Annotated in this window: 58 protein-coding genes (2 of these 58 cut by a window edge); 24 read left to right on the forward strand and 34 right to left on the reverse strand. The window is 67.4% G+C overall.

Going from position 1 to position 55130, the window contains the following annotated elements; genetic code table 11:
* The 11 genes from O3139_RS12145 to O3139_RS12195 form a co-directional block, all read right to left on the reverse strand.
* Positions 1-779: the 5' portion of a flagellin gene (locus O3139_RS12145; protein ID WP_269514316.1), read on the reverse strand. Its footprint begins 52 nt before the window's first position; 779 of the gene's 831 nt are visible here — the first part of the coding sequence; its start codon is at positions 777-779; its stop codon lies beyond the left edge, outside the window.
* Between the two features lie 138 nt (positions 780-917).
* The gene (locus O3139_RS12150; RefSeq protein WP_269514317.1) at positions 918-1202 is read right to left on the reverse strand and encodes a flagellar protein FlaG; all 285 of its coding nucleotides are present in this window, start codon (positions 1200-1202) and stop codon (positions 918-920) included.
* 81 nt (positions 1203-1283) lie between these two features.
* Positions 1284-2108 (reverse strand): flagellin, encoded by an 825-nt coding sequence (locus O3139_RS12155; RefSeq protein WP_269514318.1) that lies wholly within the window; start codon positions 2106-2108, stop codon positions 1284-1286.
* A 465-nt stretch (positions 2109-2573) separates the two neighbouring features.
* The gene (locus O3139_RS12160) at positions 2574-3029 is read right to left on the reverse strand and encodes a hypothetical protein (protein WP_269514319.1); all 456 of its coding nucleotides are present in this window, start codon (positions 3027-3029) and stop codon (positions 2574-2576) included.
* Entirely contained in the window at positions 3026-3409 is a 384-nt protein-coding gene (locus O3139_RS12165; protein ID WP_269514320.1) for a M15 family metallopeptidase, read from the reverse strand. The genes O3139_RS12160 and O3139_RS12165 overlap by 4 nt, the downstream gene beginning before the upstream one ends.
* Positions 3406-3672, reverse strand: coding sequence for a hypothetical protein (locus tag O3139_RS12170; protein WP_269514321.1), 267 nt, complete (start codon positions 3670-3672; stop codon positions 3406-3408). Before O3139_RS12170 ends, O3139_RS12165 begins: the two co-directional genes overlap by 4 nt.
* Positions 3665-3826, reverse strand: coding sequence for a hypothetical protein (locus O3139_RS12175; RefSeq protein ID WP_269514322.1), 162 nt, complete (start codon positions 3824-3826; stop codon positions 3665-3667). Before O3139_RS12175 ends, O3139_RS12170 begins: the two co-directional genes overlap by 8 nt.
* A gap of 4 nt (positions 3827-3830) precedes the next feature.
* A complete protein-coding gene (locus O3139_RS12180; RefSeq protein ID WP_269514323.1) occupies positions 3831-5288 on the reverse strand; it encodes a DUF2793 domain-containing protein in 1458 nt (485 codons plus the stop codon).
* Between the two features lie 366 nt (positions 5289-5654).
* Positions 5655-6380, reverse strand: a complete 726-nt coding sequence (locus tag O3139_RS12185) for an anti-sigma factor (protein ID WP_269514324.1) — start codon at positions 6378-6380, stop codon at positions 5655-5657.
* Positions 6377-6934 carry a sigma-70 family RNA polymerase sigma factor gene (locus O3139_RS12190; protein ID WP_269514325.1) on the reverse strand — a complete coding sequence of 186 codons (558 nt, stop codon included), beginning with the start codon at positions 6932-6934 and terminating at the stop codon, positions 6377-6379. Before O3139_RS12190 ends, O3139_RS12185 begins: the two co-directional genes overlap by 4 nt.
* A 72-nt stretch (positions 6935-7006) precedes the next feature.
* Positions 7007-7468 carry a DUF4112 domain-containing protein gene (locus O3139_RS12195; RefSeq protein ID WP_269514326.1) on the reverse strand — a complete coding sequence of 154 codons (462 nt, stop codon included), beginning with the start codon at positions 7466-7468 and terminating at the stop codon, positions 7007-7009.
* Between the two features lie 84 nt (positions 7469-7552).
* Here O3139_RS12195 and O3139_RS12200 point away from each other — a divergent pair, with 84 nt between their 5' ends.
* The gene (locus O3139_RS12200; protein ID WP_269514327.1) at positions 7553-8512 is read left to right on the forward strand and encodes an endonuclease/exonuclease/phosphatase family protein; all 960 of its coding nucleotides are present in this window, start codon (positions 7553-7555) and stop codon (positions 8510-8512) included.
* Here O3139_RS12200 and O3139_RS12205 read toward each other — a convergent pair.
* From O3139_RS12205 to O3139_RS12230, 6 genes are all read right to left on the reverse strand, one after another.
* The gene (locus tag O3139_RS12205) at positions 8481-9686 is read right to left on the reverse strand and encodes a CCA tRNA nucleotidyltransferase (RefSeq protein ID WP_269514328.1); all 1206 of its coding nucleotides are present in this window, start codon (positions 9684-9686) and stop codon (positions 8481-8483) included. The genes O3139_RS12200 and O3139_RS12205 overlap by 32 nt on opposite strands.
* Positions 9683-10348, reverse strand: coding sequence for a CoA pyrophosphatase (locus O3139_RS12210; RefSeq protein WP_269514329.1), 666 nt, complete (start codon positions 10346-10348; stop codon positions 9683-9685). Before O3139_RS12210 ends, O3139_RS12205 begins: the two co-directional genes overlap by 4 nt.
* Positions 10345-10908: a DUF1285 domain-containing protein gene (locus tag O3139_RS12215; protein WP_269514330.1), complete on the reverse strand. Its 564-nt coding sequence runs from the start codon at positions 10906-10908 to the stop codon at positions 10345-10347. Before O3139_RS12215 ends, O3139_RS12210 begins: the two co-directional genes overlap by 4 nt.
* 39 nt (positions 10909-10947) lie before the next feature.
* The gene (locus tag O3139_RS12220; RefSeq protein ID WP_269514331.1) at positions 10948-11439 is read right to left on the reverse strand and encodes a GNAT family N-acetyltransferase; all 492 of its coding nucleotides are present in this window, start codon (positions 11437-11439) and stop codon (positions 10948-10950) included.
* A gap of 62 nt (positions 11440-11501) precedes the next feature.
* Positions 11502-12278 (reverse strand): enoyl-CoA hydratase, encoded by a 777-nt coding sequence (locus O3139_RS12225; protein WP_269514332.1) that lies wholly within the window; start codon positions 12276-12278, stop codon positions 11502-11504.
* Positions 12275-13369 carry an MBL fold metallo-hydrolase gene (locus O3139_RS12230; protein WP_269514333.1) on the reverse strand — a complete coding sequence of 365 codons (1095 nt, stop codon included), beginning with the start codon at positions 13367-13369 and terminating at the stop codon, positions 12275-12277. Before O3139_RS12230 ends, O3139_RS12225 begins: the two co-directional genes overlap by 4 nt.
* A 160-nt stretch (positions 13370-13529) precedes the next feature.
* On the opposite strand from O3139_RS12230, the gene O3139_RS12235 reads away from it, so the two are divergent.
* The 5 genes from O3139_RS12235 to O3139_RS12255 all read left to right on the forward strand — a co-directional run bounded on the left by O3139_RS12235 (position 13530) and on the right by O3139_RS12255 (position 17737).
* Complete coding sequence (locus tag O3139_RS12235; protein ID WP_269514334.1) at positions 13530-14501, forward strand: hypothetical protein; 972 nt, start codon at positions 13530-13532, stop codon at positions 14499-14501.
* Positions 14502-14606: 105 nt separating this feature from the next.
* Positions 14607-15401: an exodeoxyribonuclease III gene (gene xth, locus O3139_RS12240; protein WP_269514335.1), complete on the forward strand. Its 795-nt coding sequence runs from the start codon at positions 14607-14609 to the stop codon at positions 15399-15401.
* A 15-nt stretch (positions 15402-15416) separates the two neighbouring features.
* Positions 15417-15929 (forward strand): hypothetical protein, encoded by a 513-nt coding sequence (locus tag O3139_RS12245; protein ID WP_269514336.1) that lies wholly within the window; start codon positions 15417-15419, stop codon positions 15927-15929.
* 77 nt (positions 15930-16006) lie between these two features.
* Positions 16007-16915 carry a cobalamin biosynthesis protein CbiG gene (locus tag O3139_RS12250; protein WP_269514337.1) on the forward strand — a complete coding sequence of 303 codons (909 nt, stop codon included), beginning with the start codon at positions 16007-16009 and terminating at the stop codon, positions 16913-16915.
* 18 nt (positions 16916-16933) lie between these two features.
* Complete coding sequence (locus tag O3139_RS12255; RefSeq protein WP_269514338.1) at positions 16934-17737, forward strand: hypothetical protein; 804 nt, start codon at positions 16934-16936, stop codon at positions 17735-17737.
* Positions 17738-17816: 79 nt separating this feature from the next.
* Here the strand turns inward: O3139_RS12255 and recN are convergent, their stop codons facing one another.
* The gene (gene recN / locus O3139_RS12260) at positions 17817-19517 is read right to left on the reverse strand and encodes a DNA repair protein RecN (RefSeq protein WP_269514339.1); all 1701 of its coding nucleotides are present in this window, start codon (positions 19515-19517) and stop codon (positions 17817-17819) included.
* A gap of 55 nt (positions 19518-19572) precedes the next feature.
* Positions 19573-20445 (reverse strand): outer membrane protein assembly factor BamD, encoded by an 873-nt coding sequence (locus tag O3139_RS12265; protein WP_420022320.1) that lies wholly within the window; start codon positions 20443-20445, stop codon positions 19573-19575.
* 188 nt (positions 20446-20633) lie between these two features.
* Here O3139_RS12265 and O3139_RS12270 point away from each other — a divergent pair, with 188 nt between their 5' ends.
* From O3139_RS12270 to O3139_RS12320, 11 genes are all read left to right on the forward strand, one after another.
* A complete protein-coding gene (locus O3139_RS12270; RefSeq protein ID WP_269514341.1) occupies positions 20634-21566 on the forward strand; it encodes a ribose-phosphate pyrophosphokinase in 933 nt (310 codons plus the stop codon).
* Positions 21567-21636: 70 nt separating this feature from the next.
* The gene (locus O3139_RS12275; protein WP_269514342.1) at positions 21637-22863 is read left to right on the forward strand and encodes a hypothetical protein; all 1227 of its coding nucleotides are present in this window, start codon (positions 21637-21639) and stop codon (positions 22861-22863) included.
* Between the two features lie 101 nt (positions 22864-22964).
* Positions 22965-24044 (forward strand): hypothetical protein, encoded by a 1080-nt coding sequence (locus O3139_RS12280; RefSeq protein WP_269514343.1) that lies wholly within the window; start codon positions 22965-22967, stop codon positions 24042-24044.
* A gap of 177 nt (positions 24045-24221) precedes the next feature.
* Positions 24222-24905, forward strand: coding sequence for a 50S ribosomal protein L25/general stress protein Ctc (locus O3139_RS12285; RefSeq protein WP_269514344.1), 684 nt, complete (start codon positions 24222-24224; stop codon positions 24903-24905).
* 72 nt (positions 24906-24977) lie between these two features.
* Entirely contained in the window at positions 24978-25592 is a 615-nt protein-coding gene (pth, locus tag O3139_RS12290; RefSeq protein WP_269514345.1) for an aminoacyl-tRNA hydrolase, read from the forward strand.
* An 83-nt stretch (positions 25593-25675) separates the two neighbouring features.
* The gene (locus O3139_RS12295; protein ID WP_269514346.1) at positions 25676-26068 is read left to right on the forward strand and encodes a DUF2946 family protein; all 393 of its coding nucleotides are present in this window, start codon (positions 25676-25678) and stop codon (positions 26066-26068) included.
* A 71-nt stretch (positions 26069-26139) separates the two neighbouring features.
* Positions 26140-28218 (forward strand): TonB-dependent receptor family protein, encoded by a 2079-nt coding sequence (locus tag O3139_RS12300; RefSeq protein WP_269514347.1) that lies wholly within the window; start codon positions 26140-26142, stop codon positions 28216-28218.
* Positions 28218-29576, forward strand: coding sequence for a PepSY-associated TM helix domain-containing protein (locus O3139_RS12305; protein WP_269514348.1), 1359 nt, complete (start codon positions 28218-28220; stop codon positions 29574-29576). The genes O3139_RS12300 and O3139_RS12305 overlap by 1 nt, the downstream gene beginning before the upstream one ends.
* Before the next feature lie 12 nt (positions 29577-29588).
* Entirely contained in the window at positions 29589-30065 is a 477-nt protein-coding gene (locus O3139_RS12310) for a copper chaperone PCu(A)C (protein WP_269514349.1), read from the forward strand.
* Between the two features lie 81 nt (positions 30066-30146).
* Entirely contained in the window at positions 30147-31247 is a 1101-nt protein-coding gene (ychF, locus tag O3139_RS12315) for a redox-regulated ATPase YchF (protein ID WP_269514350.1), read from the forward strand.
* A 610-nt stretch (positions 31248-31857) separates the two neighbouring features.
* Positions 31858-32682: a flagellin gene (locus O3139_RS12320; protein ID WP_269514351.1), complete on the forward strand. Its 825-nt coding sequence runs from the start codon at positions 31858-31860 to the stop codon at positions 32680-32682.
* Between the two features lie 191 nt (positions 32683-32873).
* On the opposite strand, the gene O3139_RS12325 is transcribed toward O3139_RS12320, so the two are convergent.
* The 6 genes from O3139_RS12325 to petA all read right to left on the reverse strand — a co-directional run bounded on the left by O3139_RS12325 (position 32874) and on the right by petA (position 39664).
* Positions 32874-33407 carry a hypothetical protein gene (locus O3139_RS12325; protein ID WP_269514352.1) on the reverse strand — a complete coding sequence of 178 codons (534 nt, stop codon included), beginning with the start codon at positions 33405-33407 and terminating at the stop codon, positions 32874-32876.
* 31 nt (positions 33408-33438) lie between these two features.
* Positions 33439-35025, reverse strand: coding sequence for a M28 family peptidase (locus tag O3139_RS12330; protein ID WP_269514353.1), 1587 nt, complete (start codon positions 35023-35025; stop codon positions 33439-33441).
* Positions 35026-35107: 82 nt separating this feature from the next.
* Positions 35108-36751 carry a M28 family metallopeptidase gene (locus O3139_RS12335; RefSeq protein ID WP_269514354.1) on the reverse strand — a complete coding sequence of 548 codons (1644 nt, stop codon included), beginning with the start codon at positions 36749-36751 and terminating at the stop codon, positions 35108-35110.
* Positions 36752-36900: 149 nt separating this feature from the next.
* A complete protein-coding gene (locus O3139_RS12340; protein ID WP_269514355.1) occupies positions 36901-37761 on the reverse strand; it encodes a cytochrome c1 in 861 nt (286 codons plus the stop codon).
* A gap of 5 nt (positions 37762-37766) precedes the next feature.
* Positions 37767-39095: a cytochrome b gene (locus tag O3139_RS12345; RefSeq protein ID WP_269514356.1), complete on the reverse strand. Its 1329-nt coding sequence runs from the start codon at positions 39093-39095 to the stop codon at positions 37767-37769.
* A gap of 11 nt (positions 39096-39106) precedes the next feature.
* A complete protein-coding gene (petA, locus tag O3139_RS12350; protein ID WP_269514357.1) occupies positions 39107-39664 on the reverse strand; it encodes a ubiquinol-cytochrome c reductase iron-sulfur subunit in 558 nt (185 codons plus the stop codon).
* A 196-nt stretch (positions 39665-39860) separates the two neighbouring features.
* Here petA and O3139_RS12355 point away from each other — a divergent pair, with 196 nt between their 5' ends.
* The 3 genes from O3139_RS12355 to O3139_RS12365 all read left to right on the forward strand — a co-directional run bounded on the left by O3139_RS12355 (position 39861) and on the right by O3139_RS12365 (position 43003).
* Positions 39861-40304, forward strand: a complete 444-nt coding sequence (locus O3139_RS12355) for a tRNA (cytidine(34)-2'-O)-methyltransferase (RefSeq protein ID WP_269514358.1) — start codon at positions 39861-39863, stop codon at positions 40302-40304.
* 194 nt (positions 40305-40498) lie between these two features.
* Positions 40499-41632, forward strand: coding sequence for an FIST signal transduction protein (locus tag O3139_RS12360; protein WP_269514359.1), 1134 nt, complete (start codon positions 40499-40501; stop codon positions 41630-41632).
* Positions 41633-43003, forward strand: coding sequence for an ATP-binding protein (locus O3139_RS12365; RefSeq protein ID WP_269514360.1), 1371 nt, complete (start codon positions 41633-41635; stop codon positions 43001-43003). It begins immediately after the preceding gene.
* A gap of 15 nt (positions 43004-43018) precedes the next feature.
* Here O3139_RS12365 and O3139_RS12370 read toward each other — a convergent pair whose 3' ends face one another.
* Together O3139_RS12370 and O3139_RS12375 are read right to left on the reverse strand one after the other, a co-directional pair.
* Complete coding sequence (locus O3139_RS12370) at positions 43019-43495, reverse strand: TspO/MBR family protein (protein WP_269514361.1); 477 nt, start codon at positions 43493-43495, stop codon at positions 43019-43021.
* A 49-nt stretch (positions 43496-43544) separates the two neighbouring features.
* Complete coding sequence (locus tag O3139_RS12375; protein WP_269514362.1) at positions 43545-43670, reverse strand: hypothetical protein; 126 nt, start codon at positions 43668-43670, stop codon at positions 43545-43547.
* A 197-nt stretch (positions 43671-43867) separates the two neighbouring features.
* Between O3139_RS12375 and O3139_RS12380 the strand changes: the two genes are divergently transcribed.
* Positions 43868-44821 (forward strand): DUF808 domain-containing protein, encoded by a 954-nt coding sequence (locus tag O3139_RS12380; protein ID WP_269514363.1) that lies wholly within the window; start codon positions 43868-43870, stop codon positions 44819-44821.
* A 56-nt stretch (positions 44822-44877) separates the two neighbouring features.
* Positions 44878-45750, forward strand: coding sequence for an oxygen-dependent coproporphyrinogen oxidase (gene hemF / locus O3139_RS12385; protein ID WP_269516484.1), 873 nt, complete (start codon positions 44878-44880; stop codon positions 45748-45750).
* Between the two features lie 25 nt (positions 45751-45775).
* Here hemF and O3139_RS12390 read toward each other — a convergent pair whose 3' ends face one another.
* Together O3139_RS12390 and O3139_RS12395 are read right to left on the reverse strand one after the other, a co-directional pair.
* A complete protein-coding gene (locus O3139_RS12390; protein WP_269514364.1) occupies positions 45776-48274 on the reverse strand; it encodes an ATP-binding protein in 2499 nt (832 codons plus the stop codon).
* A 78-nt stretch (positions 48275-48352) separates the two neighbouring features.
* Positions 48353-49081 carry a glutamine amidotransferase-related protein gene (locus O3139_RS12395; RefSeq protein ID WP_269514365.1) on the reverse strand — a complete coding sequence of 243 codons (729 nt, stop codon included), beginning with the start codon at positions 49079-49081 and terminating at the stop codon, positions 48353-48355.
* A 60-nt stretch (positions 49082-49141) separates the two neighbouring features.
* Between O3139_RS12395 and O3139_RS12400 the strand changes: the two genes are divergently transcribed.
* Complete coding sequence (locus O3139_RS12400; RefSeq protein WP_269514366.1) at positions 49142-49468, forward strand: antibiotic biosynthesis monooxygenase family protein; 327 nt, start codon at positions 49142-49144, stop codon at positions 49466-49468.
* Between the two features lie 123 nt (positions 49469-49591).
* Here the strand turns inward: O3139_RS12400 and rlmJ are convergent, their stop codons facing one another.
* Positions 49592-50410 (reverse strand): 23S rRNA (adenine(2030)-N(6))-methyltransferase RlmJ, encoded by an 819-nt coding sequence (gene rlmJ / locus O3139_RS12405; RefSeq protein ID WP_269514367.1) that lies wholly within the window; start codon positions 50408-50410, stop codon positions 49592-49594.
* Positions 50411-50501: 91 nt separating this feature from the next.
* On the opposite strand from rlmJ, the gene O3139_RS12410 reads away from it, so the two are divergent.
* Positions 50502-51521, forward strand: coding sequence for a DNA topoisomerase IB (locus tag O3139_RS12410; RefSeq protein ID WP_269514368.1), 1020 nt, complete (start codon positions 50502-50504; stop codon positions 51519-51521).
* Here the strand turns inward: O3139_RS12410 and O3139_RS12415 are convergent.
* The 4 genes in view from O3139_RS12415 to O3139_RS12430 are tightly spaced (at most 39 nt apart) and all read right to left on the reverse strand, a layout consistent with a single transcriptional unit that may run on beyond the window.
* Complete coding sequence (locus O3139_RS12415) at positions 51518-51964, reverse strand: opioid growth factor receptor-related protein (protein WP_269514369.1); 447 nt, start codon at positions 51962-51964, stop codon at positions 51518-51520. The genes O3139_RS12410 and O3139_RS12415 overlap by 4 nt on opposite strands.
* 15 nt (positions 51965-51979) lie before the next feature.
* Positions 51980-53020, reverse strand: coding sequence for an L-threonine 3-dehydrogenase (gene tdh, locus O3139_RS12420; protein WP_420022356.1), 1041 nt, complete (start codon positions 53018-53020; stop codon positions 51980-51982).
* Positions 53021-53028: 8 nt separating this feature from the next.
* Positions 53029-54225: a glycine C-acetyltransferase gene (locus O3139_RS12425; RefSeq protein WP_269514371.1), complete on the reverse strand. Its 1197-nt coding sequence runs from the start codon at positions 54223-54225 to the stop codon at positions 53029-53031.
* A gap of 39 nt (positions 54226-54264) precedes the next feature.
* Positions 54265-55130: the 3' portion of a DUF4232 domain-containing protein gene (locus tag O3139_RS12430; RefSeq protein ID WP_269514372.1), read on the reverse strand. The gene runs 52 nt beyond the window's last position; the window shows 866 of its 918 coding nt (coding positions 53-918); its start codon lies off the right edge, out of view — the gene reads right to left on this strand; it ends in the stop codon at positions 54265-54267.

The following is a 55130-nucleotide window of genomic DNA, read 5'->3' on the forward strand; positions in this document are numbered from 1 at the left end:
GCTTGGGCACCGAGCTGCTGCTGAACCTGCAGGGCCTGCAGGCGAGCGCTTTCCTTGGCCAGATCGGCGTCCACCAGATTGCCGATCCCGCTTTCCACAGTATCGCTGAGCTTGGTCACGAAGGTGCTGTGCGCCGTGATCTGCTTCGCCTGGGACCCGATGTCGCCCATCGCCGCGTTCAGCGCCGTGATGGAGTTGTCCAGCTTGTTGAGGGCCGTGGTGGCGCCTGTGAGCGTCAGCAGGCTGTCGGACAGCCCCAGCGAGATGATCGTGCCCGACAGCGTCAGATTCTTGCCCGACAGTGTGACGTAGGACGTCGCGTCGGCATTGGCCAGGAACCTGATTCCGTTGGTCAGAACGCCGTTCAGAATGTTGCCGCCGTCGAAGGAGGCGTTCTCGACCGCCGACTTGATCGCGCGCAGCAGGGCCTTGAAATCCGAGTTCAGCAAGGACCGCGACTGGGTGCTGAGTGAGACGTCCTTGGCCGCTACGACCTTTTCCTTCATCTGATTCAGGAGATCAGAGACTGATTCGCCGGCCGAAAGGGCGACATCGGCGATCGAGGTGGCGCGATCGAGGCTTTGCTTCACGGCCGCAAGCGCCCCGACATCGGCACGCTGGCTCTGGGCGATGGCCCAGATGGAGGAGTTGTCCTTGGCCCCCTGGACCCTCAGCCCCGTGGACACGCGGTTCTGTACGCTGGTCAGGTTGTCGTTGGTGCGAGCCAGGTTCTGCAGCGCGGTGGCGGCTGCGGCATTGGTGTGAACGCTGTTGCTCATAGGTCTTCTAGCCCCGGGATGTTGGCCGCAAGGCTACTGCGAGAACTGTGAGCGTATGGTTAACGGCGTTTCACAACCGAAATCGCCCGCGTCGGGAGAGCCCGCGCGGTGTAGATGTGTTTGCCTGACGCCCGAAAATCAGGCGCTGGTGTCGATCAGACCACCCGCCGTGTAGCCGCCGCTTTCGGACATCTTCAGCACCTGTTCGCGAGGGAACTGGCGCACGACCTTTCCGGTCTCGCTGTCCAGGGTCTTGTAGACGAAGGTCCCCTTGGAAGAGCCTTCCTCGATGATCAGGCGGTACCGCGCGGCCCGTGTGGCGTCATCCGCGGCGCGTCCCTGCTGGAAATCTCCGCCCGGCGTCGTTGACGACGGGGCGGCGACGACTGTGGGGACGACGGTCAGCTTCGCATTGGTTTCCATAGCTCCTCACGCCGGTAAGGCCGGCGGCTCCTGAAAGAGCGGTCGGGCGGGGCACCATGCCCCGCCCTTCCGCCTGTTTGCCTATCGGAACAGGCCGAGCAGCGTCGAAGACGACTGGGAAGCGATCGACAGAGCCTGCACACCCAGCTGTTGCTTGGTTTGCAGCGACTGCAGTCGTGCGCTTTCCTTCGCCAGATCCGCATCGACCAGGTTGCCAACGCCGTTCTCCAGGGCGTCCGACAGCTTGCTGACGAACGTCGAGTGGGTTTCGAACGCCTTGGCACCGGTCCCCAGGCGAGCCAGGGAAGCGGAGACCTTGTCGATCGAGGCGTTGACCAGACCCAGGGCCGTGGTGGCCAGGGTCGCGGTGCCGATGGTGGTGCCCGCAGCCACGGTCACATTGGCACCGCCCAGCGACAGGATTTCACCCTTGACGCGCGTGGAGGTGCCGGACGAGTTGGCCAGGGCGCTGAAGCCGGTCGTGGAACTGAGCATGTTCACGCCGTTGAACGTGGCGTTGGTGACCACGGTGGTGATCTGATCTCGGAGCGCCTTGAAATCCTCGTTCAGGGCGTTGCGCGATGCCGTGGACAGCGACTTGTCGGTCGCGGCCAGGGCCTTGTCTTTCATCTGGACCAGAAGGTCAGAGACCGACTCACCGGCCGCGAGGCCGACGTCGACGGCCGAAGAACCACGCGCCAGGCTTTCCTTGACGGTATTCAGGGCGGTGACTTCAGAGCGCTGGGTCTGGGCGATAGCCCAGATTGCGCCGTTGTCTTTTGCGTTGTTGATCTTCTTGCCAGTGTTGATCCGGCTCTGGACGGTATCCAGGTCGCGGTTCGTGGCGTTCAGATTCTGGAGGGCGGTATAGGCGCCCGAGTTCGTGTTCACGCTGTTTACAGGCATGACGAAAGTCCTTTTTTCAAGGTGTCCGACCGTCGTTTTGACCGTCGGGAGCATTTTGCTCGGGCTCTTGGAAGCAATCGTCGGGCCACGAATGTGAAAATCGCGTCAAAGCCATGCATCTGAAAAACCTGCATTAATTTTTCTCACCCATGGCCGTGACCCGGCAGAATGTGCCGCAAGTGGCTTCCGGCGGCAGGAAATGCCGGGTGCCGGGCAGAATTTGCCGGGTCACTGCGGCTCGCGATGCCGGACCGAGGGCCTCAGGGTGATCCGGCTCGCCCGAAGGCCCGAACCAGGAACGATGGCCTCGGCCTCGCACGCGACCTGTCGATAGCCTCGCGTTCGGCCAGCAAGGTCTCGACCGCCAGTCGTCGGGCCAGATCGCATTCGACGATCTGACGGCCCCGCGTCAAGTAGCCGACCTCGAGATCGATGGTCCCCGGATCATCGGGCAGCCGGTAAAGGTCACATGGTCGGCTCGCCAGCTGCGGCAGGGTCAGGCGCGGCGGCGCAACCGACGAGGTCGGGCGCAATCCGGCACAGCTCGCGATCATGGTCGCGCAAGCGATCAGCGCGATCGGTCGCAAGGGGTTGGTCGGCATCATCGGCGGTTCTCGCATCCTGAATGGCCAGGGTCGTGGCGCGATCCAGCGACCGCGCGGTCTGAAGGGAGGCATCGAGGCGAGCGATCTGACCGGCCTGACCCTCTGCCTCTACGGAGCGCGCATCTGCGTCGGCCCGGGCGCGCGCGGCCACGGCCTCGGACGCTTCGGCGCGTCGTCGAGACAGGTCGAGCGGGTCCCAGCGAAAGCCGAGCCCGCCCAGGACCAGACCGAGCGCCGCGACAAGGGCCACAATCCCTGTGATCAGCCCGAGCGGGGTCAGCGTTCTCAGCGCCGGGCCGAGGAGGTTCGGGGTCATGGAAACACCTTTCGATCCAGCTCGAAATGCGGACCGTCGCGCAGGCGCGGCCAGTCGCCGCCCCACACGAGGGCCACACCCCTGGTCATCGCCGTCGCCTTGATGTGCGCCGCGATGCGCGGATACAGCGGCCAGTCCCAGCGGATCTGGCCCTCGACCACCGCCGCCAGATCGACCGCGTGGCCGGTGATGTGGCGCGAGTTCAGGGTCCGGCTGGCGCCGGCCTTGACCAGGGCCGCCTGCCGCGCCGGGCTGCGCATTCCCTCGGTCACCATGAAGTCGATCGGGCTGGTCAGGATCGCCGCCTCGACGATACCGACCAGGGCCGGATGAACCCCCTTCAGCCGCGCGTGCGACCGGCTCGACAGTCGAAAGCTCATCGTGCGCCACCCTGCGTCAGACGGATGCGCAGATTGGCCATCAGTACCACCAGTTGCTGAGCCGTCGGCGCGACGAGATAGACGACCAGCATCAGGGCAAGCAGGGTCATCAGCCCGCTGGCCACGGCGGGCAGGGACCGGGGTTCGGTCCTGCCGACGGCGTCCGCCAGCAGCCGCCACAGCGCGCAACTGGCCAGAAAGACATACAGCCTGCGCCACAGCCATTGGCCCTCGGCCAGGGGCGGTCGTTCGGGTTCACTCATCGTGCTCGTCCTTTTCAAAATGGGGTTGGGTCCAGCGCCAGTCCGGACCGGCCGCCATCGCGCCCTCGCGACGGGTCATGCGGCGCGGCAGATCCCACGCCTCGGCATCGAGCAGTTCCGGCTCGTCAGGCTCTGGGGTTTGGGGGCGGCGCATGTCGTCACCCCTCGGCGAGGATCAGCACGGCCCCGGCCGCGCCTGTTCCACCCGCGCCGCCGGCGGTGACGCCCGCGCCGCCGCCCCCACCCCCGCTGCCGAACGTCCCGCCGTTTCCGCCTGCGAACCCCGCTGCCGAGGCAGAGGCCGCCCCGCCCCCGCCCCCTCCACCGCCCAGGGCGATGGCCGGCGTGGGCGCGGCGCTGCCCGAGGCACCCGCACCGTTCCCGGCGGCCCCACCGGGCGAAAGCTTCAGCAGTACTGAACCGTCTCCGCCCGTGCCCGATGCCCGGATGGTCCCGGCGGTGTTGAGAGCACCGCCGCCGCCGCCACCGCCCGGGGCTCCGGGCCCGGACAGGCCTTGACCCGCCTGTGCCGCGCCGGTGGTCGAGGATGCGCCCCCGGCGTTCGATGCGATCAGTCCGAGACCTCGCTGTCCCCCGCTCCCGCCGGCGGCGCCCGGGACGCCCGCTCCGCCACCGCGCGCGGTCAGAATGACAAGACTCGAGGCCGAGACGGTCGTCGCCTGACCGTCCGCGCCGCCTGCTCCGCCCGCGCCGATGGCAATCCCCAGACTGCCCGGCAGGTCCGCCGTGCTGCAACGAAGGACGCTGAGACCACCGCCGGCTCCACCCCCGCCACCGAACCGCTCGCCCGAAGCTGCGAACGCTCCGGCACCCCCGCCGCCCCCGCCGCCGACCGCCGTGATCGTCAGCATCCGTGCCCAGGCCGGCGGCGTGTAGCTGGATGAACGGGTAAGAAGGCTGGCCTCGACCCGCATTGCGCCCGCCGGAAAGGCCACACGCCCGTCATCGGCATCGACACGGAACGCCTCGCGCCAGGTCGATCCGTCGGCGCTGACCTTCAGGCTGAGGTCTTCGTCACCGATCAGCCCCAGCTCGGCACGCCCGGAATAGCCGCGCTGGAACAGGACTGACATCACGTCCGGAGCCGCGTCCTTGTTCAGGACCAGTCGCAGTGCGCCTGTGCCGCCCTCCGCCACCGGTCGCGCGGTGAACAGGGCGCTGTTGATCCGCGCGGTCAGGGGATTGGCGGCATCGGCCTGGGTGTTCAAGCCGAGGCGGGTCAGCCGCTGGATCGCACCGCCCGAGAACGTGGGGACCGACCAGCCCGCATCGTTGCGGACCACCAGCTGACCCTCATCCAGAACGACGGCGATCATTCCGACCGGGACCGGCACGCGGGTCCACCCGCCGAACTCGGCCCGGACCAGATCGCCCTCACTCCAGGTCGACCAGACCGCACCCCTGGGCGCGTTCGCCAGGATATAGAGGTCGCCGTCCTTGGGATCGGCGGGCTGGACCGCGACCGTGCGGCTGATCACGGCGGTCTGGATCAGGCCGTCGAGCCGGGTCAGGGCCTCGTTGACGGTGACATGTTTCTGAAGCTGGCCGGCCGCGACATAGGGCAGATTCAGGCGGGCACTCTGGCTGGAAGGCATCGAAATCTCCGTTGAGGGACGGAGATCAGTGTCGTTCAGCGCCGATACCGGGCGCGTTCAGGCCCGCATTAAACTGGCCGGCGATTGAAAATGCAGGATTTTTCAGTGCGAGCGCGGACAATTGGCCCGGACGTCGCGGACATGGACCGGAAAGATGCGGGGAGACCGATGGAAGGGCTGGGTGGCCTCCCCGCGGACCGGATCGCGGCTGTCAGGACCCTCGGCGTCGCGCAAGGGCATGATCGCTTGAGGTGGATCCACGACGTGGGTCCACCCGAAAGCGTGAATCATGCCCTCGCTCATATCTGGCGACACCGAAACGAGCCGGTCGCATTCAGCTACGCACCCGCCGCGACATGGATGCCGTCAGAGCGGCTGCAAGTCGCCGGTCGCCACGACCGGGCCGTCGGGCGCGTCGGCTGCAGGGGTATGGCCCGGTGCCTCCAGCGATATCGCCACGGCTTTGGCATGCCCGGCCTCGTCGGCCAGAAGCGCCGTCAGGGTCCGGCGGCTGGTCGCCGAGCCGTCGATGGCCCCGACCAGCTGGACGCCACCCTCGGGTTTGACCAGCCAGAGGTGAGGCACGCCCGCCCCCCGGCTGAGCGCGGTCATGGGGGCGATGAACAGCTTTCCGGTCGCCGTGTCATAGGCCAGCGCCACCGCCGGCGCGCCGCCGTCGGTCAGGGACAAGGTCGCCACGCGGGTCACGCCGCCCTCTGGCGCGGACGGGGCGATCGGCGCGGGCTCGGGTCGCGCCAGCAGGATGGCGACGCCGGCGACACTCGCAGCCAGCAGGGCGGTCGAGGCCACGGCCCAGGTCCGCCAGAAAGCGACGCGACCATTGTCGTTGGCGACAGGCTGGATCGCCGACTCCACGCGCAGCCAGACTCCCGACGATGGCGTTACGGGTGCAATCTCGGCGGCAAAGGTGGCCAGGTGCTCGTTCCAGGCCTCCACCTCGGCGGCGAAGGCAGGGTCGGACCGCTCGCGCGCCCGTGCGGCCCGTTCCTCTTCGGCGGACAGAACGCGCAAGGCGAGCTCACCAGCCAGGGCGCGGTCATGGTCGGCGGGATCGATGGGTGAGTCGGTCATGTCTCGAGGCAGCTCCTCAGCCTCAACAGCCCCCTGCGAATCCAGCTCTTCATCGTGCCGAGCGGCACGTTCTCCTTGCTGGCCAGGGCATCATAGGTGACGCCCTCCAGAAAGGCGGTTCGGATGGCTGTGCGGACCTTGTCTTCCAGCGTTTCCAGGCAGGTGTTCAACCGTCCGACCTCGTCGGTGGTCTCGATCGCGTCCGAAGCCAGCGGTGCCGCGTCGGCCAGGTCGTGCGCATCCTCGACCGGCACCGAGCGCCGCATGGGGGCGGCCGAGCGCAGCCGGTCTATCGAGCGGTTGCGCGCGATGGTCACCAGCCAGGTGATCGGACTGGCGCGCGTCGCGTCAAAGGTCGAGGCCTTCCTCCACACTGTAAGATAGGTGTCCTGCAAGACGTCCTCGGCCAGCTGGCGGTCCGCCAAGATACGCAGGCAAACGCCCAGCAGCTTCGCGGAGGTCGCCTCATAGACGATCTTGAAGGCGCGCCGATCCCCTTCGCCCGCCCGGCCGAGGGCAAGGGCCAGTTCATCGCGCGTGAGCATCGCATTCATGGAACCGTCCGAAAGCCACAGCCGACGCGAATAGGGCCGTTGGAGACGGGGGCGTCAAGCGCGGCGCCCCGCCTAATCATGCAGGTAGACAATTCGCCGCTTCTTCGGATCGGCGCGCATCTTGGCGACATGGCGGTCGTGTTCACCCGACGCCCTGGCCTCGCGCTCGTTCGCCTCGACCCAGTGGGTGGTCTCGATGTCCTTCTGCAACGCCCTGGCCGCCAGCAGGTGTGCCGGAAACAGCGTATCCACGACCGCGCCCGCGAACGGCACCGCCGCCGTCGCTGTGTCGCTGAGCAGATAGGCCGCCATCCGGGCCATGGTGGCGGCCGATGCGCGGGCGCGTACGGCCTGGATCATCAGCCAGCCGCCTGCCCCGACGGTATAGGCGTCCCCCACGAAGGGAACCCAGGTCAGAAGTCCGTCCATCCCGATGCCGAAGGGACCGAGGCCGACGACCCGATCCGACAGCTTCTTGACGCCCTCGACATTGGACCAGATCTTCTCGATATCCGCGACCGACCGTTTCGCCATTCCGCCCTCCCGAAGCGAGTGGTCAACGCATCACAACGACCCGCGTTCACCCCGGAACGCAAGCGTCTTCGCGAAAGGCCGCCCGTGTCACGCGTCCGACTGATCCTGACCGGCGGCTTGCTGCTTTTGCTGGGGCCGCCCCTGACCATCGGCCTGGCCGCCCTGAGTGGCATCGGCCATCGGTGGGTCGACATTCTGGCCCAGTTCGTCGGCCCGGCAATCTTTGCTTCTGCGCTGATCGCTTTCGTCACCCTGGCCCTGCGGCTGCGCGTGGCGCTGGGTGGTGCCATAGCGACCGTCCTGATCCTGCTGGTCGCCGGCTGGCCCCAGTGGTTTCCGCCGATCGGCGAGGCCCGGGCTGGCGCGCCCGTCGTGTCCCTCTATTCCGCCAATGTCTGGGTCGAGAACCAGGACGTGGCCGCCGTCGCCCGATCGGTACAGGCGGCGGACGCGGACATCGTCGTCCTGGTGGAGGTCGGCGACCCCCTCGTCTCGGGCCTCGATCGTATTGTCGGGGCCTATCCACACAGGGTCGTGGGCAGGGCCAACCAGGGCCGCAAGGGCCCGTCACGCTATGTCTTCGCCTCGCGCTTCCCGATCCGACCGGTGGATACCTTTGCCGAGCAGCTGGATGCGGCGGGTGTTGTGGCGCAAACCCCGCTGGGGCCGATCACCGTGGTGGGCGTCCACCTGACCCGGCCGTGGCCCTACCAGTTCCAGTGGGGCCAGATCATCCAGGCGCAAGGCCTCTCGAAGTGGCGGGCCGCCTTTCCCGGTCCCATGATCGTGGCGGGGGATTTCAACAGCGTCTCCAGCGCGCGCATCGGCCGCCAGATCCAGGCCGAAACCGGTTTGATCCCCGCCCCCGGCTGGCCCGGGACCTGGCACAGCGCCCTGCCCGCGGCCGCCACCATGACCATCGACCAGGTCTATCGCTCGCCGGACCTCGCCCTGCTCGACCGCCGGCTGGGTCGCCGGAACGGATCGGATCACCGGGCCGTGGTCATCCGCTTCACCGGTGCCGTGCCGCCACCAGCCGGCTGAGCCGATCGGCGTGGCCGGTCGCGGGGAAATCCGCCGCCACCCATTCGTCCTCGAACGCCTTCAGGATCAGGCCCGTTTCTGGCCCCGGCTCGACGCCCAGCCTGGCCAGCTCGCGGCCACCGATGGGCATCCGGGGCACGGCCCAGTCGGCGACGGCGGCCAGAGCGGATCGATCCCCCTGGCCGCCCGCCTCGGCCAGCCCGCGCATCAGCCGGTCGAGCACGGCCTGACGTCCCAGCCGATAGGTGAAGGCACGCAAGGTCGCATGCGGTGTCGCCAGGTCGAGCGGCCCCAGTGCCGCATCGCCCAGCCGCCCTTCCATCACGCGAGAAAGCCGCAGGGCCTGGGCGGCAGTCACCACCACGGGCGGCTCGTCCGGCAGCAGGCTCGACAGGCGCAGAACGGGATCGTCGCTGAGATCGACCATGGCCTCGAACGCGGCAGACGACGCCACGGCCGGAATCAGCCGCGCCAGCACGCCCGCGTGCCTCATCGCCGATACGGCAGGCCTCGGATCGGGCGCGGCCAGGAGCTTGAGCAATTCCTTCGACACCCGCTCGGCCGACAGGCGTGTCAGTCCCTCCGCATGGGCCGCGCAGGCGGCCAGTCCGTGCGAGTCCGCCTCGGCCCGGCCATACCAGGCGTAGAAGCGGAAGAAGCGCAGGATACGCAGATAGTCTTCCTCGATCCGCCGGGCTGGATCGCCGACGAACACGACCCGCCCCGCCAGGGCATCCTCGACCCCCTGCCCGGTCGGATCGAAGATCGTGCCGCTGCGATCGGCATAGAGGGCGTTCAGCCGGAAATCCCGACGCGCCGCGTCCTCGGCCCAGTCGTCGGTGAAGGCGACCACCGCCCGTCGCCCGTCCGTCTCCACGTCGCGGCGCAGGGTCGTGATCTCATAGGGTTGACGCTCCGACACCGCCGTCACCGTGCCGTGCGCCAGCCCCGTCGGCACGACCTTCAGCCCGGCCGCCTGGAGCGCCGCCATTGCGTCCGCGGGCCTCAGCCGCGTGGCGATGTCGATGTCGTCGACCGGCCGCCCGACCAGAGCATTGCGGATGCAGCCGCCCACGAAGCGCGCGCAGTCCGGCCCACCCGCGGCCTCCAGAGCATCCATGACGGCCATGGTGGCGGACGATGTCAGCCAGTCTTGCCCTTCCAGCCGGGTCACGCCGCATCCTCGGCTACGGCATCCGCCACGTCGGCTTCATCGCCATACAGGCGCGCGCGCAGACCCCGGATGATCCCGGCCGTCGCCCCCCAGATGTAGCGCTCCTGCCAGGTCATGGCCCAGAACCAGCGGCGCACCCCGTCCGTCGACTCTAGATGGTCGCGGCTGTGATTGGCCGGATCCATCAGGAAATCCCACGGCGTCCGGAAAATCTCGGCCACCTCGTCGGGCGAGGCCGTCAGCACGGGCTCTGACTCGATCCAGCCGACGACAGGCGTCACCAGATAGCCGGTCCCCGTCTCATAGGGGTCCGACAGGCCCAGAACCTGGACCAGACCGGGGTCCAGATCGACCTCCTCGCGCGCCTCGCGCAGGGCGGCTTCGACCGCCGTCTCACCCGTGTCCAGCCGACCGCCGGGAAAGGCGATCTGGCCTGTATGCCGCGCCAGGCTGTCGGCACGTCGCGTCAGCAGCACCGATGCGCCATCGCGCGTCGCCAGAACGGGAATCAGCACCGCCGCCGGCTTCAGCGGCCCCTCCACCCAGCGCAGGGCACCCGGGTTCAGGTCGAAGTCCGACCGGGTGGGGCGGGTGTCAGCCCGCCATGTGTCAGGCGACGACAGGCCATCGGTCAGCCACGTTTTCAGGGACGCCAGGCTCATGTTACGCCCGCGCCCGGCGGCCCCAAGGCGAACCACGCGCCGCCGGAGGCCACCATCAACTGCCCGTCGCGCACCTCGGCCAGCTCCACCAGATCATAGAAGACCGTCCGCGCGATCCGGGCCTCCAGCCCGCGCCGCACGTGCAGACGTGGCGAAGGCTCGCCGGTCACGGGGTCGGTCTCGACGGCGATCGGATGCTCCGGCCCGGCCCGCACGAGGTCGCCGACGTCGGTGGTGAACACCAGATCGTCCCCCTCGCGCTCCATCGTCACGGCCCGGAACGGCAGGTCCTCGACCGTGATCTTCAGCTTCTCGCCCGGCGTGACCAGGTGATAGCCGTCCGGATCCAGTCTGAGAATGGTCGAGAACAGCCGCACCAGCTCAACCCGCCCGATCGGCGAGCCTTCGTGCGTCCAGGTTCCGTCCGCACGGATGACGATGTCGATGTCGCCGCAATGGTCCGGATGCCACAGATGCACCGGCGGCAGGCCGCGACCGGGGGCCTGTTGCGCCGCCCGGGTCAGGCCCGCCAGACCCGTCGCTGTCTCCGATCCGCTCATACGGAAGACTTAGGCCGCGTCGCCGTCCGGCGAAAGGCGTCAGGCCGGAAGGGCGAGACCCTGCGGCGCCGACGCGTTGATGTTCAACCACAGCAGCCGTTTCGGATCGACCGGCCCGGCCAGTTTCACGTCCGGTGCGACCTCGAACCCGAAACGCGAGAAATAGGACAGGTCGCCGACCAGCAGCACACCCGCGACGCCCAGGCTCTGCGCCTGAGCCATACAGGCCCCGACCAGATCGGCCCCCAGACCCCTGTCCCGCGCCTCTGCGGCCACCGCGATGGGCCCGAGGAAGACTGCGTCCACACCGCCGACCCTGATCGCCCACAGGCGCACGGACCCGACCAGCCGCCCGTCCTCACGCGCGACATAGCCGGCCGCCAGCCTGGCCCTCTCACGAATGCGCTCCGCCGTCTTGGCGAACCGACCCGGCCCGAAGGCCTCCAGCACAAGCCGATCGACCTCGCCGACGTCGGCGGGGATTTCCGGAACGATCCGGAGCACGGAAACGGTGGCGAGGGACGCGGACATGGCGCGGGCACCTAGGCCCAATGGCCCGACGGTTCAACCTTGGACCCGTGACGGGACGCCGTTCAGCCGACCTTTGAAAAGTCCGGCGCGCGCTTCTGGCTGAAAGCCATGAAGGCCTCCATCGCCTCCGGGCTCGACATCTGGGAGCCGAAGGCCTCGCCTTCGCGCAGCATCAGCGACCAAAGCGCCCCGGCGTCCCGCATCAGTTGCTTGGTCTTGCGGATCGAGTTCGGGGCCCGGGTGGCCAGCTTGGCCGCGAGGCCAGAAGCGACCGCATCCACCTCGGCGGCGGGCACCGCGCGGCTGGCGATGCCCCAGGCCACGGCCGTGCGTCCGTCGATGGGCTCGCCAAGGGCGAACATCTCGAACGCCCGCTGATGGCCGATGACCATCGGAAGCAGCAGGGATGACGCGGCTTCGGGAGCCAGGGCCAGGTTGATAAAGGGCACCGACAGCAGGGCATCCTCGGCCACCACCACCATGTCGCAATGCAGCAGCAGCGTCAGGCCGATCCCCACGGCCCGGCCCCGCACGGCCGCCACCGCCGGCTTGTCCAGCTCGGCCAGGGCCTTGAGGAAATGAAACACCGGCGCATCGACCACCTGACCGCCGCCGGACGAGCCGATGGCGATGAAGTCGGCGATGTCGTTGCCGGCCGAGAAACTGTCGCCCTCGGCCCGGAACAGCAGCACCCGGACGGCATCGTCGCTGCGCGCCCGCTGGGTCGCCTCAGCCAGGGCGGCGTACATCGCCTGGGTGATGGCGTTCTTCTTTTCCGGCCGGTTCAGGGTGACGGTCAGCACGCCGTCGGCGAACGTGGTCTGGATCAGGTCGCTCATTCTTCAGGCTCCGTTTCGAGAGTGGTCCACCAGTCGACGCCATCTGCATCGCGCGCGCGCCGGGCCTTGCCCTGCGCTTCCAGGTGATTCAGATGCGCGATTGCCTCGCCCGTCGCCATGCCCAGCAGGCCGTCGCCGACCGGGCGCGCGAACAGGGATGGGAAGACGTCGATGGCTCGGCTCGGCGTCCGCAGCGTCCGCGCCAGCCGCTTCAGCGAGACGGCATGCCCCCGCTTCAGGGCTTCGATGCGCGGCAGGACGCCGGTGAAGGGCTCGCCATGGCCGGGCAGCACCAACGTCTCGGCAGGCAGCAGGTCGCCCAGTCGATCCAGCGAGCGCAACCAGTCGGCCAGCGGATCGGCCAGCGGCTCCGTCGGCCAGACCGAGATGTTGGACGAAATGCGCGGCAGGATCTGGTCTCCCGCGATGAACACCCCGTCCGACCTGCGCCAGAGGCAGACGTGCTCGGGGCTGTGGCCGTTGCCGACGACGATCGACCAGTCCTGACCGCCGATCGACAGGATGTCGCCGGCGCTCAGCCGCCGATAGCCCGCAGGCAGGGGCGCGACCCCCTTGGAGAACATGCCGTAGGTCTGCCGGTAACGCTCCAGCCGTTCCTCGGCCCAACCCGCCGCGCGAAAGAACCGGACGCCGTCCTCGGGTGCCGGACCCGTGTCGGAGGCCAGCATCCGGCCGGTGATGTATTCCAGCTGCGACATCAACAGGGGCGCATCGAACCGTTCGCACAGCCAGCCCGCCAGGCCGATATGGTCCGGGTGCATGTGGGTGCAGACGACGCGCGTGACCGGCCGGCCTCCAAGCGGACCTGTCAGCGCCGCCTCCCACGCCTCAACGCTGTCCGGCGTCTGCAGTCCGGTATCGACGATCACCCAGCCGTCGCCATCCTCGATCGCATAGACATTGATGTGATTCAGCGCCATCGGCAAGGGCAGGCGCATCCACAGGACGCCCGGTGCGGCCTCGGCAGCCTCGCCGGGCGTCGGCGGATCGCCCAGCGGATAGGCGAGGCCGCGCAGACCGGGCGCGCCGGTCGCGGTCTCGCCTTCGCTTGTGATGACGCCGTCGGCCAAGTCCGTCTCCAATCGCAACGCGCCCACCATTGCCAGAGCCGACCATGTTCGTCCAGCACGCTACCGGTTCGCCGCATCCCTGCCGCAACTCGGTCTTGACCTCGTCCCGGCACCCCGCCAAGGCTCTGCCCACAGGGAAATGCGGTCCAGGAGCCAGTTCGTGTTCAAATCCTCCATCCTCGCGGCGCTCGGCGCGGCGGTCATGCTCACCGGGCTCGCGCCCATGACGGCCAGCGCGCAGGCGACGGGAAGCAGCATTCCCGGGGCTACGACCGGCGCGCAATCTTCAGTCGACGGCGCGGCCGGCGAGACAACCGAGCAGAATGCCCGTCAGCGGCGCGAAGCCCGCAACCGCGCCAATCCGCCGCCCCCCACCCCGGCCGAAAACCTGGCCGCAGCCCAGGCTCTTGCCACGGCGACCAGCACGCCGTGTCAGATGACGTCGGCCGAGCTGCGCGGCGTTACCCCTGCCAATGAAAAACTCTATGAGGCTGTCTGCGCTACCGGACCGGGCTTCATCTTCGTCTCATCCACGCCGCCGGTCGCTGCCGACTGCGTGCTGCTGGCCGGTCAGGCCGAGATCGAACGCGCGCGAGACCCCGCTGCCGATGTCGGTACCCAGTGCGTCAATCCGGTGAACCTGGACATCCTGCGTGTGGTCAGTGCCTATGCGGCGGAGGCGGGCGTGGCCTGCACGCCGGATCAGGGCAGCTCGATCGGCCGTTCGAGCACCGGCAATCTGATCTATGAAGTCGGCTGCAACGGTGCCGACGGCTACTGGCTGGAACGGACGCCCGAGGGCTGGAAGAAAACGGAATGCCTTGAGGTCGTGGGTCAGAACGGTCGCTGCCGTTTCTCAACCGCTGCCGAACAGGTCGCAACGCTGAAGGGTCGATTCGCCAACGACGCGGATGCCGCAGCCTGCGATCCAACGGAAGCCCGCTATATGGGGGCCAATGCCAACGGCAGCTTCTACGAAGCCAAATGCGGTGCCGGTAACGGCATCATCGTGCGGTTCGACAATGCCTATGCAGTGCAGCAGGTCTATCCCTGCGAGACCGCCCAGCGCATCGGCGGCGGCTGCAAGCTGACGGTTGTGCCCGAGGCTCCGGCCGCCACCACCCCGCAGTGATGTTTCTTCCCCGGGCAGCGCGCAGCCCTTGCCCGGGCCTCCATGTTCCGCCCGGCTGGCGCGCGGCGCTTGCCGGGCGGGGCGACCCTGCCTAGGCTCGCGGCGATGCGCATCGCCACCTGGAACGTGAACTCCGTCAACGCCCGCCTCCCGACCGTGCTGGAATGGCTGGAGGCGGCGAAGCCCGACGTGGTCTGCTTCCAGGAGATCAAGACCGTCGACGACAAGTTCCCGCGCGAGGCCTTCGAGAGCCTCGGCTACAATGTCGAGGTCCACGGCCAGAAGTCCTACAACGGCGTCGCGCTGCTCTCGAAACATCCGGTCTCGGACGTCCGGCGCGGCCTGCCCGGCTCGGACGGGCTGGCCGAAGGCGCAGAGGACCAGGCCCGCTATATCGAGGCATTGATCGAGGCCCCCCGTCCGGTCCGCGTCGGCGGCCTGTATCTGCCCAACGGCAATCCGGTCGGCACCGAAAAGTTTGACTACAAGCTGCGATGGGTGGCCCGTCTGAACGCCCACGCGCGCGATCTGCTGAGCCAGGAAGAGGCCTTCACCCTGTGTGGCGACTACAACGTCATCCCCACGCCCGATGACGCGAAGAACCCGGCCGCCTGGACGACCGACGCCCTGTTCCAGCCCGAGAGCCGCGCCGCCTTCCGCGCACTGAAGGGCCTGGGTCTCTACGAGGCCGGGGAGCTCGGCCACCAGCCGCCCGGCAGCTGGACCTTCTGGGACTATCAGGCCGGGGCCTGGCAGCGCGATCACGGCATCCGCATCGACTTCCACCTTCTGTCGCCCCAGGCCGCCGACCGGTTCGTCGGCGTCGAGACCCACCGCGACGCCCGCGACATGGACAAGCCGTCCGACCACGTCCCGGTCGTCATCGAACTGGCCGACTGATGGGCGAGGCCCTGGATGGCTGAGGCCCTGCGCGTCATTCTGCTGGTCGCGCTCGCCGCCGCCGCCCTGACCACGGCCGCCCTGACGCTGAACTGGTGGATGGAACCCGAGCGTCGCCTGCGTCGCGCCATGCTGAAATCCCTGGGGGCCCTGCCCGAGGTCGAGGCGATTTCCGCGAGCGAAGGCCGGGGTGCCGGCCTGGATTTCGACGGCGGACAGGTCGCGGTCCTGTGGGATCGCGGCGCCCACGGCCTCGTTTATGCCTTCGATGAGGTGGAGGGCGGCGAGCTGATCGTCGACGGCCATGTCGTTGCCCGCGTCCGGCGCGGCGAGGCGCGAAAGGCCCTGGACGTCATGGCCCCCGATGCCGAACAGGTCACGCTCCGCCTTCTGTTTGAAGACGCCCGCTATCCCGAGTTCGAACTGGCCCTGTGGAACGCCATGTCGCCCGGCCACACCGGGTCCCCGCGCGAGGCCATGCGCCTCGGCCGCCGCTGGCTGTCGCATCTCGAAGCGCTGTTGAAATAGGCCTTCGGGGTTCCCCCTTGCGAGGGGAAGGACTAAACCCCGCCATCCTGTTTCGTGTATTTCCCGAGGAGCCCGCCGTGGCCCGCCTGTTCGACGCCTATGTCATTGCCGACTGGACCGCTGCCGAGGGCAAGAAGCTGGGCGAGAACTCGGTCTGGATCGGCGTGGCCAAGCGCGACGTGCGCTTCCGCCTCTATACCGAGACCCACAACGTCGCGACGCGGGCCGAGGGAGAGGCGCTGATCCGTTCGATCCTGGCCGACCACGCCCGGCGTGGCGACCGTGTCCTGCTGGGCTTCGACTTCTCGTTCGGCTACCCGGCCGGGACCGCCGCGCGCCTCGGTCTGAAGGACACGCCCGCATGGTCTGCCCTGTGGAAGTTCGTGGCCTCCAACATCGTCGACAAGGACGACAACACCAACAACCGCTACCAGATCGCCGCCAAGATGAACCGGCTGATGACGGACGCGGCCTGGCCCTTCTGGGGCGCGCCGGCCAAGCAGGCCCAGCGCTGGCTGACCACGACCAAGCCCCCCGCCGGCTCCGGCGCGGACATCCCCGAGTACCGGGCCACCGAACTGGCCATCAAGGGCGGCAAGCTGCAGCCGAAGTCGAACTGGCAGATGCACGGGGCGGGGGCCGTCGGCGGCCAGACCCTGGTCGGCATCCCCATGGTGCGGCGCCTGCTGGAGAGCCTCGGGGCCTCCGCCGCCGTCTGGCCCTTCGGCACCGGCTGGCGCGCGCTGGATACGGCCGACCTCGAACCGCTGTCGGTGCTCGTCGCCGAGGTCTGGCCCTCGATGTGGCCCACCACCGTCGCTGCCGGAGAGTTCAAGGATCAGGCCCAGGTCCGAACGACGGCCGAGGCCCTGGCCTTGCTGGACGAGCGCGGCGACCTGTCCATGGCCTTCGGCCCGAAGAAGGGCACCAACGAGGCCCTGGTGGCGCAGGTGCAGGACGAGGAGGGCTGGATTCTGGGGGTCTAATGACCTTAAGGTCCGGCCATGCGTGCCGCCTGCGCCATCCTTTTCGCCGCCACCGCCCTGCTGGGTGGATGCGCCAGCACATCATCCTTCAGCGTGCGATCGGAGACCGAGGCGCGGACCGGAGCCTGCGAACAACGCACGGCGGAGGTCTTCGCCATCAGCGGCAAGATTGACGCCGAATTGGCCGAGTGCGTGCGCCAGACCTTCGCAGAAACGACGCGAGAGCTGGTTTTGGACACGGAGGGCGGCAGCGTCGAGGCGGCGCTCGACATCGCCGAAATTCTGGAGGGCCGGGGTCTGACCATGCGGGTCGAGTGGCAATGCAACTCCTCCTGCGCCAACTACTTTCTGCCTCTGGCCCGGCGGATCGAGTTCTCGCCCCGGGCCATGGTGCTGCTCCACGGCAGCATTGATCCCTGGACCCTTGACCGCTTCCGTTCGCGCAAGTCGGAATTCATGACCCTGCAGGCCCGGATTGGCCGAAGCACCGAAGAGGCCGAGGTCGCCTTTGCCGGCATACTGGCCAGAACAGAGACCACTGCGACACGTCAGGCGGAATTCGCGCGGCGGCATAACGTGGCACCCGGCTGGCTGCTGTACCGGACCCCCGGTTCGGACGATGTCGCGGGACTTGACCACGAACCCAGCCTGTCGCGCGCCATTCTGGTCGAGGAGCCCATGATGCGCTCCTGCCTGCCCGGGGTGGAAATCGCGCCCTACCAGGCGGCACTGGAGAGACGATGGCTCCGATCTTACAGGCGACTCGGGCTGCTATGGGACCGCATCGCCCCAAGCGGCCGGACGGTCTGTCGCCTCCCCTGAGTCAATCTGTTTAAGGTCTTGAGGGTTCGCGCCTGCGGGATCGTCAACGAGGAAACGGCCACGCCGTCGAAGGCCGGGCCTACCCGATCAACGCCCTCGCCGCCGCCCTCGCCTCTTCCGTAATCACGGCCCCCGCCAGCATCCGCGCGATCTCCTCGCGGCGCGCATCGTCGTTCAGGGCGTCCACCGTCGTGGTGGTCGCGCCGTTCGCATCGGCCTTGCGCACTTTCCAGTGCGCGTGGCCGCGGGCCGCGACCTGGGGACTGTGGGTCACGACCAGGACCTGGGCCCCGGTCGACAGGCGTTTCAGCCTCTGGCCCACAGCCTCGGCCACGGCCCCGCCGACGCCCTGATCGACCTCGTCGAAGATCATCACCGGCTGGCGCTGGTCCTCGCGTCCCGCCAGAGCGGCCTTCATGGCCAGGGCGAAGCGCGCCAGCTCCCCGCCCGAGGCGATGGCGTCCAGCGGGCCGAACGGCGTTCCGGCATTGGTCGCGATCTCGAACCGCGCCGTCTCCACGCCCAGCGGACCGCGCCGCCCCTCGGCCACAGGCTCCAGCGCCACCCGGAACCGCGCGCGGTCCAGCTTCAGCGGACCCAGTTCCTCCATCACCGCCCTGGCCAGCCGGTCGGCGGCGGCCTCGCGGCCCGAACTCAACAGCGACGCGGCCACATCGTAATGCTCGCGAGCCACCGCCGCGTCGCGCGCCGCAGCGGTCATCGCCTCGGCCCCGTCCTCGATCAGGCGCAGTTGCTCGCGCAGCGACATGCGCAGGGCCGGCAGGGCGTGGACGGTGGTGTTCAGCTTTCTGGCCGCCGCGCGCAGGGCGAACAGCCGCTCCTCGGCCTTGTCCAGACGGCCCGGCTCGAAGTCGAAGGCATGGGCGGCGGCGTCGACCTCGGCAATGGCCTCGGCCGCCTCGACCATGGTCCGGTCGATGGCCTCGGCGGCACGGGTCAGGCGGACCAGCACGGGATGATCGGCCTCGACCCCGGCCTGGGTCGCGCGCTGGCGGGCGTGTTCGACGGCTCGCAGAGCGGCCGACAGCTTCTGGCTCAGCTTGTCGCCACCGAGGTTGGTCCGGGCGTCGGCCAGATCGGCCACGGCCTTTTCCGCCGCGCCCAGCACCGCCCGCTCGCCCGCCAGTTCGGTCTCCTCGTCCGCACGCGGGTCGAGGTCGTCGAGATCGGCCAGGTTCAGCGTGATCTCTTCGGCCCGCGCGGCCGCGTCGGCCGCGGCGGCGCGCAGCCCCTCCAGTCTCGCCTCCGCCGCCTTCAGACGATCGGACGCCGCCGCGACGCCCGACAGCTGTGGGGCCAGGCCACCGTAGGCATCGAGCAGGCCGCGATGCGTCTTCCAGTCCAGCAGACCGACGGTTTCGTGCTGGCCATGCACCTCCACCAGCCGCGCGCCGATCTCGCGCTGGGCGGCCACGCCGGCCGGCTGATCGTTGACATAGGCCCGGCTGCGCCCGTCAGCAGACAGCACCCGACGCAGGATCAGGTCCTCGCCCGGCGTCACATCGAACCCCTTGTCCTGGATCAGGGCGATCAGCTCGGCATCGTCCGGCGCGGTGAAGATGGCGGTGGCCACGGCCTGTTTCGCGCCGGCCCGCACCAGCCCCGCTTCCCCTCGCCCGCCGAGCGCCAGGCCCAGCGCGTCGAGGATGATCGACTTGCCCGCGCCCGTTTCGCCGGTCAGCACGGTCAGCCCGCCCTCGACCTCCAGATCGAGAACGTCGACCAGCACGACGTCGCGGATCGACAGACGGGTCAGCATGGGGCGAAACGATTCGGCATCGCGGACAGTCTAGCCCAGAACAGGAAGCGAACGGTCAGCCCGGAATAATCCGCTGCAACCAGTTTTCGCGCGGTGCCGTCGGTGCCGTGCCAGGCTGCTCGCCCTGTTCGGTCAGAAGGGCGTAAGCCTCCGCATACCAGGGGCTGCCGGGGTAGTTGTAGCCGAGGACCGAACCATTCCGCTCCGCCTCGTCCTTGAGGCCCAGGCTCAGATAGACCTCGACGAGCCGATACAGGGCCTCGGGCGTGTGCGACGTGCGCTGATAGGCTTCGTTGTCGATGACCGCCTTGTAGCGACCGATCGCGGCCAGCGGCTGGTTGGCGCGCTGGTAGTAGCGGCCGATCGACATCTCCTTGCCGGCCAGCTGGTCGTTGACCATGTCGATCTTGACCGTCGCGTCCGTGGCATAGGACGAGCCGGGATAGCGGCGCGCGACGTCCCTCAGACCCTCCAGTGCCTGCCGGGCCTGATCCTGGTCGCGGCCCACATCAACGATCTGCTCGAAATGGCAGGTGGCGCGCATGTAGAAGGCATAGGCGGCCGACGGACTGCCCGGGAACAAGGCGATGAACCGGTCCGCAGCCGCGATCGATTCCTCATAGTTGCCGTTCTGATACTGGGCGTAGACCTGCATCAGGATCGCCCGGCGCGACCATTCCGAATACGGGTGCTGGCGCTCGACTTCCTGGAAATAATCGACCGCGTCCGACCAGCGGTGCGACTGAAGGCGCTGATAGCCGGTGTTGTAGAGCAGCTCGACCGGCCGCTCCTCATAGGCCAGCCGAGGCCGATTGGCTCCGCCGTTACAGGAGGCGAGCGTCAGTGTGACCGCTGCGGCCATCAAGATCAGGCCGCCGCGTCGCAGGGCGGACGAAGACCGGGAGAAAGTCGGCAAGACAAACCTCATCACACGTCACCCGAACGACCGATCTGGTCAGCCGGAATCCAAGACCGCGTTCCCTATCACCCCCCGGCGCGGCGCGCCATCATGCCAGGAACACGATGACCGCTTGCTACGGCCCGGTGCGCTGCTAAAGAGCGCGCGAGACGGAACGCGCTTCATTGGCGGTCCGATGACGGCGAAAGGATGACCGGATGAAGCTGCTCGCTGGCAACTCGAACCGGACCCTGTCCCAGGCCATCGCCGATCACCTCGACATGCCCCTGACCAAGGCCCAGGTGAAGCGGTTCGCTGACAACGAGGTCTTCGCCGTCATAGAGGAAAATGTGCGCGGCGAGGATGTCTTCGTCATCCAGTCGACCTCCTATCCGGCCAACGACAACCTGATGGAGCTGCTGATCTGCATCGACGCCCTGGTCCGGGCTTCGGCGCGACGGATCACGGCGGTCATGCCCTATTTCGGCTATGCGCGTCAGGACCGCAAAACGGGCGGCCGCACGCCGATCTCGGCCAAGCTGGTCGCCAATATGATCACGCGCGCCGGAGCCGACCGTGTCCTGACCATGGACCTGCACGCCGGCCAGATTCAGGGCTTCTTCGACATTCCGACCGACAATCTGGTGGCCACGCCGGTCCTGGCCCAGGACGTGAAGGATCACTACCAGCGCGGCAATCTGATGATCGTCTCGCCCGACGTCGGCGGCGTGGTGCGCGCCCGGTCGCTGGCCGAACGCCTCAATGTCGATCTCGCCATCGTCGACAAGCGCCGCCCCCGGGCGGGCGAAAGCGAGGTCATGAACATCATCGGCGACGTTTCGGGGCGCGAATGCATCCTGTTCGACGACATCGTCGATTCGGGCGGCACTCTGGTGAATGCCGCCAAGGCCCTGATGGAGGCCGGGGCGACCTCCGTCTCGGCCTACATCAGCCACGGCGTCCTGTCCGGCCCGGCCGTCCAGCGCGTGACGGACGGTCCGCTGAAGGAACTGGTCATCACCGATTCGATCGAACAGCCGTTCGAGGTGACCAGCTGCGCCAAGATCCGTACCGTTCCGGTCGCCCCCCTGATCGGCGAGGCCATCCGTCGGATTGCCAACGAGGAATCGGTGTCGAAACTGTTCGACTGAGGCGACCCTGCCTCAATACTGCCGGGAGCCTGCTGTTGGAATCGGGCCGGGGAAGCTGCGGAGGATCATCATGACACTGTTTTCGGGCCGCAGGGCATCGGCCCTGACGGCACTTCTGATCGCCGCGACCCTTGCGTCCTGCGCGTCGAACAAGGCTGCCGAGGAGGCCGAGGCGCAGCGGGTCGCAGCCGAGCTGGCCGCCGCCGCCGCCCTGGCCGCCCGGCCCAAACCCATCGCGCTGAACGACAGCGTGATCCAGTCCGCCGCCATCTATCTGGGTTTCACCCGCGACATGGCGACCCTGCGCGGCGGCTTTGAGAGCCCCGAGGCCATTCTGGCCGCCATGCAGCGGGGTGCCGCCTATCAGCCGGACCAGATCTCGCGCGGCCTGGTGGCCTACGCCTCGATCCTGGCGCTGCAGTCGCCCGAGTTCGTCACCGGCGTGCGCCAGTACGGTATGGATCGCGAGACCCGCAATCAGACGGTCGCCCGGATCGTCGCCGATCCCACCTATGCCTCGACCCTGGCTGGAGCCGATTCCGCCGCGGGGTTAATCATGGGGGTCCTCGACGCCGACATCGCCGCGCTGCGGGTCGCCGCCGACTCCATCGAGAACGATGCCTATGCCATCCAGGCCGATGGCCGGGCCTCGTGGGCCCGCCAGGCTGTGCCGGATCGCGAGGCGCGCATTCAGGGCGTCAAGGATCTGTCGGCGCGCCGCATGGTGGCCAATGCCGAGGATGCGGCCCGGCTTTCGGCTGCGGCCTATTCGGGCTCCGGCCTCGGGGTCTCGACCCCGCGCCTGCGCCAGCCGCCCTATCCCCCTGCGGTGTCCAGCGCCCTGGCCATCGCGGCCCTCGCAGTACTGGATGGGGCGGGCGAGAACGCCGTCTCCAATACCGACGCCCTGCAGTACGACCTGGCCAGCCAGGACTGTTTCGCCAGTTCCAAGCTGAACCTGTTCCAGTGCCTGGCGGCGTCGCGACCGAGCTATGAGGTGGAATTCTGCCTCGGCCGCCACGTCGTGCGCGACCTGGCCACCTGTGCGAGCGGCACCAGCCAGCCGGCCGGCCGGATCACCGTGGACTCGCCCGTCCAGACCCGTGTGGAGTCCCGGACGCCGGTCATCCGCACCGAACCGCTGCCGCCATCGACGGCCCCGGGGTCCTCGTCCGCACCGGAAACGCCGGCGACCGTGTCGCCCGTAGCTCCGTCGATCACGCCGAACCCGCCGCTCGCCCAGGGCGCGAACCAGACCCAGCGCTTGAACGCCACGCCCCCGGGGCCGCAACGCTGAACTCGCCCTGCGGGATTAACGATCGGAAAACCCTCGACAACGCGATATAGAAGGCTCGGCACCTGAAGGGTGCCTCAGTATCTGTATCCGGGGGATTATCCATGCGTCTGGTTCTTTCACGTCGCGCCCTGGCGATCGTGGTGGCCACCACCACAGCCGTCCTGGGGGCGTGCAGCACGCCAGCGCCCGAACCCGTCGCCGTCGTCGTGGAAGCGCCGCCCCCACCCCCTCCGGTGACCCTGAACGAGGGCGTGGCCCAGGCTGCCTCCATCTATGTGGCCTTCATTCGCGACGTCGGCACGATCCAGGCCGGCTTCCCCGACGCCGCCTCGATCCAGAACGCGATGCACAAGGGCGCGGCCTACGACCCCGCTACCCTGTCGCGGGGCATGATCGCCTATGGCTCGATCCTGGCGCTGCAGTCGCCCGAGTTCGTTGCCGGGGTTCGCACCTATGCCGTCGATCCCGCGGTCCGTGCCGACGTCGTCGCCAACATCATCCGCGACCCAGCCTATGCCGCCGGCCTGCCGGGTGCCGATGTCGCCGCCGGCCTGATCATCGCCACCCTGGGCCAGGACATCGCCACCCTGACCACCATCGCGGATGCCGTCGAGGGCGATGCCTATACCATCCAGGAGCGCAACGATCCCCGCCGCCGCTGGGCCGTCGTGCCGATCCCCGACCGCGCCGTCCGGCTGGAAACCGCCAAGACCATCTCGGCGGGCCAGATGCTGCCCTCGGCCGAGGACTCCGCGCGCCTGTTCGCGGCCGCCAACAGCGGTTCGGGCCTGAACCTGGCACCGGCCACCCATGCCGCGCCCTATACCCCTGCGGTCGTGCACGCCCTGGCCATCGCCGCCCTTGCTGCGCTGGGGGCCGCTGGCGACGATGCGCGCGCCAACACCGAAGCCCTGTCGATCGAGACCAACGCCCAGTTCTGCCTCGATATGTCCAAGCTGAACCTGTTCCAGTGCCTCGCCGCCTCGCGTCCCAGCTATGAGGATATGTTCTGCGTCGGACGCCACATCGTGCGCGACCTGGCAACCTGTACCGCCCAGGCGACAGTTCCGGTCGTGACGGCCGCCCCGGCCACGGCGACGGCATCCGTCACGCCGGTCGAAGGCGTCGCCCAGGAAGCCGCCACGGCCTCCATCGTCGCCACGCAACCTGCGACCAGGTAAGGCCGCGAACGCCCGCACGGCTTCCGCCCGCTGTCTGGGCGCGTTTCGTCTCGCGGACGCAGTTGCGCATACCGGCGCTTGCGTGTAATGACCCGCGCTCTTGAATTCGAGGGTCCATGACCCCGCCGCGCGGGCCGCAATGTCGGCGCAGGCGTTTTTGTTGTTGAGGCGAGCCAGATGGCCGAGATCATTCTGAACGTGGACGTCCGCGAGAACACCGGCACCGGCGGCGCGCGCGCGGCCCGTCGCTCGGGCGCGGTTCCGGGCATCCTGTACGGCGGCGGCAAGGCTCCCGTCGCCATCTCGGTCAACGAGAAGGACTTCCGCAAGAACCTGTACACCGGCAAGCTGCTGGGCCACCTCGTTACGCTGAAGTACGGCGACGAGAGCCAGCCGGTCATCGCCAAGGACGTGCAGTTCGACCCCGTGTCGGACCGTCCCCTGCACTTCGACCTGATGCGCGTCGACGAGAACCAGACCATCAAGATCGAAGTGCCGATCCACTTCATCAACGAAGACCAGTGCAAGGCCTTCCGTCAGGGCGGCACGCTCGAGATCGTCCGTCACTCGGTCGAGATCCGGGTCCCGGCCAATCACATCCCCGAAGACCTGGTCGTCGACCTGGCCGGCCACAAGCTGGGCGACACCCTGCGCTGGTCGGACGTCAAGGTGCCGTCCGACGTGGAAGCCACCATCGCCGACCGTGACTTCGTGATCGGCGCCATCAAGGTCTCGTCGGCCGCCGTCGCCGCCGACCAGATCGAGGACGCCATCGCCGAAGAGACCGCCGAGGCCGAAGCCGCCGCCACCGAACAGGGCGACGAAGGCGCCGCGGCCGAAGGCGAGAAGACCGAAGACTGATCCCACGGATCATCTCACGATCGCGGCCCCATCCGGTGACGGACGGGGCCGTTTTCGTATCAGGACAGCGCCATGCTCATCATCGCCGGCCTGGGCAATCCGGGCCCCAGGTACCAGAACAACCGCCACAACATCGGCTTCATGGCCGCCGACGAAATCGCACGCCGGTGGCGGTTCGGACCCGAGCGCGCCAAGTTCCAGTCGGTCATCCGCGAGGGCGAGGTCGAGGGCACGAGGGTGCTGCTGATGAAACCCCAGACCTTCATGAACAACTCGGGCAATGCCGTCGGAGAGGCCGCCCGCTTCTACAAGATCGCGCCTGCCGACGTGATCGTCTTCCACGACGAGATCGACCTGGCCCCCGGCCGGTTCCGCATGAAGAAGGGCGGCGGCGCGGCGGGCCAGAACGGTGTCCGCAGCCTGATCTCCCAACTGGGTCCCGACTTCCGCCGCGCGCGCATGGGCGTCGGCCACCCGGGCGAGCCGTCGATGGTCATGCCCCATGTCCTGGGGGACTTCCACAAGGCCGAGCAACCGTGGCTGGAGGCCCTGCTGAACGCCTGCGCCGACGCCCTGCCCTTCGCCCTGGCCGGCGATGACGAACGCTATCAGGGCGAGGTTCTGCGCCTGGCCCCCGCCCCCAAGTTCAGTCCCCGCCAGGCCGCCCAGGCGGCAAAGGGCGAATGATCAGCCTCCTCCCTGTCGCGTAGCGATGGGAGGGAACCCCGCACGCACTTCCTTTCCGGCCCGCCATCCGCTATCGCCAGGTCGTGACCCGTCCACAGGCTGAATCCTGGTCGATCGCCCGCTCGCTGGCCTTTCTGGCGGCGACGTTTGCCATCGTGTTCGGAAGCCTGCTGCCCTTTGCGGCCTATGCAGCTTCGACGCCGGGCCATCCGATGGTCATCTGCTCCACCGAGGGGCCGCAGACCATCTCGATCGGCGTGGACGGCCAGCAGGAGCCGAGCAAGGGCATGGCGGGCGTCAAATGCTCGGCCTGCGTCATGGCGGTCGTCGCCGACCTGCCGACACCGCCGGTGCTCCAGTCGGTCCGCGCCGCCACCTCCTATCCGGCGTCGCGCTTCGTTGCGCCCGGCCAGGCCGTGCCGCCCCCGGCCCGTGCCCCGCCCCGACCACCGTCGACCGCTCCACCCCAGACCTGATCGTACGCCCTTAAGCCCGCCCGCCGTCTCGCGCGCGGGCGCACCCTTGCGTCTTTCAGGACATTCCATTCATGCGACTGCTCTTTTCGGCGGCTCCGGCCGCCCTGCTGTGTGTCCTCGCCAGCCCCGCCTTCTCACAGACCGCCCCGACCGGCCCCGCCGTCGACCTGGGCGAGGTCATCGTCACCGGTGCCCGCAATCCTGAAGATCCACCCGTGGTGGCCGAAGCCCGCCGTCGCCTGTCGCGCACGCCCGGGGCTGTCGCCGCGGTCTCGGCGGAAAGTCTGGAGAGCCGCTACGCCCCCAACCTCGCCGACGTCCTGCGCGATGTGCCCGGCGTCTATGCCCAGAAGAAATGGGGCGGCGACGTGCGCCTCTCGATCCGCGGCTCGGGCATCGGCAACGCCAACCACCTGCGTGGTGTCTTCGTGTCCCAGGACGGCATCCCCTTCAACGAGGCCGACGGATTCGGCGACGTGCAGATGGTCGATCCGCTGCTGGCGCGGTTCACCGAGGTCTACAAGGGCGGCAATGCCCTGCGCTTCGGCGGCTCCCTGCTGGGCGGGGCGGTCAATCTGGTTACACCGAATGGCCGTACCTCGGGCGAGGCCGCCAGCGTCCGCGCGGACTTCGGCTCCTGGCGCACCGGCCGGCTGCATGCCGAGGTCGGCGGCGTGCGCGGCGACTGGGACGCCTTCATCGGCGTCACCGGCGCGACAGCCGAGGGCTGGCGCCAGCAATCGGACGGCCAGCAACAGTATATCACCGCCAACATCGGCCGCAGCTTCGGCGAGGACCGCGAGGCCCGGCTGATCGTCCAGGGGGCCTATATCCATCAGGAGATTCCGGGTGCCCTGACCCTGGCCCATGCCCTGAGCACCCCGGTCATGCCTGCCACCGCCAATGTCGCCAATGCCTATCAGCGCGACTACGCCTCGATCCGCACCACCCTGTCGACCCGCTGGCGGCTGTCGCCTGACCTGCTGTTCGAGGGCGCGGTCTATGGCACCTGGAAGGACCTGGACCACCCGATCTTTCAGGTCATCGACCAGCAGAGCCGCAACTACGGAGCATTCGGCCGACTGGACTGGGAAGGGCAGGTTTTCGGCCTGCGCGCCGACGCCTTCGGCGGGGCCTGGTACCGGGTCGGCGATCTGGACGCCCAGCAGTTCGTGAATGTCCGCGGATCGCGCGGCACCCGCACCGCCAACGCCCGTCAGAACGCAAAGGCCCTCGACGTCTTCGCCGAAGGACGCCTGTTCGTGACCGATCAGGTCGCCCTCGTCGCCGGCGGCACCTGGGGTCGGGCCGAACGGGATTACCAGAACTTCGCCCTTCCGGGCGTCTCAACCACCTTCAACCTGACCACCGGCAAGGACTATGAGTGGTTCGCGCCCCGCCTCGGCCTGCTCTGGGAAGGAGAATCCGGGGCCCAGGCCTATGCCAACATCACCCGCTCGATCGAGCCGCCCAACTTCGGCTCCCTGACACCCACCATCGGCGGCTTCGCCAACATCAAGGCCCAGGAAGCCTGGACCGGGGAAGCGGGCGTGCGTGGCCGCACCGCACGGCTCTCATGGGACGTCGCGGTCTACCGCGCCGAATTGGACAACGAACTGCTGAACTTCGTCGTCAACCCGGCCCTCGGCATCCCGGCCGCGACCTTCAATGCGGGCCCCACCGTCCATCAGGGGATCGAGGCCGGTCTCGACTGGCGCTTCGCGCAAACCCTTCTGGGCGGGGGCTGGCGACTGCGCCAGACCTACACTTATTCAGACTTCTTCTTCGAAGGCGACAAGGCCTATGGTGACAACGATCTGCCGCTGGTCCCGCCGCACCTCTATCGGGCCGAGCTGCGCTACGACCACCCGGCCGGCTGGTTCATCGCCCCCTCGCTGGAGACGACCCCGTCCGACACCTGGGTCGACTATGCCAACACGCTGAAGGCCCCGGGCTACACCGTCGTCAATCTGGGCCTCGGCTGGACGCTCGACAACGGCACCAGCCTCTTCGTCGATGCCCGCAACCTTTTCGACAAGCGCTACGTCTCGAACTTCAGCGCCGTGACCGATGCACGTGTCGCCTCCACCGCCGTCTTCTGGCCGGGCGAAGGCACGTCGGTCTTCATGGGCGTGAGGATGGGCTGGTGATGACGACGATCGAAAAGAAGGGGGCGGTTCCAGCCGCTCCCGGCCTCCTGTCGGAGGCCTACCGCACCGTCTGGCGCTGGCATTTCTACGCCGGGCTTCTGGTCCTGCCCTTCCTGATGCTGATGGCCCTGACCGGCGGCATCTACCTGTTCAAGGGCGAGATCGACGGCCTGGCCTACCGCGACCTGTCCCACGTCGAGGCGCGGTCCCAGACCGCCTCCCCCGACCGCTGGATCGCTGCGGCCGAAGCCGGGACCGGAGGCAAGGTGACCAATCTTCTCGTCCCGGCCCGCCCGGACCAGGCTGTGCGCCTGACCGTCACCCTGCCCGATGGCGCAAAACGCACCGCCTTTGTCGATCCCCACGACGCCCGCCTGATCGGCACCACGCCATTCGGCGGCGTGATGGAGACGGTCAAGCGGCTGCACAGCCTGATCTTGCTGGGCAAATGGGCCAATGCGATCGTCGAGATCGTCGCCGGCTGGGCCATCATCCTGGTCGCCACGGGCCTGTTCATGTGGTGGCCGCGCGGACGCAGCGTCGGAGTCACCACGATTAAGGCCACCGACGCCACCCGCCGTCCGTTCTGGCGCGACCTGCATGCGGTGACCGGTCTCTATGCCGGGGCCATCATCGTCTTCCTGGCCCTGACCGGAATGCCCTGGTCGGCCGTCTGGGGCGATCAGGTGATGGGCTATCTGAAGGACCATGGCCTCGGCCGCCCCAGGCCGCCGGCCGCCTCTCCCGCTTTCGAACACGCAGAGCATATGAATGCGCCCGTCGGTGTCGGCTGGACGATGGAGGGCATGGTCATGCCGACGCCGGACGCCATGGGCCCCGCCCGCCTGTCCGCCGTCGTCGCCACGGCGGACGCCCAAGGCCTGCCCCGCCCCTATACGGTGTCGATCCCGACCGATCCGGCCCTTGCCTGGACCGCCGCCCGCGTGGTCGAGCGGGTGGAGGACAACCGCATCCTCTATATCGACGCCACCACCGGCGCGGTCCGCGCCGACGTCCGCTACGACCAGTTCGGCCTCGGGGCGAAAGCCTATGAATGGGGCATCGGCGTGCACCAGGGGACCCAGTATGGCTGGATCAACCGCTATCTGATGCTGGCGGGCTGCATCGCCATCTGGATCCTCGGCCTCAGCGCCCTGGTCATGTGGTGGAAGCGGCGGCCGAAGGGCCACCTCGCCGCCCCCGTCGCCCCGCCCGGACCGCGCGCCAAGGTCGCGGTGCTGGCTATCGTCCTGCCGCTGGCGATCCTGTATCCCCTGACGGGTCTCAGCCTGATCGTGGCCGTCGTGCTCGACCGCCTTGTCTTGGCCCTCACCCGGCCCCACGCCATCGTCTCCTGAAAGGACCGCCCCATGAAAGGCCTGATCCCTCTCGCCGCCCTGACAATGCTGGGCCTGACCGCCTGCGGGAACACCGACAGCACCACCGTCGGTGCCGACGGCAACACGGTCACGCCGGTCGTCGTGACCGATGCGATCTGTCGGCCGACCGCCAACGGCCGCAAGGTCACGGCCTGCTATCTGCACCTCGTCTCGACCCGGGACGACACGCTGGAGTCGGTGGCGACCCCGGCCGCCGCCCGCGCCTCCATCCATGAGACGACGATGGAGAGCAACATGATGATGATGCACCCGATCGAGGGCGGCGTACCCATGACGGCGGGCCAGCCGGTCGTCTTCACACCCGGCGGCAACCACATCATGCTGAACGACGTGGCCGAGCCCCTTGTCGCGGGCGACACCGTCGAGCTGACCCTGTCCTTTGCCCAGGCTCCCGACCTGACCGTCACCGCCGCCGTCGGCCAGCCTCCGGCCTCCAACGAGGGCTGATCCTCGTGATCGGCCGGCGAGCCTGACAAACGGTTCCGAACCGTCTAAAGGCTCGCCCTCACCCGGCCCTCCAGGAATACCATGGCTCTGAAAGTCGCGATCGTCGGCCTGCCCAATGTCGGCAAGTCCACCCTGTTCAACGCCCTGACCAAGACGGCGGCGGCACAGGCGGCCAACTATCCGTTCTGCACCATCGAGCCGAACACCGGCGACGTCGCCGTGCCGGAACCCCGCCTGAACGTCCTGGCCGAGATCGCCGGTTCGAAGGAGATCATCCCCTCCCGCATCACCTTCGTCGACATCGCCGGACTCGTTCGGGGCGCGTCCAAGGGCGAAGGCCTGGGCAATCAGTTCCTGGCCAACATCCGAGACTGCGATGCCATCGCCTTCGTCGCCCGCTGCTTCATCGACGACGACATCACCCATGTCGAGAACCGCATCGATCCGGTCAGCGACCTCGAGATCATCGAGACCGAACTGATGCTGGCCGATCTGGAAAGCCTGGAACGCCGCCGCGTCCAGATGGAAAAGCGCGCCAAGGGCGGGGACAAGGAAAGCCAGCAGAGCCTCAAGCTGGTCGATCTGGCCCTGACGAAGCTGCATGCCGGCAAGCCCGCCCGCACCGCCCTGCCAGACGTGTCCAAGGAGGACCGCAAGGCCTGGGACATGCTGCAACTGCTGACCTCCCTGCCCGCCCTCTATGTCTCCAATGTCGACGAGGGATCGGCCGACAAGGGCAACGAACTGTCCGACCGCGTCGCCAGACGCGCCGCCGAGGACAACGCCAGATCGGTCGTGATTTCGGCCAGGATCGATTCCGAGCTGGCCGTGCTCGACGCCGACGAACAGGCCGAGTTCCTGGAAGGCCTGGGTCTGGCCGAACCCGGCCTGAACCGCCTGATCCGCGAGGCCTACAGCCTGCTGGGCCTGCAATCCTACTTCACCGTCGGGCCCAAGGAAGCCCGCGCCTGGACCATCCACGTCGGCGACACCGCGCCCCAGGCCGCCGGCGTCATCCACACCGACTTCGAGAAGGGCTTCATCCGCGCCGAGACCGTCGCCTACGAGGACTACGTCGCCTTCAAGGGTGAGGCCAAGGCGCGCGAGGCCGGCAAGCTCCGGGCCGAGGGCAAGGCCTATGTCGTCAAGGACGGCGACGTGATGAACTTCCTGTTCAACTAGGGTCTGATCGGCTGAGGTGGATCCACGACGTGGGTCCAGCCGAGAGCGTGAATCATGCCCTCGCTCATATCGGGAGCCGAACTCCCGCAGGACCTTTTGCGGTCGCCCGACAGACCGTTCGGCCGAGCATCGCCGGTCTATCAGGTGCCTTCAGGTTAACGCCTCAATCGGTGCCATCGGTTGAACTCTGGGCCCGGGATGCCAGCTGCTGACATCCGTTAGCCGAGCCGGTCTCTCTGATTCTTTTCGCTTTTTCGCTCGATCAGTCGGTCAGGACCGGACCAGGGTAGAAGGTGACAAAGCTTTCCTGACAAAACCGCCGGGCGGGCTCGCCCAGCGACCTTCTCAATCCCCGGCCGCCAGGATGTAACTCATGTATTCGTAAGTATATCTGCAGTGTAATGTGCAGCTTTATCTTTAGATAAACAGCGTTTCCGTTTTGGTGACACATTGAACTTTAACGAGTCATTTAGAATAATCGTTAGTCATTGCCAGTTTGGGTTTAGGTATATTCCCTTTATTTTAGCAATTCTCGGATATTCGGGCAGAGAGCAAAATGCTCCCGACGGTCAAAATGACGGTCGGACACCTAGAATGAAGGACTTTCTTCATGCCTGTAAACAGCGTGAATACAAACTCGGGGGCCTATACAGCCCTACAGAATCTGAACGCCACGAACCGCGACCTGGATTCCGTCCAGAGCCGGATCAACACTGGCAAGAAGATCAACACTGCCAAGGACAACGGCGCAATCTGGGCTATCGCCCAGACCCAGCGTTCTGAAGTCACCGCCCTGAATACCGTAAAGGAAAGCTTGGCGCGTGGGTCTTCGGCCGTCGACATCGGCCTCGCGGCCGGCGAGTCGGTCTCTGACCTCCTGGTCCAGATGAAAGACAAGGCCCTGGCTGCGACCGACAAGTCGCTGTCCACGTCTTCGCGCAACGCCCTGAACGAAGACTTCAAGGCGCTCCGCGATCAGATCACGACCGTGGTCACCAACGCCTCGTTCAACGGCGTGAACATGTTGAGCAGCACGACCGGCTTCAGCGCCCTGGCCAACTCGTCCGGCAGCGCCATGCGCGTCAAGGGTGAAATCCTGTCGCTGGGTGGTGCCAATGTGACCGTGGCTGCGGGCACGACCATCGGCACCTCGACCCTGGCCACCACGGCCCTGGGTCTGGTCAACGCCTCGATCGACAAGGTCTCCGCTTCCCTGGCTCGCCTGGGGACCGGTGCCAAGCAGCTCGAGACCCACTCGACGTTCGTCAGCAAGCTGTCGGACGCCGTGGAGAACGGCGTTGGCAACCTGGTCGATGCGGATCTGGCGAAGGAAAGCGCCCGACTGCAGTCGCTGCAAGTCAAGCAACAGCTTGGCGTGCAGGCTCTGTCGATCGCTTCCCAGTCGTCTTCGATGCTGCTCGGCCTGTTCCGATAAGCAAAGCCGGAAGGGCGGGGCGTCATGCCCCGCCCGAAGGTTTCCTATAGCCTGCGTGGCCGCTCGGGGGGGGGGGGGCAGAACATCGGCGGTCCGCCCGAAACCGGACGGCCATAGCGTTGCCCGAACGCCGACCTCGCCAACCCCTGTAACCGGGCGGAAGCGGTCATCACCCCGTCAGAGGGCGTCCGTCATTCTGCCGACCCCTTGAAATCAGACCCGGCATTCCCTTGACCGATCGTCAGGCCCGCCGGAGCGGTCGCCGTATCCGCCAGCGTCGTGCACTGATGCAGTTCGACCGGCGGTGTTGCGCGGTCCAGCCAGGTCATCGTCATCGTATCGGCGCTCACCGCCATCTTGACCCGTTCGCGTCGCGTCGCCCCCCTGGATGGGCAATCCAGCGTCGCGACATAGCCGTCCGCGACCTCATCGACCGAGGCGATGGCGCAGCTGCTTTCCTGGGCCTCGAACCGCAGCGGCGTGATCTCGATCGGTCGGCGCTCGCCTTGCGGCATGGCGCACCAGGACACGTCAGCCGCCCACCGCCCGACGAAGCTGACGGGACCGCGCCCCGGCAGTGTCAGGGTCCCCGGCGTGCCCTGCGGCATCCCTTCGTGGATCGGGATGGCTTTCGCCGGCTCGGTGGGCGGATTGACGTCGCGCACCCGGTCGCAGGCGGACAGGCAGGTCAGCAACAGGCCGGAGACGCACAGCAAACGGATCATGTCCGCTGAACGCCTCCGCCATGGTGAAGGTTCAGTCGCGTGCGGCGTCCGAGGCGTGACGGCGCGCCGCGAACTCGGCCGTCGGCTTCCACTGCGGCCAGGCTTCCGAATCGGCGATTCCGTGACCCAGTTCGTACAGCAGGTGCAGGTTCGCCCGGGCCGCCGTAAAGTCGTAGTCGGCGCGCCATTCGTCGTTCAGGTTATGATAGTAGGCCGCCATCTGGGCCTGGTAGTAGGGCCGCCCGACGGCTTCGCCACCCTCGACAAAATCGACGCCGGTCCAGGGCATCAGCGCCGGCACACCGCCCACCGCGAAATTGAAGTGGTCGGAGCGGTAATAGAACCCCTGCTCCGGCTCTCCGTCGCCGGTCAGGCTTCGTCCATCTTCGGCCGCCAGCCTGGCCAGATCGTCCTCCAGCGTCGACTTGCCGGGCCCGAAGATGGCGATAGTCCGCGTCGCGGGAGTGAAGGGCAGCATGTCGATATTGATGTCCGCCGCCGTCTTCTCCAGCGGATAGACCGGGTGCGCTGCATACCACTGCGAACCCAGCAGACCCTGCTCCTCGGCCGTGACGTGCAGGAAGATGACCGTCCGTTCGGGCGGCGTGCCGGCCTTGAACGCGCGCGCCATTTCCATCACGCCCGAGGTGCCCGAGGCATTGTCCCAGGCCCCGTTGAAGATGCTGTCGCCCGTCGCGTCCGGCTCGGGTGCCGTCCCGACGTGGTCCCAGTGGGCGGAATAGACGACGTATTCGTCCGGCCGGGTCGTGCCGGTGATTTTGGCGATCAGGTTATGCGACGGCACGACCTCGGTCGTCTCGGCGATGTCGACCGACAGTTTCAGCCCCGTCTCGTGCGCCCTGAACGCGCCGCCGGCCCTGGCCATCGCCACCGCCTCGCTCATCTGGCCGCCCATGGCCGTCGCCATCTGTTCGGCGGTTGTCATGGGGATCGTGCCGGTGAAGGACACGTCCCTTGCGTCGCCGATCGTCATGCGCGGCCGCATGTTCGGACGCATCGCGCCCTGTTCCTGCAGGGCAATGACGCCCACGGCCCCGCGCCTGAAGGCTTCCTCGCGCTTGTGGATCGGTGAACCATAGAAGTTCGGATCGGCCCCGAACGCAGTGGGCTGGCCGCCCAGGATGATGACCACCTTCCCCGTCAGGTCTACATCGCCATAGTCGTCCCAGCCGCGCTCGGGTGCGACAATGCCGTATCCGGCAAAGACCACCGGCGCGTCAGTCACGGCGACCGTGCCGTCGCCGACCGCGGTCCGCAGGTTGATGTCCGTGCCCGCGACCAGGGCATGGGTCGTGCCGTCGGGTCCGGTCCAGCTGGCGGTGGGCGCCCGCGAGGGCGTGAACCGCACCAGGGTCACATCCTGCAGCCAGGATCCGTCCGGCCCGCCCGGCTCCAGCCCCATCGCCTCGTACTGGCTCTGCAGATAGGCCAGCGTCAGCCGCTCGCCCTCGGTTCCCGGGAAGCGTCCGGCGAAACTGTCGTCAGACAGGACCTTGATGTGGTCGCTCAGTCGCTCGGCGGAAAACTCCTGGGCGGTCGCGGCCCCCGCGCCGAGCAACGCCAGTGCGGCCACGCCGCCGATCAGTCCACGCAACATCAAGCTCATCTCCGATTTGAGATGCGCACCCTAGGGGCGGCGGCGGCCCCGCGCGCCTTACGGTTTTGTCATGAACCCGGCGTTACGGCCGCTGATCCGCGGTTTGCGCCCGGACGGTCGCGAACTCCGAACCCGGCTTCCACTGCGGCCAGTCGCGGCCATCGACCAGCGAACGCCCCAGCGCCAGATAGACGTCCAGGTCCTGGATCTGTCCGGCGTAATCCCAGTCGGACGACCATTCGTCGTCGGCCTGGTGGTAGCGGCTGGCGGTATAGTCGTCGCGCGCGGCCGTCCGCCGGGCGACCGGTTCGTCGATGAAGTCTCCGGCCGAGTCGGCATAGGCCATCGGCACGCCGCGCTTGGCCAGGGGGAAGTGGTCGGAGCGGAAATAGCTGCCCGAAGCCGGGTTCTCGTCCGGCTGGATCACGCGGCCCTGCGCCTCGACCAGCGGCAGCAGCCGGTCGTCGAAGTCCGACTGGCCATAGCCGACGATGCCCATGGCGCTGACCCGGCCATAGACATTGGCCGAGTCCATGTTGATCCCGCCCACGGTCGTGGCCAGCGGATAGATTGGATTGGCCGCATAGTATTCCGAGCCCAGCAGCCCGCTCTCCTCGGCCGTGAAGCTGATGAAGACCACCGACCGCTCCGGCACCGGCCCGGCCCCATACACCCGCGCCAGTTCCAGCAGGCCCGCCGTGCCCGAGGCATTGTCCACCGCCCCGTTGAAGATGGCGTCGCCGTTGGCATCGGGCGTGCCGACGCCGATGTGGTCCCAGTGGGCGGAATAGATGAAGGTCTCGTCCGGATGGGTCGTGCCCGGCAGGCGGGCGATCACATTGTGCGTCTCGATCCGGGTCGACGCCACGTCGAACATCACGTCCAGCGCCGCCCCGGTCAGGGTCACAGGCTGAAAGTCCCGGCTGCGCGCCGAGCGTTTCAGCGCCTCGAAATCCAGACCCGCGTGCCGGAACAGGTCCACGGCCACTTCGCGCTGGATCCAGCTTTCCATCGGCACCCGCTCATCCGCATTGGCACGCACGATGTCGAAATTCGCGCCCGACCAGCTGTTGCGCACCGTGGTCCAGCCATAGGACGCCGGATCGGTCTCGTGGACGATGATGATGCCGGCCGCCCCCTGACGCGCCGCCTCTTCGTACTTGTAGGTCCAGCGGCCGTAGTAGGTCATGGCCTTGCCGCCGAAGGTGTCCAGCGCGGGCTCCTCGAAGTCGGCGTCATTGACCAGCACGACCAGGACCTTGCCCCGCATGTCCTGACCCTTGAAGTCGTCCCAGTTCCGCTCCGGCGCGTGGATGCCATAGCCGACAAAGACCAGGGGCGCGTCCATCAGCATGACGTGATCCTCGCCCGGTCGCCGGGTCGAGATCACAATCTGTTCGCCCTGGGTCAGGGGCTGGCTCCAGTCGCCGACCCGAACCTGCGCCTGGATGTTCGAGGCCGAGAACCGATTCAGCGCCACGGCCTGGGTCCAGCCGCCATTGTCCCCGCCCGGCTGCAGGCCTGCGGCCGCATACTGTTCGCTGAGGTAGGCGATGACCTTGTCCTCGGCCGGCGTCGCGATCCCGCGACCCTCATAGTCGTCGGCGGACAGGACGCGGATGTGTTCGGACAGCCGCGCGGCATCGAACGGCGAGGTCTGGGCATGGGCTCCGACCGTCAGGGAAAGCGCCGTCAACAGGGCGGCGGCGGCAGAGAACAGACGCATGGGGGAACCTTCTAAAGCGCGGAACTGGCGGAGGTTAGGACGGGATTTGGAGGGTGTCGATCCGGCTTTCCCTGCCGACGGGCGAAGAAAAAGGAAAAGCCCGCCGGACGGGTCCGACGGGCCTTGTCTCTTCAGGATTGAACGTGGCTCTAGTGCGCCACACCCTTCCAGATCTTGCGATAGCTGGCATAGGTCAGGCCGGCGAAGATGGCCAGGAAGGCCAGGACGCCCATGCCGGACTGCTTGCGCTCGGTCGCCTTGGGGTCCGAGGCCCAGGCGATATAGGCCGAGACGTCCTTGGCCATCTGATCGACGGAACTGGCGGTGCCGTCGTCGAACGTCACCTGACCCTCCACCAGCGGGGGCGGCATGGCGATGAAGCCTCCGGGCGGCACGTCTTCGTGGCTGCCCGACCAGAAGGGCGTCATGTCCCCGGCCATAAAGGGGTTGTAGTACTGGCCCGGGTTGACCTTCAGCTCGGCCGGCGGGTTTTCCACATAGCCGGTCAGGATCGAATAGATGTAGTCGGCACCGCCTTCGCGGGCCTTGGCCATCACCGACAGGTCGGGCGGAACCGCCCCGCCGTTCGCCGCCGCCGCCGCCGTCCGGTTCGGGAACGGCGAGGGGAAGGCATCGGCGGCCATGCCGTTGCGCATGATCGGATCGCCCGTCTCGGTATCGATATCCGCGACCTGGACCTCTGCGGCCAGGGCCTTGACGAAGCGGTTCTCGGCCGGGCTGGCGGCCTCGGGATCATAGAAGGGACCACCGCGCTCACCCAGGGTCCTGAAGTGCATCAGGTTCATCGAGTGACAGGCCGAACAGACCTCGCGGTAGACCTTGTATCCCCGCTGCAGTTGCGCCTGATCGAACTTGCCCAGCGGGCCCTCGAAGCTGAAGCCGCCCGAGCGAGGCTCTTCCTTGTTGCTGGACGCAACGGCCGGGGCCGCGGAGGCCAGCACTGCGACGGAAGCCGCCGCCAGGACCAGTTTGCGAATAGAAATCGTCATCGCGATCAGCCCTTCTTTTCGGCTTGAGCAGGAACCGCGCCGCTCATCGCGTCCGGACCGGACAGGACGGGCTCGGAGATCGACGCCGGAATCTTCAGCGGTGTTTCCTTCAGGCCCACATAGGGCAGGATCACGAAGAAGAAGGCGAAGTAGTAGAGGGTCGCCAGGCGCGTCAGCCACAGATAGCTGTTCAGCTGACCGTCCAGCAGGGTGAAGCTGGGCATCCCCGGGACCACCTGGGCATCCGGCAGTTGTCCACCGCACCAGCCCAGGATCAGGCCGACCGCCACGAAGATCAGGAAGAAGATCTTCATCGTCGGGCGATAGCGCATCGAGCGAACCTTGGACGTGTCCAGCCAGGGCAGGATGAACAGGACGCCGATCGCGCCGAACATCGCCACGACGCCACCGAACTTGTCAGGGACGGCGCGCAGGATCGCGTAGAAGGGCAGCATGTACCACTCGGGCACGATGTGGGCCGGTGTCTGCAGCGGGTTGGCCGGAATGTAGTTGTCGGCGTGGCCCAGGGCGTTCGGCATGAAGAAGACGAACCAGGCGAACATCATCAGGAAGATGATCAGGGCGAAGCCATCCTTGACCGTATAGTACGGGTGGAAGGGCACCATGTCCTTCTTCTCGCGCTCCTTGGGGATCAGGATCCCGACCGGGTTGTTCTGACCGGCGGTGTGCAGCGCCCACAGGTGCAGGACGACCACGCCGAAGATCACGAACGGCAGCAGGTAGTGCAGCGAGAAGAAGCGGTTCAGCGTCGCATTGTCGATCGCCGGTCCGCCGCGCAGCCAGATCAGCACCGGCTCCCCGATCAGAGGGATAGCCCCGATCAAGTTGGTGATGACCTCTGCACCCCAGTAGGACATTTGGCCCCAGGGCAGGACGTAGCCCAGGAAGGCCGTGGCGATCATCAGGAAGAAGATGATGCAGCCGAGGATCCAGATCATCTCGCGCGGGGCCTTGTACGAGCCGTAGTAGAGCCCGCGCAGCATGTGGATGTAGACCGCAACGAAGAACATCGACGCCCCGTTGGCGTGGACGTAGCGGATCAGCCAGCCCCCGTTGACGTCGCGCATGATGCGCTCGACCGAGGCAAAGGCCATGGCCGTATTAGGCTGATAGTGCATCGCCAGGAAGATACCCGTGGCGATCTGGGTCACCAGGCAGATGCTCAGGATCGCGCCGAAGGTGTACCAGTAGTTCAGGTTCTTCGGCGTCGGCAGGGCCAGGTAGTCAGCCCCGAACCGGACGATCGGCAGCCGGGTGTCCAGCCACTTCTCGATGCCCGTCTTGGGGACGTAGGTGGATTCATGTCCGCTCATGATGCCTGCTCTCAGCCGATCTTGATGGTGGAGCCTGCGGTGAACGCATACTCCGGGACGACCAGGTTCTTGGGGGCCGGTCCCTTACGGATGCGGCCCGACGCGTCGTAGTGCGAGCCGTGGCACGGGCAGAACCAGCCGCCGTAGTCACCGGCTCCAAAGGTAGGGATGCAGCCCAGGTGGGTGCAGTTGCCGAGCACGACCAGCATCGGCTCGTGGCCCGGCTTGGTGCGGTCCTGATCGGACTGGGGGTCCTTCAGGCTGCTCATCGGGTCGGCCAGGACCTTCTGCAGTTCGGCGGCGGTGCGGTTGCGCACGAACACCGGCTTGCCCTGCCAGGTGATGACGACCTGCATGCCCTCGGCGACCTTGGACGTGTCGAACTCGGTGGTCGACAGGGCCAGGGTGTCGGCGGCCGGGTTCATGGAGTTGATCAGCGGCCAGGCCACCATCACCCCTGCGCCCACGGCCGCGGCGCCGGCGGCAATATGGATAAAGTCCCGGCGGGTGGCTTCACCCTCAGGCGCTCCACCTTCGGGATGCTCTGCGTTCACGACCGATTCGGCCACGGCTCACCTTCTGAAAAAGCCCGAACGCGGCCCGCCCGATGGCGTCCGCGCGAGGAAGCGTTCCTATAGCGCACCGGACGAAACATGACCCGGCCCGGCTTTGCGGCTCATCGCCGCAAGTTGCTGACGCCTAATGAGAAGCGGTCGCATGCAGGGCCGCGACAAGGCCCGGCCTTACGCGTAGAAGGGCCATAGAATGCGTCTCGCCCTTTTTCAACCGGCCATACCGCAGAACGTCGGGGCCTGTATCCGTCTGTCGGCCTGTTTCGGGGTCGAGCTGCACATTATCGAGCCCACCGGCTTCAATTTCGACGATCGCGCGATGAAGCGAGCGGCCCTCGACTACGGCCCGCTGTCGCACATGATCCGCCATGCCGACTGGGAAGCATTCCAGTCGACCCGTGGCAGCGGTCGCCTGATTCTGTTCACCACGCGGGGCGCGACATCCCTGACCCGGTTCACCTTCCAGCCCGATGACACCCTGCTGTTCGGATCCGAAACATCCGGCGTGCCCGACTTCGTTCATGCCGCCGCTGACGCGCGTGTCTTCATCCCGATCCGGCCCGGAGCCCGGTCGCTGAACCTGTCGGTCAGCGCCGGGATCGGACTGTTCGAAGGGTTGCGTCAGACCTCGTCCTGATCGCCCCGGTCTTCAGAAATCGATCCATCCGCCTGCCCGGAGGGCACAGGGCGGAGTCCTGAGATCGTGAGCAAAATGGCTCTCGAGGAAAGCAAAAAGCCTCCCCCAATTCCCGGCAATACGGGAAGTTACGTAGTTTACAGTCCCTAAACCCAATACGGTTAAGGTTGAAATCAGGCGTGGGGGCAGCTGTCGTGCAGACGAAGGTATTTGCGTTCGAGGCCCAGGATTGGCGGGCCGGCATTCCCGCCCTCGAAGACCTCGAGCCCCAGCTTGTTATGGCCTTTCTGGGGACCGACCAGTCCCGAAACCCGGAACCCGTCATGGCGCTGAAAAAGCGCTTTCCCGATGCGCTCGTCGCCAGCTGTTCCACGGGCGGAGAAATCGCCGGCGTCGATGTGTTCGACGAGGCCGTGGTCGGTGTGGCGATACGGTTCGACGCGGCCCGCGTCCGCGCGCACATCGTCGATCTGGCTGCCTCAGGGGGTGATACTGAGGCCGGGCGGAACCTTGCCGCCGCGCTTCTGGAGCCCGATCTCAAGGCGGTCCTGATTCTGGGCGATGGCACCAACCTGAATGGTACGGCGCTGATCGCGGGCCTTTCGACCCTGTTGCCGAAGGATGTCGTGGTCACAGGGGGCCTCGCCGGCGACGGTGCCGACTTCGGTGAGACACGGGTTGGCCTAGATGGCGCGCCGGAGCCCGGCAAGGTCGTCGGCATCGGTTTGTACGGCGACACACTGCGGATCGGCTGGGGTTCAACCGGCGGGTGGGAGCCCTTTGGCCCCCTGCGGCGGATCACGCGATCGGCCGCCAATGTGCTGTTCGAACTGGATGGCAAGCCGGCCCTGGATCTTTATCGGGAGTATCTCGGGCCCCTGGCCGACGGCCTGCCCGGAACGGCCCTGCTGTTCCCCCTGACGATCCGGCCCGATGCGTCGTCCGAGAACGACGTGGTCCGAACGATCGTCGGTATAGACGAAGCCAAGAACGGACTGGTGTTTGCCGGTGACATTCCTGAAGGCTGGACCGCCCAGCTGATGCGCGGAACCCCCGATCAGCTGGTCGACGGGGCCGCGCGCGCCGCCGCCCAGGCCTGTGGCGACAGCCCCGATTCGGGTCTGGCGCTGGTGGTCAGCTGTATCGGCCGCAAACTGATGATGGGGCAGCGTGTCGCGGACGAAACCGAGGAGATGGCCCCGGTCCTGAACGCCATGCCGACGGTCGGCTTCTACAGCTATGGCGAGATTGCGCCTCACGGCGTCACCAGGGACCGTACGCTGCACAACCAGACCATGACCGTCACGGTCATCCGCGAGCGTGCCTGAATGCCCCAGGCGCCCGCTCCAGGTCGGCACAGACTGCTGGCGCGCCAACTGCGGCGGTGCACCGACAGCGATGGCGTGCTCGATCTGGAGAAACTGCTGGATGCGATAGACGCGGCCTACGCCGAGCATGACGAGGCGAATGCCCTCGGCCACAGGGCGATGACGGTGGCCGCCCGCGAACTGGCCGAGACGAACGAAAGCCTGTCCCATGCCAGGGTCGCAGCCGAGACCAGCCGCGCCAAGAGCCTGTTCCTGTCGAACATCAGCCACGAGATCCGCACCCCGCTGAATGCCGTCGTCGGCATGGTCGAGATCCTGGCGCGGGAAGATCCCAAGGCCTTGAACTCCGAGAAACTCGACGTCATCCGCAAGGCCAGCCGACACCTCGTGGCCATCATCGACGACATCTTCGATATCGCCCTGGCGGACGTGGGCGACCTGGAGTTGAGCCTGGCACCCGTGGACATCGGCTCGACCGTGAGGCGCGCCGTGAGCAAACACGCCGACAACTGCCGGGACAAGGGCCTTCAGTTCATCGTGGACATCGACCCCGTCCTGGATGGCGAATGGCTGGCAGATGCCAACCACCTGGGCCGGACGCTCTCGATCCTGACGAACAATGCCGTCAAATTCACCGAGACCGGCCATGTCCGGATCGAAGTACGGCCCACGGACAGCGGTATCACCTTCTCGGTGACCGACACGGGACCGGGCATGTCGCAGGAACGCCTGTCCGACATCTTCGAGATTTTCACCCAGATCGATGCTTCGGCGAGCCGGCGTGCGGGAGGTCTCGGCATCGGCCTCGCCATCGCCAGGAAACGCGTCGAGGCGATGGGTGGAGACCTTCAGGTCACAAGCGAACCGGGTCGCGGATCGCAGTTCAGCTTCTGCCTTGCCCTTGATCGCTACTCCGCTGCAGCCCGTTCGTGGACGTCCGGGATCACCGCTGACCATCCCCTGCGGATCCTGGCGGCGGAAGACAATCCGGCCAACCGGATGGTGCTCAAGGCATTGCTGAATACGTTCGTCGGCGAGATCCAGATGGCGACCAACGGGGCCGAAGCGGTCGAGATGTGGGCGCAGGGTGGGTTCGATGCGATCCTGATGGACATCCAGATGCCCACGATGAACGGCATTGAGGCCACCGAAGAGATTCGCAGGCGCGAGCAGATCGCGAACCTGCGCCCCGTGCCGATCGTCGCCGTCACGGCCAATGTCATGGACGACCAGCTGGCCCGGTACGCGGTCGCCGGGATGAACGGATGGGTTGCCAAGCCCATCGAGCTGGACGCGCTGCTTTCGGCGATTTCCAGCGCAATGCTGCCGGACGCCGACCCTGCACCCGCAGAGCACACTGTCGCCGCCTGACCGTACCGACCCCGGTTAAACCGTGGCTTTCGGATTCAGCTGGAGCATCCGCAGGTTCAGGACCGAGGCGATCGTCACCCAGGTCAAATAGGGGATCAGCAGTAGCGCCGCGAAGGGCCGCAGGCCCCAGAATACCGCGATGATCACCACCAGCGACAGCCACAGCAAGGCCACGTCGATCAGCGCCAGATCCATCCGCCTCCGCCCGAAGAACAGGAACGACCAGCCGGCGTTCAGGACTAGCGATCCGACATATAGACCGAACGCCAAGGGCGAGCCGGTCCCGACCGTCTCCCAGACCAGCCAGCCGGCCCAGGCGTTGATGGCGAACAGCAGGCCCCAGACGATCGGAAAGGCCAGGTTCGGCGGGGTCCAGGACGGCTTGTTCAGCCCGGCGTACCAGGACCCTGGCTTGAACACACTGCCGCTCATCGCGGCTGCAAGGTTCAGGCCGACGAACACGATGATGGCGATCCAGGCGGGGTGGTCCATGACGGGTGCATAACGCAAAGCGCCCCGCTTGGCTCATTCCATCTGTGCTTCAGACCAGCGACCTGATCAACAGCGCCAGCGCAACGACGATCCCCAGCCCCACCGGGTAGAGCAAACAGCCGAAGTTGCGGGCCAGGGCCCGCACACTCGCGGGGATATCGTCTTTCTGGGGCATGCCCGAGGCCTAGCGAACCTTGACAGTTGCCGGCCACCGTCCGCGATGTCACGCGGCGGCCTGTCGCAGACGCCTTTCGCCCCGGGGTCGCCGCCTGCGGCCATGACCTATTGAAGGCGGCCCCCGCGCCCGCTTGGCGCGCGACACCCAATCATGCCACGGTGGACGTCTTCTCCCCTTCCTTGCGTCGTGTGTTCATGCCCTCCGGACTTGCCGCCCTGCTGGACGACGTCGCCGGCATCGCCAAACTGGCCGCCGCCTCGATCGACGACGTCGGCGCGGCCGCGGGCAAGGCCAGCGCCAAGGCCGCGGGCGTCGTCGTGGACGATACGGCCGTCACCCCGCGCTACGTCACCGGCCTGTCCCCTGCACGCGAACTGCCGATCATCTGGAAGATCGCCCTGGGCTCGGTCCGCAACAAGCTGCTGATCCTGCTGCCGGCCGCCCTGGTCCTCAGTGCTTTCGCGCCCTGGGCCATCACGCCTCTGCTGATGTGTGGCGGGGCCTATCTGTGTTTCGAGGGAGCGGAAAAACTGATGGAGGCCTTCGGCGGCGGCCATCACGAGGCGACAGAGGAAGTCGTCGACGACCCGGCCGCGCTGGAGGCCGCCAAGGTGTCGGGCGCGATCCGCACGGATCTGATCCTGTCCGCGGAGATCATGGCCATCGCCCTCGCCGACGTGGCCGACAGCCCCATCCTGACGCAGGGCATCGTGCTGGCCCTTGTCGGTCTGGGCATCACGGCGGGCGTCTATGGCGTCGTCGGCCTGATCGTGAAGATGGACGACATCGGCCTGCACCTGGCCCGGGGCCAGTCGGCCGGCCTGCGCGGGCTCGGGCGTGGCCTGGTCAAGGGCATGCCGATGGTCATGGACTTCATCTCGAGCGTCGGCACCGCCGCCATGCTGTGGGTCGGGGGCGGCATCCTGGTGCACGGCGCGCACGAACTCGGCTTCGCCTGGCCCGATGAGACGATCCACCACGCCTCGGTCGCCGCAGGCGCGGCCGTCGCCTTTGCCGGTCCCGTCGTGTCGTGGCTGGTCACCGCCGTCGGCTCGGCCATCGTGGGTATCGCCATCGGTGCCGTCCTGGCCGTCGTGGTGCATCAGGTCGGCAAGCTGCGTAGGAAGCCCGCCGGGGCGGCGCATTGATCGGGTGACGAACGCAGCGAACCGTGATTGAAATCCGCACCATGAGCCAAGCCCCCCTGCCCGACACCGACCCGCTGGATCTGAAGAAGACCGAAACCCGCGCCTGGTTCGAGGAACTGCGCAACCGCATCCACGCCCGCTTCGAACAGCTGGAAGACGCAGCCCCCGCCGACCTCTTCCCCGGCGAGCCGGCCCGATTCGTGCGCACACCCTGGACCCGGCATGAAGGCGGCGGCGGCGTCATGGGCATGATGCACGGCCGCCTGTTCGAGAAGGTCGGCGTCCATGTCTCGACCGTCCACGGCACCTTCCCTGCCGACTACGCCAGGTCGGTGCCGGGCGCGGAGGAAGATCCCCGCTTCTACGCCACCGGCATCAGCCTGATCTGTCATCCGGTCAGCCCGAAGGTGCCGGCCGTGCACATGAACACCCGCTTCATCGCCACGACCAGAAGCTGGTTCGGCGGCGGGGCCGATCTGACGCCGGTACTGGATGTCGAACGCACGCAGGAGGCCCCGGACACGGTCGCCTTCCATGCCGGTATGCGCCGCCCTTGCGACGCCCACGACCCGACCTGGTATTCGAAATACAAAAAGTGGTGCGACGAGTATTTCATGCTGCCGCACCGCAATGAGATGCGCGGCATCGGCGGAATCTTCTACGACCACCACGACTCGGGCGACTATGAAAAGGACTTCGCCTTCACCCGCGACGTCGGCATGGCCTTCATCGACACCTATGCCGCCATCGTCGAGCGGCGCATGACCGAGGCCTGGACCGCCGACGAACGAGAGGAGCAGCTGATCCGCCGCGGCCGCTATGTGGAGTTCAACCTGCTCTACGACCGCGGCACGACCTTTGGCCTGAAGACTGGCGGCAACGTCGAATCGATCCTCAGTTCCATGCCGCCCGTGGTGAAATGGCCGTAGGACTTAAGAGCCTGATTCAAGGCCTCTAGGCGACCGCCCGACGGTCCTCTTCGGCCAGGGCGGCCGTCATCGCGGCGAACAGGCTCGTCAAGGTGATCGGCTTGGTCAGGTGACCGTCGGCCCCGGCCGCCAGGCTCTGGGCCACATGCTCGGCCATGGCGTTGGCGGTCAGCATCAGGACCGGCGTCGGCGTGCGCCCGGCGGCGGCCTCGAAGGCCCGGATCGCCGTGGTCGCGCTCAACCCGTCCATCACCGGCATCTGCATGTCCATCAGGACCAGGTCGAAATCCTCGGTCATGAAGAGTTCCAGCGCCTGACGGCCGTCCTCCACGGTGGTCAGGTCCATCGCGGTGGCGGACAGCATGATCTCGACCACCTTGCGATTCGCCGGATGGTCGTCGGCCAGCAGGACACGCAGCGGCAGACCCGCGATGTCACTGGCACTCCCGACGCTCGCCACGGCCGCGACCGGTGCCGCCGTCTCGGGCAGGTCGATTTCGAAACGGAACACCGCGCCCTCGCCCGCCGCGCTGTCGCAATCCAGTTCGCCGCCCATCAGCTCGACGAGGGCAGTGGAGATTGCCAGACCCAGGCCGGTGCCACCGAAGCGCCGCGTGATCGAGCCGTCGGCCTGTTGGAAGCGCTGGAAGATGCGCGCCTTCTGCTCGGCGTCGAAGCCCATGCCCGTGTCGCGGACCGAGAAACCGATGCGACCGGCAGTGGCGACCTTCACCGACAGTGTGACCGTGCCGGCCTCTGTGAACTTCAGGGCGTTGGACACCAGATTGGTCAGCACCTGGCGCAGCCGCACGGCGTCCCCCCTGACCCACTTGGGGGCCGTCGGGTCCATGTCGAACACCAGGGCCACGCCCTTGTCCTCGGCCTTGGCCCGCCACATCAGGGCGATGTCGTTGACCGTGTGCTTCAGGTCGAACACGGTCGGCTCCAGCGTCACCCGACCGGCCTCGATCTTGGCGCTGTCCAGGATATCGCTCAGCAACCGCTCCAGCGTCGATCCGGACGAGCGGATCAGATCGACCATCTGATGAGCATTGCTGTCCAGGTCCCGCCGCGACAGGGCATCCGCCATCGACACCACCCCGTTCAAGGGGGTTCGGATCTCGTGGCTCATATTGGCCAGAAACTCGGACTTGGCGCGATTGGCGGCTTCGGCCCGTTCCTGCGCGGCCTTCAGGCGACGGCCTTGCAGCAGTTGCCAGAACAGGCCCGCGATGAAGACGGCCAGCAGGATCACACCGATCGCCATGACCATCCATTGCAGCCGGGTCTTGGCCCGGGCCATGTCCAGTTGGCCACGTCGCTCCGCCAACTGCTGCTGCATATCGCCGGTGACCTGGTGCACGCCGGCCGCAAAGGCGCGCGCGGTCGCCACATCCTTGTCGGCTTCATAGGCCTGCAGCAGGCGATAGGCCTCGGCCGACTGGCCCCGCGCCTGCAGGATTTCAGCCTCGACCTCCCGAACCCGGGAGCTTCCGCCGGCCTGATCCTCAAGCGAGCGCAGGGTCGTCAGGTCTCGGCGTGCACCGGCAATATCGCCGAGCCGCGCCCGGGCCTTGGCCCGCAACGGCAGGACATCGAGCGCCAGAAAGCCGGCATCGCCCAGGGTCTCGCCATAGGCGGACAGGCAGGACAGGACACCGGGCGAGTTCCGGCTGGAGTCTGCAACCAGCGCACACAGGGCGGCATCGTACATGGGCAGGGTGTCGAGGTCGGAGCGTGCCGCGACGGCATGATGGGCCGCCGCGAACTGCCGGGCATGCGCCAGGTCACCCATCCGCAGCGACATCTTGGTGAGGTTGTACAGGCTGTCGAAATCCGGCCGCGGATACGCCGGGTTGGAATAGTCGATCTCGAACTTGCGGAAGGCGGCGGTCGCGCCCTGGACATCGTCGATGTCCTTCAGCGCCATGCCGACGACCTCCCAGATGCCGGCAAGGGCCGTGGCGGCATAGGGGTCGCCTGCGGGGACCTCCGCTTGGGCGTGGGCCAGAAGCCGCAGACCCTCACCGATCTGACCCTGATCCACCAGGGTCAGAGCGGTCAGGCGCGCGCCGTGCGCGCGAACGAACCAGTCCCGGCCGCTGCGGGCATACTCGGCCATCTGGGAGCTTACGCCGATTTCCCCCTGATCGTAGCGGTTGGCCAGGGCATTCAGCGCCGCGATGTCCACGTAGCGGGCATCGTTCTGATCGGCGGCCGCCCTGGCCAGATGATCGTTCCAGGCCTTGGCCCGTTCGAACTGGCCCTGGTTCAGAACGGTCCAGGTGACGTGATAGAGCCGGTTCAGCCCCTCGCGGTCATGACGCGTGGCGGCGCGCTGTCCAAAGGCCTCAAGCGCGGTGAAACTGGTCGAGGATGCCCGCTGTTCCACGAAGCGGGCCAGGCCCTCGGCATCCTCGCTCTGCGGCGCGATGCCCTCCGGGGCCTCGGCTCGGGCCGGGAATCCTGCGGCCCCGGCGAACGTCAACGCCAGGACTGCCAACAAGATGCGGTATGAAAACATGCAATCCCCAATCCCGAGGCTGCCATCTGACACCAGAGAGATTGAGTAACCGTTGCAGTAGGACGGATCGGCCCGGCCTCAGATGCCGCTGCCCTGATCTTCCACGGGTGGCGGCGTCAGCATAAGGAACGCCCTTATCCACGCCGTCAGCACCGCACGGTCGTTCGCCCGCGCCAGACTGGCCACCGCTTCGTCCGCCAGGGCCTCCGGAATCCGCGTGCCGCGTCGGCTTTCGATCAGGGCGGCGGCATAGTCCGGCTGGAATTCCGGATGACACTGGAACGACATGGCGTCATCCCAGGCCAGACCGGCATAGGGGGTGAAATCGCTGGCCGCGATCACCCGCGCGTCCGCCGGCGCGACGATCACCTGGTCCTGATGCGAGACTGGAATAGCGATCGAGGTCGCGCGAGGGAACATCCACGGCTCCTGCGCGGTCACCTCATAGCGGTGAAGGCCAATCCCCCAGCCCTTGTCCGACTTGTCGACCCGCCCGCCAAAGGCCTGCGCCATCGCCTGGTGTCCGAAGCAGATCCCGACCAGCCGGGTCCGCCCCCGTGCGGCCCTCAGCCAGTCCAGCAAGGGCGATATCCAGGGCAGGTCGTCATAGACACCGGCGGCCGAGCCCGTCACGATCGCGCCCTGGAACGCCTCGGGATCCGCCGGCAGCCGACCGGCCTGGACGTCGAACCGCACCGTCGCCACCCCCTCGCCCAGCAGGGCCCGGAAACGCGCCGGATAGTCGTCGAATGCGTCGACCAGGGCCTCGGGCGGCCTGCCGGTTTCCAGAATGGCGATGGGCTTCATGGCGCCATAGGGACCCGAAGTCCGATGGCGGGACAAGTCCATTCGCGCTAGATCACCGCCATGACCGATGCCACGCCGACGAATGACGCCGATACCGTCCCGGTGGTGCTGATCAATGTCTTCAAGGTCCAGCCCGACCGGCAGGACGACCTGCTGGACCTGCTGGCTGAAATGACCCGCGTCCAGGTCGGCCTGCCGGGCTTCGTCTCCGCCACCCTGCACCGGGGCCTGAACGGAAAGACCGTGGCCAACCACGCCGTCTGGCGCTCCGCCGCCGACTGGAAGGCCATGACCCGCAACCCCGCTGTCGTCGCGGCCATGAGCCCCATTATGGCCATCGCCACGTTCGAACCCCACCTCTACGAGGCGGGCGAGGTCATCCAATAGGCCTGCGTCCGAATCTGACGTAGCCGCGTGATGGGCATGTCGCGCAACGGGCATTGACGAAATGGACTCATCGGGGCCCTGGCCCGGAAGGTCGGACGGGTCGGACGCTGTTTTGAGTTCGGCTCAGACCCGCCAGACCGCCGCCTTCGCGCCGGTCTCGCCCAGGCTCGCCGCGACCCAGCTACAAATCTCGGAGGCCGCCGCCGCGGCCCCCTCCGGCGGACGGACGACGACCATGGCGCAGCCGTTCATCTTCATTGGATTGGTCAGCGGCCTCAGCCGCGCCTCGGCCACAAGGGTCGGGGCTCCGCTTTCCGTCGCCAGCCGACGCAGGAAGCCGTCAAAGGTCTCCATATCCTTCAGCGGCGTCCAGATCGCCACGATCGCTTCCGGATCTGCCCTGATGATCGCCCCGGCGGTCTCGGCCGCGCGCAGGTAATCGTCGGGCCGCTCGAAGGGAGGGTCGATCAGGACCAGCGGTGCCCGCGTCTGCTTCGCCTCGGCCAAGACCCGCTCATAGCCATCCCCGATTTCGCCCCGCGTCCGGGCGAATGCGGACAGGCTCTCACGCAACAGCCCCGCAACCTCTTCGCGGAGCTCGAAACCGACATAGGCGTCGTCGACCCCCAGGGCCCGCGCGATCAGCACGGGCGACCCCGGATAGAACCGCACCCCGCCTGCGGGGTTCAGCGCCGCCACCTCCCGCGCCAGCGCCTCGATCAGGGGGGGGCGGTCCACCGCCGCCATCAGCCGCTCGACACCCGCCTCCGCCTCGCGCGACCGGGTGGCATCGCCGGTAAGGTCATAGAGCCCCGCCCCCGCATGGGTATCCAGCACGACCACCGGCCCGACCCTCTGCCGCTCGCGCAAAAGCCACAGCACCAGGGCGTGCTTGACCAGGTCGGCGAAATTCCCGGCGTGAAAGCTGTGACGATAGTTCATGGCCCTGCGTCACCCTCGACACCGTCCGGGTCAAGAGGAACCGTGCAGCCCGACGCGACGTTCGCCGTTCCTGATCCGGAGACTGCGCCCGATGCCCGACGGCAGCCACCCCCTCACCGCCGCCGCCAAGGTCCCCGGTGGCCTGACCTACGGCAGCGACCAGTTCCCCGGCCTGACCCGCGTCCGCTCCGGCAAGGGTTTCTCCATCCGCGATGCCGACGGCAAGGTCGTCAGGGACAGGCCGGTTCTGGACCGCATCCGCCTGCTGGCCATCCCGCCCGCCTGGGCCGACGTCTGGATCTGCCCGCAGGCAACCGGACACATCCAGGCGACCGGCCGGGATGCGAAGGGCCGCAAGCAGTACCGCTATCACGACGACTGGAGCAGCCATCGCGCGGGCGACAAGTTCGACAAGATGCCCGCCTTCGCCCGTGCCCTGCCCAGGCTCCGCGACCGGGTCGAGACCGACCTGTCCTCACGCGGGCCCGGCCGCAAGAAGGTCCTGGCCACCGCCGTCCGCCTGCTCGAGATCACCCTGATCCGCGTCGGCAATGCCCGATACGCCAGACAGAACCGCAGTTATGGCCTGACCACCCTGCACAAGCGCCACCTGGAGGTCGATGGTGCGGGGCTCTCCTTCGCCTTCCGAGGCAAGAGCGGCGTGGATCACAAGGTCAGCATCAGGGACCGACGACTGGCCGCCGTCGTCCGCGGCTTGCGCGAGCTGCCCGGCCAGCAACTGTTCAAGTATCGCGACGAGACGGGCACCCTGGTCCCCATCACCTCCGATGACGTCAACGCCTATATCCGCGACGCCATGGGCGACCAGTTCTCCGCCAAGGACTTCCGCACATGGGCCGGCACCGTCTCGGCCGCCCGGGCGTTGCGCGACATGGACCCGCCAACCTCGCCCACCGACGGCAAGAAGAAGATCACCGTCTGCGTTAAGGCTGTCGCCGGCCTGCTGGGCAACACCCCGACAGTGTGCCGCAGCGCCTACGTCCACCCGACCGTGTTCGCGCTCTACGAAAGCGGCCGGATCGGCAACCTCCTGCCCGGCTCCGACACCCAGGGGTTCGAGGCCGCCCTGATGAAGGTGCTGAGGGCCTAGCTGTCGATCCAGTAGCGTCGGCTGCCCGGGCTGACCGGCCGCCCGGCCTCATCGTCCCGCCTCAGGATGATCCGGCGAAAGTCATCAGCCTCGTCCGGCCCGCGCAGCAGCCGCAGCGATTTGATGATCCGCGTGATCCGAAGGTGGTTGTGATCGTGCGCCACCAGCCAGTGATCGTTGCGCTGATAGAAGTGCGCCATCCGGTCCGTCGCCGCGGCCAGAGCGATCTGGGCAAGGCCCGAGGCATGGATCGCCTCCACATCCCCGGCAGACACCACAGGCGCATTCCGGTTTGCCCCGGAGGGGGCGTCCAGCGGGAACAGCCACTGGATGAAGTCGTGGATACGCTCGATGTCAGAATCGCTCATCGCCACGACCTCGAACACCGTCCGACCGGCACCGTCGGTTCCCGCCCCTTTCAGGAAATCGACGATAGCGCTCATTCAGCCCCTAGGCAGTCAGGCTGCCTTGTCCCAGTCAAGAATGACCTTGCCCGACAGACCCGACTTCATGGCGTCGAATCCCTCGCGGTAACGGTCGTAAGCTAGACGGTGAGTGATCAGGGGCTCAAGGTCCAGCCCTGCCTTCAACAGACCCAGCATCTTGCGCCAGGTCGTGAACATCTCGCGCCCGTAGACGCCCTTGATGGTCAGGGCCTTCAGGATGATCGCGCCCCAGTCCGTCTCCATCGGCCTCGACGGAATGCCCAGCAGCGCCATGCCGCCGCCCATGATCAGGGTGTCGACACACTGCCTGAAGGCGACGGGCGATCCCGACATCTCCAGCGCCACGTCGAAGCCGACCTTCAGGCCCAGTTCCTTCATCACGTCGTGCAGGTCCTCCTTCGTGGTGTTCACCGTACGGACCCCCGGTGCGACCTTGCTGGCCAGCTCCAGGCGGAAGTCGTTGATGTCGGTGAGCACGACGGTTCGGGCTCCCGCATGGCGCGCGACGGCGGCCGCCATCATGCCGATCGGGCCGGCACCGGTGACCAGCACGTCCTCGCCCAGCAGGTCGAATTGCTGCGCCGTGTGCACCGCATTGCCGAACGGATCGAGCATCGCAGCGACCTCATACGACACATCGTCGGGCAGCTCGATCACATTGAACGCCGGAGCCACGACGAACTCGGCGAAGGCACCCTGACGGTTCACGCCGATGCCGCGCGTGTGTGGGTCGAGGTGGAAATGTCCGGCGCGCGCCGCTTCCGAGTTCAGGTCGATGACGTGCCCCTCGGCCGACACCCGCTGGCCGATCTTCAGCGGGCGCTGGACGTCCGAGCCGATGGCGACGATCTCGCCACTGAACTCGTGCCCGGTGATCATCGGCGTCGGCACGTTCTTCTGTGACCACTCGTCCCAATTCCAGATGTGAATGTCGGTGCCGCAGACCGCAGTGCGGTGCACGCGGATCAGCACGTCCTCCGGTCCCGCCACGGGGATGGGCGCGTCGATCAGCTCGAGACCCACCTCGGGACGCATCTTGGCCAGGGCCTTCATGGTGGTGGTCATGCGATAACTCCCAGTTCCCTGCCTGCGGTCGTGAAGGCGGTCACCGCCTGATCGATGTGCTCGAAGGTGTGCGCCGCCGACATCTGGGTGCGGATGCGGGCGGCACCGCGCGGCACCACCGGGAAGCTGAACCCGATCACATAGACGCCCAGCTCCAGCATCCGCGCCGCCATCGTCTGGGCCAGCTTCGCATCGCCCAGCATGACGGGCACGATGGGGTGCTGACCGGGCAGCAGGTCAAAGCCCGCCTCGGTCATCGCACCACGGAAGCGGGCGGCATTGGCGGTGAGCCGGGTCCGCAAGGCATCGCCCTCGGGGCCCTGGGCGATGCGGATCGCCTCCAGCGAGGCGCCGCAGACTCCGGGGGCCAGGGCGTTCGAGAACAGATAGGGCCGTGCCCGCTGCTTCAGCAGTTGCACAACCTCCGACGTCGCACAGATGAAGCCGCCCATGGCCCCGCCCAGAGCCTTGCCGAAGGTGCCGGTGACGAAGTCGACCTTCACGCTGTGGTGCGCATACGAGCCCTTGCCTTGCGGGCCCAGAAAACCCGTCGCGTGGCAGTCGTCGACCATGATCAGCGCGCCATACCGGTCGGCCAGCACCCGGATTTCGTCCAGCCTGGCGATATAGCCGTCCATCGAGAACGCCCCGTCGGTGGCGATGACAATGTCCCGCGCACCATCCGCGCGCGCCGCTTTCAGCTGCGCCTCCAGATCGGCCATGTCGGAGTTGGCGAACCGGTAGCGCTTCGCCTTGCACAGGCGCACTCCGTCGATGATCGAGGCGTGGTTCAGGCTGTCCGAAACGATCGCATCTTCGGCCCCGAACAGCGGCTCGAACAGCCCGCCGTTGGCGTCGAATGCAGCAGCGAACAGGATCGAATCCTCGAAGCCAAGATAGTCGGCGACGGCCCGTTCCAGTTCCTTGTGGATGTCCAGCGTACCGCAGATGAACCGCACCGAGGCCGTGCCCGCACCCCGCTTTTCCGTCGCCGCATTGGCCGCCGCAACCACCCGGTCGTCGCCGCCCAGACCCAGGTAGTTGTTGGCGCAGAAGTTCAGTACGCGCCGCCCGCCCACCTCGATCACTGGCCCCTGACGGGACTGAATGATCCGCTCGGGCTTGGTCAGCCCCTGGGCGTCGATATCGGAAAGCTCGGCCGCGATGCGGGCGTGGAAACGGGCGGTCTGCATCGGCGCGTCATACCCCCTCACCCGGATGGGGGAAAGCCGTCAGGTCGTCGCCGAGGCCGGGATCGGCGCCGGCGCATCCGCCGGATCGGCCGAGGCACGATAGGGATTGACCCGTATCCTCGCGCCGCAGGGCTGGAACGCCATGGCCAGAGTCAGCGGCGTCGGACTGCCCGAAACGCGCACAGCGATCCGGGTGACCGAAGGACACACCGTCTGGCCGGCACCCTCATCGGGCACCACGCTCCAGGCGACGTCGAAATAGGCCCGGCCGTTCGTCGGGATTGTCACAGGCGTCGCGGTGTTCGGGTTCTGATCGATCCGCAACGTCGTGATCGGGCGACCCTGCGCCCCAAGAAGGCCGAGCGCCGGATAGCCGGCCAGCCCGCAGGCCGCCGGGCCGGTGTTCAGCACGCTGATGATCCCGACGCGATTGCCGGCACCGGCGTCGCCGCCCGCGGCACCGAGGCGCAGGTTCGCCGCCTGACAGGGCGTTGCTGCCGGCAGGACCCCGCCCGGAGCAGGAACCGGCGGCTGCGAAGGTCCCGGGACCGGCAGCGCGGGGTTGGCCGAGGGACGGCTGCATCGCTCCAGCACGGCCACGCCGACGTCGTCGTTCGGACCCAGGCGGCTCAGCGTCGCGCTTTCCTGACCGTCGCGCGTGGCGATCCACCACTCCAGGCCCGACCCGGCGTAGCGCGCGCCGCTTCCGGACGGCACCAGCCGCAGGGGATAGGCCTGCCCCTTGTAGGTCAGTTGCGCCGTGGCCGTGTCGGGATATTGCAGACTGACCGTCTGGCCGCTCTCGCAGGCATAGTCGATGGCCGGGGCCGTGGGCCCTGCTGGCGTCGGCGCGCCGACCACGGGGGTCGCGGGCTCCGTCGGCTCCGCGGGCCTATCGCAGGCCG

Origin of the sequence: Brevundimonas subvibrioides, from assembly GCF_027271155.1 — a bacterium.
GTDB lineage: Bacteria > Pseudomonadota > Alphaproteobacteria > Caulobacterales > Caulobacteraceae > Brevundimonas > Brevundimonas subvibrioides_D.

What these genes read in the sequence shown, in the direction of transcription:
- O3139_RS12150 (WP_269514317.1), bottom strand. Translation starts at nt 1,202, where the DNA reads ATGGAAACCAATGCGAAGCTGACCGTCGTCCCCACAGTCGTCGCCGCC.
- O3139_RS12155 (WP_269514318.1), bottom strand. Translation starts at nt 2,108, where the DNA reads ATGCCTGTAAACAGCGTGAACACGAACTCGGGCGCCTATACCGCCCTC.
- O3139_RS12160 (WP_269514319.1), bottom strand. Translation starts at nt 3,029, where the DNA reads ATGACCCCGAACCTCCTCGGCCCGGCGCTGAGAACGCTGACCCCGCTC.
- O3139_RS12165 (WP_269514320.1), bottom strand. Translation starts at nt 3,409, where the DNA reads ATGAGCTTTCGACTGTCGAGCCGGTCGCACGCGCGGCTGAAGGGGGTT.
- O3139_RS12170 (WP_269514321.1), bottom strand. Translation starts at nt 3,672, where the DNA reads ATGAGTGAACCCGAACGACCGCCCCTGGCCGAGGGCCAATGGCTGTGG.
- O3139_RS12175 (WP_269514322.1), bottom strand. Translation starts at nt 3,826, where the DNA reads ATGCGCCGCCCCCAAACCCCAGAGCCTGACGAGCCGGAACTGCTCGAT.
- O3139_RS12180 (WP_269514323.1), bottom strand. Translation starts at nt 5,288, where the DNA reads ATGCCTTCCAGCCAGAGTGCCCGCCTGAATCTGCCCTATGTCGCGGCC.
- O3139_RS12185 (WP_269514324.1), bottom strand. Translation starts at nt 6,380, where the DNA reads ATGACCGACTCACCCATCGATCCCGCCGACCATGACCGCGCCCTGGCT.
- O3139_RS12190 (WP_269514325.1), bottom strand. Translation starts at nt 6,934, where the DNA reads ATGAATGCGATGCTCACGCGCGATGAACTGGCCCTTGCCCTCGGCCGG.
- O3139_RS12195 (WP_269514326.1), bottom strand. Translation starts at nt 7,468, where the DNA reads ATGGCGAAACGGTCGGTCGCGGATATCGAGAAGATCTGGTCCAATGTC.
- O3139_RS12210 (WP_269514329.1), bottom strand. Translation starts at nt 10,348, where the DNA reads ATGAGCCTGGCGTCCCTGAAAACGTGGCTGACCGATGGCCTGTCGTCG.
- O3139_RS12215 (WP_269514330.1), bottom strand. Translation starts at nt 10,908, where the DNA reads ATGAGCGGATCGGAGACAGCGACGGGTCTGGCGGGCCTGACCCGGGCG.
- O3139_RS12220 (WP_269514331.1), bottom strand. Translation starts at nt 11,439, where the DNA reads ATGTCCGCGTCCCTCGCCACCGTTTCCGTGCTCCGGATCGTTCCGGAA.
- O3139_RS12225 (WP_269514332.1), bottom strand. Translation starts at nt 12,278, where the DNA reads ATGAGCGACCTGATCCAGACCACGTTCGCCGACGGCGTGCTGACCGTC.
- xth (WP_269514335.1), top strand. Translation starts at nt 14,607, where the DNA reads ATGCGCATCGCCACCTGGAACGTGAACTCCGTCAACGCCCGCCTCCCG.
- O3139_RS12245 (WP_269514336.1), top strand. Translation starts at nt 15,417, where the DNA reads ATGGCTGAGGCCCTGCGCGTCATTCTGCTGGTCGCGCTCGCCGCCGCC.
- O3139_RS12255 (WP_269514338.1), top strand. Translation starts at nt 16,934, where the DNA reads ATGCGTGCCGCCTGCGCCATCCTTTTCGCCGCCACCGCCCTGCTGGGT.
- recN (WP_269514339.1), bottom strand. Translation starts at nt 19,517, where the DNA reads ATGCTGACCCGTCTGTCGATCCGCGACGTCGTGCTGGTCGACGTTCTC.
- O3139_RS12265 (WP_420022320.1), bottom strand. Translation starts at nt 20,445, where the DNA reads ATGAGGTTTGTCTTGCCGACTTTCTCCCGGTCTTCGTCCGCCCTGCGA.
- O3139_RS12270 (WP_269514341.1), top strand. Translation starts at nt 20,634, where the DNA reads ATGAAGCTGCTCGCTGGCAACTCGAACCGGACCCTGTCCCAGGCCATC.
- O3139_RS12275 (WP_269514342.1), top strand. Translation starts at nt 21,637, where the DNA reads ATGACACTGTTTTCGGGCCGCAGGGCATCGGCCCTGACGGCACTTCTG.
- O3139_RS12280 (WP_269514343.1), top strand. Translation starts at nt 22,965, where the DNA reads ATGCGTCTGGTTCTTTCACGTCGCGCCCTGGCGATCGTGGTGGCCACC.
- O3139_RS12285 (WP_269514344.1), top strand. Translation starts at nt 24,222, where the DNA reads ATGGCCGAGATCATTCTGAACGTGGACGTCCGCGAGAACACCGGCACC.
- pth (WP_269514345.1), top strand. Translation starts at nt 24,978, where the DNA reads ATGCTCATCATCGCCGGCCTGGGCAATCCGGGCCCCAGGTACCAGAAC.
- O3139_RS12300 (WP_269514347.1), top strand. Translation starts at nt 26,140, where the DNA reads ATGCGACTGCTCTTTTCGGCGGCTCCGGCCGCCCTGCTGTGTGTCCTC.
- O3139_RS12305 (WP_269514348.1), top strand. Translation starts at nt 28,218, where the DNA reads ATGACGACGATCGAAAAGAAGGGGGCGGTTCCAGCCGCTCCCGGCCTC.
- O3139_RS12310 (WP_269514349.1), top strand. Translation starts at nt 29,589, where the DNA reads ATGAAAGGCCTGATCCCTCTCGCCGCCCTGACAATGCTGGGCCTGACC.
- ychF (WP_269514350.1), top strand. Translation starts at nt 30,147, where the DNA reads ATGGCTCTGAAAGTCGCGATCGTCGGCCTGCCCAATGTCGGCAAGTCC.
- O3139_RS12320 (WP_269514351.1), top strand. Translation starts at nt 31,858, where the DNA reads ATGCCTGTAAACAGCGTGAATACAAACTCGGGGGCCTATACAGCCCTA.
- O3139_RS12325 (WP_269514352.1), bottom strand. Translation starts at nt 33,407, where the DNA reads ATGATCCGTTTGCTGTGCGTCTCCGGCCTGTTGCTGACCTGCCTGTCC.
- O3139_RS12330 (WP_269514353.1), bottom strand. Translation starts at nt 35,025, where the DNA reads ATGTTGCGTGGACTGATCGGCGGCGTGGCCGCACTGGCGTTGCTCGGC.
- O3139_RS12335 (WP_269514354.1), bottom strand. Translation starts at nt 36,751, where the DNA reads ATGCGTCTGTTCTCTGCCGCCGCCGCCCTGTTGACGGCGCTTTCCCTG.
- O3139_RS12340 (WP_269514355.1), bottom strand. Translation starts at nt 37,761, where the DNA reads ATGACGATTTCTATTCGCAAACTGGTCCTGGCGGCGGCTTCCGTCGCA.
- O3139_RS12345 (WP_269514356.1), bottom strand. Translation starts at nt 39,095, where the DNA reads ATGAGCGGACATGAATCCACCTACGTCCCCAAGACGGGCATCGAGAAG.
- O3139_RS12355 (WP_269514358.1), top strand. Translation starts at nt 39,861, where the DNA reads ATGCGTCTCGCCCTTTTTCAACCGGCCATACCGCAGAACGTCGGGGCC.
- O3139_RS12365 (WP_269514360.1), top strand. Translation starts at nt 41,633, where the DNA reads ATGCCCCAGGCGCCCGCTCCAGGTCGGCACAGACTGCTGGCGCGCCAA.
- O3139_RS12370 (WP_269514361.1), bottom strand. Translation starts at nt 43,495, where the DNA reads ATGGACCACCCCGCCTGGATCGCCATCATCGTGTTCGTCGGCCTGAAC.
- O3139_RS12375 (WP_269514362.1), bottom strand. Translation starts at nt 43,670, where the DNA reads ATGCCCCAGAAAGACGATATCCCCGCGAGTGTGCGGGCCCTGGCCCGC.
- O3139_RS12380 (WP_269514363.1), top strand. Translation starts at nt 43,868, where the DNA reads ATGCCCTCCGGACTTGCCGCCCTGCTGGACGACGTCGCCGGCATCGCC.
- O3139_RS12390 (WP_269514364.1), bottom strand. Translation starts at nt 48,274, where the DNA reads ATGTTTTCATACCGCATCTTGTTGGCAGTCCTGGCGTTGACGTTCGCC.
- O3139_RS12395 (WP_269514365.1), bottom strand. Translation starts at nt 49,081, where the DNA reads ATGAAGCCCATCGCCATTCTGGAAACCGGCAGGCCGCCCGAGGCCCTG.
- O3139_RS12400 (WP_269514366.1), top strand. Translation starts at nt 49,142, where the DNA reads ATGACCGATGCCACGCCGACGAATGACGCCGATACCGTCCCGGTGGTG.
- rlmJ (WP_269514367.1), bottom strand. Translation starts at nt 50,410, where the DNA reads ATGAACTATCGTCACAGCTTTCACGCCGGGAATTTCGCCGACCTGGTC.
- O3139_RS12410 (WP_269514368.1), top strand. Translation starts at nt 50,502, where the DNA reads ATGCCCGACGGCAGCCACCCCCTCACCGCCGCCGCCAAGGTCCCCGGT.
- O3139_RS12415 (WP_269514369.1), bottom strand. Translation starts at nt 51,964, where the DNA reads ATGAGCGCTATCGTCGATTTCCTGAAAGGGGCGGGAACCGACGGTGCC.
- tdh (WP_420022356.1), bottom strand. Translation starts at nt 53,020, where the DNA reads ATGAAGGCCCTGGCCAAGATGCGTCCCGAGGTGGGTCTCGAGCTGATC.
- O3139_RS12425 (WP_269514371.1), bottom strand. Translation starts at nt 54,225, where the DNA reads ATGCAGACCGCCCGTTTCCACGCCCGCATCGCGGCCGAGCTTTCCGAT.